Source organism: Janthinobacterium sp. 61, from assembly GCF_002846335.1.
Classification (GTDB): domain Bacteria; phylum Pseudomonadota; class Gammaproteobacteria; order Burkholderiales; family Burkholderiaceae_D; genus Janthinobacterium.
Map to the genome: position 1 here is coordinate 337,873 of NZ_PJMQ01000001.1, position 57,671 is coordinate 395,543.

General features: G+C 62.6%; 47 protein-coding genes (2 of these 47 only partly in view). 35 read left to right on the forward strand and 12 right to left on the reverse strand.

Translation table 11 applies throughout. The features are described 5' to 3' along the window. The 3 genes from xsc (CLU92_RS01600) to CLU92_RS01610 all read left to right on the forward strand — a co-directional run. Positions 1-213, forward strand: partial view of a sulfoacetaldehyde acetyltransferase gene (xsc, locus tag CLU92_RS01600; protein ID WP_101480448.1) — the 3' end only. The gene continues 1,614 nt to the left of window position 1, outside the view; the window shows 213 of its 1,827 coding nt (coding positions 1,615-1,827); the start codon falls outside the window, past its left edge; it ends in the stop codon at positions 211-213. Positions 214-342: 129 nt separating this feature from the next. Further along, positions 343-1,344: a phosphate acetyltransferase gene (gene pta / locus CLU92_RS01605; RefSeq protein ID WP_101480449.1), complete on the forward strand. Its 1,002-nt coding sequence runs from the start codon at positions 343-345 to the stop codon at positions 1,342-1,344. 1 nt (position 1,345) lies between these two features. After that, positions 1,346-2,107 carry a sulfite exporter TauE/SafE family protein gene (locus CLU92_RS01610; RefSeq protein WP_257560825.1) on the forward strand — a complete coding sequence of 254 codons (762 nt, stop codon included), beginning with the start codon at positions 1,346-1,348 and terminating at the stop codon, positions 2,105-2,107. A 9-nt stretch (positions 2,108-2,116) separates the two neighbouring features. On the opposite strand, the gene CLU92_RS01615 is transcribed toward CLU92_RS01610, so the two are convergent. Further along, positions 2,117-3,523, reverse strand: a complete 1,407-nt coding sequence (locus CLU92_RS01615; protein WP_180338400.1) for an RtcB family protein — start codon at positions 3,521-3,523, stop codon at positions 2,117-2,119. Positions 3,524-3,959: 436 nt separating this feature from the next. Between CLU92_RS01615 and CLU92_RS01620 the strand changes: the two genes are divergently transcribed. The 3 genes from CLU92_RS01620 to CLU92_RS01630 all read left to right on the forward strand — a co-directional run bounded on the left by CLU92_RS01620 (position 3,960) and on the right by CLU92_RS01630 (position 7,122). Then, on the forward strand, positions 3,960-4,847 hold the full coding sequence (locus tag CLU92_RS01620; protein ID WP_101480452.1) for an RNA ligase family protein: 888 nt from the start codon (positions 3,960-3,962) through the stop codon (positions 4,845-4,847). After that, entirely contained in the window at positions 4,844-5,986 is a 1,143-nt protein-coding gene (locus CLU92_RS01625; protein ID WP_373917216.1) for an AAA family ATPase, read from the forward strand. Before CLU92_RS01620 ends, CLU92_RS01625 begins: the two co-directional genes overlap by 4 nt. Before the next feature lie 221 nt (positions 5,987-6,207). Further along, complete coding sequence (locus tag CLU92_RS01630; protein ID WP_180338401.1) at positions 6,208-7,122, forward strand: NAD(P)H-binding protein; 915 nt, start codon at positions 6,208-6,210, stop codon at positions 7,120-7,122. 4 nt (positions 7,123-7,126) lie between these two features. Here the strand turns inward: CLU92_RS01630 and CLU92_RS01635 are convergent, their stop codons facing one another. From CLU92_RS01635 to CLU92_RS01645, 3 genes are read right to left on the reverse strand one after another with little or no spacing between them, the layout of a single operon-like run. Further along, positions 7,127-8,857 (reverse strand): cobalt chelatase, encoded by a 1,731-nt coding sequence (locus CLU92_RS01635; protein WP_101480454.1) that lies wholly within the window; start codon positions 8,855-8,857, stop codon positions 7,127-7,129. After that, positions 8,854-9,828: an AAA family ATPase gene (locus CLU92_RS01640; RefSeq protein ID WP_257560828.1), complete on the reverse strand. Its 975-nt coding sequence runs from the start codon at positions 9,826-9,828 to the stop codon at positions 8,854-8,856. Before CLU92_RS01640 ends, CLU92_RS01635 begins: the two co-directional genes overlap by 4 nt. Before the next feature lie 41 nt (positions 9,829-9,869). After that, positions 9,870-10,706 (reverse strand): IclR family transcriptional regulator, encoded by an 837-nt coding sequence (locus CLU92_RS01645; RefSeq protein WP_369811606.1) that lies wholly within the window; start codon positions 10,704-10,706, stop codon positions 9,870-9,872. Positions 10,707-10,906: 200 nt separating this feature from the next. Here CLU92_RS01645 and xsc (CLU92_RS01650) point away from each other — a divergent pair, with 200 nt between their 5' ends. From xsc (CLU92_RS01650) to CLU92_RS01705, 12 genes are all read left to right on the forward strand, one after another. Beyond that, a complete protein-coding gene (gene xsc, locus CLU92_RS01650; protein ID WP_101484443.1) occupies positions 10,907-12,712 on the forward strand; it encodes a sulfoacetaldehyde acetyltransferase in 1,806 nt (601 codons plus the stop codon). A 295-nt stretch (positions 12,713-13,007) separates the two neighbouring features. Continuing rightward, positions 13,008-13,433 carry a nuclear transport factor 2 family protein gene (locus tag CLU92_RS01655; protein WP_101480456.1) on the forward strand — a complete coding sequence of 142 codons (426 nt, stop codon included), beginning with the start codon at positions 13,008-13,010 and terminating at the stop codon, positions 13,431-13,433. Positions 13,434-13,458: 25 nt separating this feature from the next. Next, the gene (locus CLU92_RS01660; RefSeq protein ID WP_101480457.1) at positions 13,459-14,898 is read left to right on the forward strand and encodes an FAD-binding oxidoreductase; all 1,440 of its coding nucleotides are present in this window, start codon (positions 13,459-13,461) and stop codon (positions 14,896-14,898) included. Between the two features lie 123 nt (positions 14,899-15,021). Further along, complete coding sequence (tauA, locus tag CLU92_RS01665) at positions 15,022-16,074, forward strand: taurine ABC transporter substrate-binding protein (RefSeq protein WP_373917220.1); 1,053 nt, start codon at positions 15,022-15,024, stop codon at positions 16,072-16,074. Between the two features lie 80 nt (positions 16,075-16,154). Further along, positions 16,155-16,970 (forward strand): taurine ABC transporter ATP-binding protein, encoded by an 816-nt coding sequence (locus CLU92_RS01670; protein ID WP_070219220.1) that lies wholly within the window; start codon positions 16,155-16,157, stop codon positions 16,968-16,970. 79 nt (positions 16,971-17,049) lie between these two features. After that, positions 17,050-17,844, forward strand: coding sequence for an ABC transporter permease subunit (locus CLU92_RS01675; RefSeq protein WP_243858333.1), 795 nt, complete (start codon positions 17,050-17,052; stop codon positions 17,842-17,844). A 278-nt stretch (positions 17,845-18,122) separates the two neighbouring features. Then, on the forward strand, positions 18,123-19,556 hold the full coding sequence (locus CLU92_RS01680) for an amino acid permease (RefSeq protein WP_101480459.1): 1,434 nt from the start codon (positions 18,123-18,125) through the stop codon (positions 19,554-19,556). Then, the gene (locus CLU92_RS01685; protein ID WP_101480460.1) at positions 19,549-20,775 is read left to right on the forward strand and encodes a molybdopterin-dependent oxidoreductase; all 1,227 of its coding nucleotides are present in this window, start codon (positions 19,549-19,551) and stop codon (positions 20,773-20,775) included. Before CLU92_RS01680 ends, CLU92_RS01685 begins: the two co-directional genes overlap by 8 nt. A 10-nt stretch (positions 20,776-20,785) precedes the next feature. Further along, positions 20,786-21,406, forward strand: a complete 621-nt coding sequence (locus CLU92_RS01690; RefSeq protein WP_101480461.1) for a c-type cytochrome — start codon at positions 20,786-20,788, stop codon at positions 21,404-21,406. Between the two features lie 302 nt (positions 21,407-21,708). Continuing rightward, on the forward strand, positions 21,709-22,896 hold the full coding sequence (locus CLU92_RS01700) for a glycoside hydrolase family 19 protein (RefSeq protein WP_306821355.1): 1,188 nt from the start codon (positions 21,709-21,711) through the stop codon (positions 22,894-22,896). A gap of 63 nt (positions 22,897-22,959) precedes the next feature. After that, a complete protein-coding gene (locus CLU92_RS28065) occupies positions 22,960-23,136 on the forward strand; it encodes a ubiquinol-cytochrome-c reductase complex assembly factor 3 (RefSeq protein WP_257560834.1) in 177 nt (58 codons plus the stop codon). Positions 23,137-23,239: 103 nt separating this feature from the next. Next, positions 23,240-25,636 (forward strand): chitinase C-terminal domain-containing protein, encoded by a 2,397-nt coding sequence (locus tag CLU92_RS01705; protein ID WP_101480462.1) that lies wholly within the window; start codon positions 23,240-23,242, stop codon positions 25,634-25,636. 72 nt (positions 25,637-25,708) lie between these two features. Here the strand turns inward: CLU92_RS01705 and CLU92_RS01710 are convergent, their stop codons facing one another. After that, positions 25,709-26,977 carry a carbohydrate porin gene (locus tag CLU92_RS01710; RefSeq protein ID WP_101480463.1) on the reverse strand — a complete coding sequence of 423 codons (1,269 nt, stop codon included), beginning with the start codon at positions 26,975-26,977 and terminating at the stop codon, positions 25,709-25,711. 310 nt (positions 26,978-27,287) lie between these two features. Here CLU92_RS01710 and CLU92_RS01715 point away from each other — a divergent pair, with 310 nt between their 5' ends. The 8 genes from CLU92_RS01715 to CLU92_RS01750 all read left to right on the forward strand — a co-directional run bounded on the left by CLU92_RS01715 (position 27,288) and on the right by CLU92_RS01750 (position 37,023). Beyond that, positions 27,288-28,592, forward strand: a complete 1,305-nt coding sequence (locus tag CLU92_RS01715) for a sugar ABC transporter substrate-binding protein (protein WP_101480464.1) — start codon at positions 27,288-27,290, stop codon at positions 28,590-28,592. 139 nt (positions 28,593-28,731) lie between these two features. Further along, the gene (locus CLU92_RS01720) at positions 28,732-29,592 is read left to right on the forward strand and encodes a carbohydrate ABC transporter permease (RefSeq protein WP_101480465.1); all 861 of its coding nucleotides are present in this window, start codon (positions 28,732-28,734) and stop codon (positions 29,590-29,592) included. 10 nt (positions 29,593-29,602) lie between these two features. Further along, positions 29,603-30,421 (forward strand): carbohydrate ABC transporter permease, encoded by an 819-nt coding sequence (locus CLU92_RS01725; RefSeq protein ID WP_101480466.1) that lies wholly within the window; start codon positions 29,603-29,605, stop codon positions 30,419-30,421. Between the two features lie 31 nt (positions 30,422-30,452). Beyond that, positions 30,453-31,502 (forward strand): ABC transporter ATP-binding protein, encoded by a 1,050-nt coding sequence (locus tag CLU92_RS01730; RefSeq protein WP_101480467.1) that lies wholly within the window; start codon positions 30,453-30,455, stop codon positions 31,500-31,502. Then, entirely contained in the window at positions 31,502-32,977 is a 1,476-nt protein-coding gene (locus CLU92_RS01735) for a mannitol dehydrogenase family protein (protein ID WP_180338402.1), read from the forward strand. The genes CLU92_RS01730 and CLU92_RS01735 overlap by 1 nt, the downstream gene beginning before the upstream one ends. Before the next feature lie 14 nt (positions 32,978-32,991). After that, a complete protein-coding gene (locus tag CLU92_RS01740; protein ID WP_101480468.1) occupies positions 32,992-33,909 on the forward strand; it encodes an AraC family transcriptional regulator in 918 nt (305 codons plus the stop codon). A 54-nt stretch (positions 33,910-33,963) separates the two neighbouring features. Beyond that, positions 33,964-34,890 (forward strand): AraC family transcriptional regulator, encoded by a 927-nt coding sequence (locus CLU92_RS01745; RefSeq protein ID WP_101480469.1) that lies wholly within the window; start codon positions 33,964-33,966, stop codon positions 34,888-34,890. A 72-nt stretch (positions 34,891-34,962) separates the two neighbouring features. Further along, on the forward strand, positions 34,963-37,023 hold the full coding sequence (locus tag CLU92_RS01750) for an esterase-like activity of phytase family protein (protein ID WP_101480470.1): 2,061 nt from the start codon (positions 34,963-34,965) through the stop codon (positions 37,021-37,023). Between the two features lie 170 nt (positions 37,024-37,193). On the opposite strand, the gene CLU92_RS01755 is transcribed toward CLU92_RS01750, so the two are convergent. Continuing rightward, positions 37,194-39,278, reverse strand: a complete 2,085-nt coding sequence (locus CLU92_RS01755; protein ID WP_101480471.1) for a S9 family peptidase — start codon at positions 39,276-39,278, stop codon at positions 37,194-37,196. Between the two features lie 238 nt (positions 39,279-39,516). On the opposite strand from CLU92_RS01755, the gene CLU92_RS01760 reads away from it, so the two are divergent. The 3 genes from CLU92_RS01760 (at position 39,517) to CLU92_RS01770 (ending at position 43,511) form a co-directional block, all read left to right on the forward strand. Continuing rightward, positions 39,517-40,113: a hypothetical protein gene (locus tag CLU92_RS01760; RefSeq protein WP_101480472.1), complete on the forward strand. Its 597-nt coding sequence runs from the start codon at positions 39,517-39,519 to the stop codon at positions 40,111-40,113. 358 nt (positions 40,114-40,471) lie between these two features. After that, positions 40,472-41,713, forward strand: coding sequence for an HD-GYP domain-containing protein (locus tag CLU92_RS01765; protein ID WP_101480473.1), 1,242 nt, complete (start codon positions 40,472-40,474; stop codon positions 41,711-41,713). Between the two features lie 145 nt (positions 41,714-41,858). Beyond that, entirely contained in the window at positions 41,859-43,511 is a 1,653-nt protein-coding gene (locus tag CLU92_RS01770; protein ID WP_101480474.1) for a PAS domain-containing methyl-accepting chemotaxis protein, read from the forward strand. Here CLU92_RS01770 and CLU92_RS01775 read toward each other — a convergent pair. From CLU92_RS01775 to CLU92_RS01785, 3 genes are all read right to left on the reverse strand, one after another. Further along, positions 43,483-44,331 (reverse strand): DUF2071 domain-containing protein, encoded by an 849-nt coding sequence (locus tag CLU92_RS01775; RefSeq protein WP_101480475.1) that lies wholly within the window; start codon positions 44,329-44,331, stop codon positions 43,483-43,485. The two genes, CLU92_RS01770 and CLU92_RS01775, sit on opposite strands and share 29 nt — an antisense overlap. 63 nt (positions 44,332-44,394) lie before the next feature. Further along, positions 44,395-45,177 (reverse strand): 3-hydroxybutyrate dehydrogenase, encoded by a 783-nt coding sequence (locus CLU92_RS01780; RefSeq protein ID WP_101480476.1) that lies wholly within the window; start codon positions 45,175-45,177, stop codon positions 44,395-44,397. A gap of 91 nt (positions 45,178-45,268) precedes the next feature. After that, positions 45,269-46,345 (reverse strand): AraC family transcriptional regulator, encoded by a 1,077-nt coding sequence (locus CLU92_RS01785; RefSeq protein WP_101480477.1) that lies wholly within the window; start codon positions 46,343-46,345, stop codon positions 45,269-45,271. A 139-nt stretch (positions 46,346-46,484) separates the two neighbouring features. Between CLU92_RS01785 and CLU92_RS01790 the strand changes: the two genes are divergently transcribed. From CLU92_RS01790 to CLU92_RS01805, 4 genes are all read left to right on the forward strand, one after another. Continuing rightward, a complete protein-coding gene (locus CLU92_RS01790) occupies positions 46,485-48,095 on the forward strand; it encodes an FAD-binding oxidoreductase (RefSeq protein WP_101484446.1) in 1,611 nt (536 codons plus the stop codon). Then, positions 48,092-49,660: a glycerol-3-phosphate dehydrogenase/oxidase gene (locus CLU92_RS01795; protein WP_101480478.1), complete on the forward strand. Its 1,569-nt coding sequence runs from the start codon at positions 48,092-48,094 to the stop codon at positions 49,658-49,660. Before CLU92_RS01790 ends, CLU92_RS01795 begins: the two co-directional genes overlap by 4 nt. A gap of 63 nt (positions 49,661-49,723) precedes the next feature. Further along, positions 49,724-50,011 (forward strand): hypothetical protein, encoded by a 288-nt coding sequence (locus CLU92_RS01800; RefSeq protein ID WP_101480479.1) that lies wholly within the window; start codon positions 49,724-49,726, stop codon positions 50,009-50,011. Between the two features lie 2 nt (positions 50,012-50,013). Beyond that, positions 50,014-51,594, forward strand: coding sequence for an FGGY-family carbohydrate kinase (locus tag CLU92_RS01805; protein WP_101480480.1), 1,581 nt, complete (start codon positions 50,014-50,016; stop codon positions 51,592-51,594). Between the two features lie 48 nt (positions 51,595-51,642). Here the strand turns inward: CLU92_RS01805 and CLU92_RS01810 are convergent, their stop codons facing one another. The 3 genes from CLU92_RS01810 to CLU92_RS01820 all read right to left on the reverse strand — a co-directional run bounded on the left by CLU92_RS01810 (position 51,643) and on the right by CLU92_RS01820 (position 55,585). Further along, complete coding sequence (locus tag CLU92_RS01810; RefSeq protein WP_101480481.1) at positions 51,643-53,001, reverse strand: diguanylate cyclase domain-containing protein; 1,359 nt, start codon at positions 52,999-53,001, stop codon at positions 51,643-51,645. 302 nt (positions 53,002-53,303) lie between these two features. After that, positions 53,304-54,497, reverse strand: a complete 1,194-nt coding sequence (locus CLU92_RS01815) for a PLP-dependent aminotransferase family protein (RefSeq protein WP_101480482.1) — start codon at positions 54,495-54,497, stop codon at positions 53,304-53,306. 176 nt (positions 54,498-54,673) lie between these two features. Then, on the reverse strand, positions 54,674-55,585 hold the full coding sequence (locus tag CLU92_RS01820) for a DMT family transporter (RefSeq protein ID WP_101480483.1): 912 nt from the start codon (positions 55,583-55,585) through the stop codon (positions 54,674-54,676). Between the two features lie 132 nt (positions 55,586-55,717). Between CLU92_RS01820 and CLU92_RS01825 the strand changes: the two genes are divergently transcribed. Beyond that, positions 55,718-57,136 carry a PLP-dependent aminotransferase family protein gene (locus CLU92_RS01825; protein ID WP_257560847.1) on the forward strand — a complete coding sequence of 473 codons (1,419 nt, stop codon included), beginning with the start codon at positions 55,718-55,720 and terminating at the stop codon, positions 57,134-57,136. A gap of 98 nt (positions 57,137-57,234) precedes the next feature. Next, positions 57,235-57,671: the 5' end (the start) of a molecular chaperone HtpG gene (htpG, locus tag CLU92_RS01830; protein WP_101480485.1), read on the forward strand. 1,483 nt of this gene lie beyond the right edge of the window; the window shows 437 of its 1,920 coding nt (coding positions 1-437); its start codon is at positions 57,235-57,237; its stop codon lies beyond the right edge, outside the window.

Genomic DNA, 57,671 nt, shown 5'->3' on the forward strand with positions numbered 1-57,671 from the left:
GAAATCGCGCGGGCCATGGGCGCCGAAGGCATCACGGTCGACAAGCTGGAAGACGTGGGGCCAGCCTTGAAAAAGGCCATCGACATGCAGATGAATGAAGGCAAGACCACCATCATTGAAATCATGTGCACGCGCGAGCTGGGCGATCCGTTCCGCCGCGATGCGCTGAGCAAACCTGTGCGTCACCTGGACAAGTACAAAGACTACGTGTAATCAGTCAGCAGTCTACCCGATCCTTGTATGACCCCGGCTTGCCGGGTTTTATGTGCCGGAACCATGGTTCATTCTTCATGCTTCATGCTTCCATGGTTCCGGCACTTTTTTTACCGAATTGGAGTACCCATGAAAGCCCTGCACCGCATCATCGCCCAAGCCCGCGCCGTGCCGAAAAACATCGTGTTGTGCGAGGGCGACGATGCGCGCGTGCTGCAGGCGGCCGCGCGCGCAGCAAGCGAAGGCCTGGCGCATATCACCATTGTGGGCAAGCCGGCCGCCATCCTGGCCCTGGCGCATGAACATGCGCTGAACCTGGACGCCGTGCGCCTGGTGGACCCTGCCACTTCCGAGGAGTCGGAACACTATGCCCAGCAATTGTTTGTGCTGCGCCAGGCCAAGGGCATGACGGTGGAGCAGGCCAGGCTCGCCGTGCAAGACCCGCTGTGCTACGCCAACCTGATGGTGCGCCTGGGCGATGCCGACGGCTGCGTGGCGGGGGCCGTGCATACGACGGCCGACGTGGTGCGCAGCGCTATCCAGATTATCGGCGTTGACCCAGCCTTCAAGCTGGTGTCCAGTTTTTTCCTGATGATGCTGTGCGAACCTTTTCACAGCCTGAAGGGCGGTTTCATCTTTTCCGATTGCGCCCTCGTCGTCGATCCGAAAGCGGAGGAATTGGCCGACATCGCCATGGCCGCCGCCGACAGCGCGCAAGCCTTGCTGATGGAAGCGCCCCGAGTCGCCATGCTGTCGTTTTCCACCAGCGGCAGCGCCCATCACGCGGCCGTCGACAAGGTGCATGCGGCCACGGACCGGGTCAAGGCCCAGCGTCCGCTGCTGGCCATCGATGGCGACGTGCAGCTCGACGCGGCCATCGTGGCCGAGATTTCCCAGCGCAAGGTCAAGGATTCCGTCGTCAACGGACGCGCGAACGTGCTGGTATTCCCGAACCTCGATGCAGGCAATATCGGCTACAAGCTGGCCGAGCGCATGGGCGGCGCCGTCGCCATCGGCCCCTTGCTGCAAGGCTTGAACAAGCCGGCCAATGATTTGTCGCGCGGTTGCAGCGCCGACGATGTGTATAACGTCATTGCCGTGACGTCCGTGCAGGCCCAGGGTGGGCGCTGAGTTGTTCAGCCTGTCCGTGCTGGCGCTGCTGGGCGTGGTGGCGGTGGGTACATATTTCCAGACCGTCACGGGCTTTGGCCTGGGCATGATCGTCATGGGCGTGGCCAGCGGACTGGGCCTGGCGCCCGTGCCCGCGCTGGCAGCCCTCGTCAGTTTGTTGTCGTTGGCTAACTGCCTGGTGGCATTGCCGGGTGCCTTGCACCACCTGGACTGGCGCGCCATCCGCGCGGCCAGCATCGGCTTGCTGCCGGCCATGGCGGCCGGCGTGTTGTTGTTGGGATATCTGGACCAGGCATATGCGCCCTTGCTGAAGCTGCTGCTGGGCGCGGCCATCGTGTATGGCGGCGTCAGCATCCTGCTGCAGGCGCCGCCTGGACCGGGCGCGGCCGATAAACGCAGCTTTTTCATCAGCGGCGTGTGCGGCGGCCTGTTCTCGGGCCTGTTTTCGCTGGCCGGGCCACCGCTCGTGTACCAGTTTTACCGCCAGGAAATGAGCTTGACCACCATCCGCTACAGCCTGATCTTCCTGTTCGCCATCAGCGCGGGCGGACGCTCGCTGATGGCGGGCAGCCAGGGCCAGCTGGACGCGAAAGTCCTGCTGCTGTGCGCGCTGGCCTTGCCCGTCGGCGTGCTGGCCACGATGGCCGGCAAGCGCTACCCGCCACCGATCGCCCAACGTGGCATGCGCCGCATTGCGTTTGCCGTGCTGACCGCCATCGGTATCTCATTGATGGCGGCCGCCGTGCCGCAATTGCTGCATTAGACCTTGCCCCTAGGCCTTGAACGTCAATAAAGGTTTCAGTCGCGCCACCGATTGCAGCAAGCCCGCTTCCTCCTGCGCGGCGATGACGGGACCGATCTTCTTGTACGCCATCGGCGCTTCCTCGACGCGGCGTTCTTCGCGCAGGGTCACGCACTGGAAGGCCATTTCGTCGCTACCCACCGTGGGCCTGATCGCGCGCATGGCCTGGCGGCGGATGCTGCGCCCCGCGCCATGGGAACACGACCACAGCCAGTCTGGATTGCCCATCCCCGTTGCTACATAGGAATAGTCGCCCATGGAGCCGGGGATCAGCGCCAGGTCGCCTTCGCGCGCCGGCGTGGCGCCCTTGCGGTGGATGTTCATGCCGTGCTCGCGCAAGATGACGTTGTGCGGCACGTCCACCACCAGGCGCGAGCTATCGTGCGCATACACCTGCGACAGGCTGTCACGCACCAGCTCGGCCAGCACCATGCGGTTGAGCCAGGCGTAGCGCGACGCCACGCCCATGGCGTCCATGTAGTCGCCGGCCAGTTCGCCCGTCAAGCCGTACAGGCCCGATTGCGGGTGGCGCATGCCTGTCGGCCAGGCTTCTTTGGCGCGGTCCATCCAGCGGCTGCCGACGAAAAAGCCCACGTCGCGGCTGCCGCTGTGGATCATGACGACTACTTCGCCGGGCACCAGTCCGTGCCGGTACGCGGCGTGGCGGTCCATGACAGTATCGACCAGCTGGATTTCCACGAAATGGTTGCCCGATCCCGTGGTGCCCAGGCTGGGGTCGCGTATCACTTCGCGCGCGCCCACCATCGCTTCGGGCGCATGGCGCAAGCCGCCGCCCAGTTCGCGCAGGGCAATGCAATCGTCGAGTTCGCGCAGCAGCCGCGCCTTGTCGACCCGGGGCCACAAGCCGCACATGCCATCCTTGTGCAAGCTGTCGATGAACGCTTCCGGCCCCACGTCGAACAGGGCGGCAAACGCTTTCGAACGCAGCGGCACGTTGCGGCCGTCTTCCAGCAGCACATGCTTGAGCTTGCTCAACAGCTGCGGCTTGCGCGCTTCGAACTGCGCCAGGGTCAAGCCTGTTGTGATCAGGCGCATGCCGCAAGCGATGTCCGTGCCGGGGATGGCGGGGATCACCATGTCGGCACTGGTGGCGACGATGCTGCCCACGGGCGCGATGCTGCCAGGGTGAAAGTCGGGCGTGGCGCAGGCCTTGCACACATGGCCATCCTGGCCGGGCACGGCGACGGCGGCAAACTCCATCAGTTGACGCACGGCTTTTTCCTCGAGGGGAAAGTTGTGGGGCAGCAGCACGGACGCCTGGGCGTGCGGATTGCTGAGTGTATAAATGCCGTCGGCATAGGCGACAGCGATGCCCTGGCGGCGCAGGGCTTTTTGTAATCTGGATAGGGGAAACACGATTCTGCTCCGGAAATAACGAATGCACGGCCTTTTTGCAAGGGCCATGTTTGTTTTCCACGCAGCAGCGACAGGAAGTGCCGCCAGCTTAGCAAATTTCGTGGTGATTGCAAAGCGAGGGTCAGCACTGGAGTGCGCACGATACGCGGAGCCACTTGCAAAATAATCAAACAGCCTTTATATTCCACGTTCTTTCTCGAACCTCTTCCTTATTGGAGCCAAAAGTGCCTCGCTACTTCGCCATCACCTGCTAACGCTGACGAAATGCTCTCTGCAGCATCGTTCGGCGCGTTGACGCCCCCGATTGCTGCGGCACTGTTTTTGCTCCATCCGCACACGTATCCGTGACGCTAGTCTCGATCGTCCACGCCCGAACACGTCGTCAGCACCCCTGACCCTGTATGGACACGCCCCGGTGAACGCGGCGTGGGACGCTATGTTTTTACAATCTTTACCCTTATTCAAATACCCGCGCACGCCGCACCTGGAAGGCTCGCGCCTGCAGGACGGCGACGACGGTTCCGACCAGATGCCCCTGAAAAAGCTGGCCGGCCAGTACGTCGTCATCGAGGAAAAAATCGATGGCGCCAACTCTGCCGTGTCGTTCAGCGATGCGGGCGAGGTGCTGCTGCAGTCGCGCGGTCACTACCTGGCAGGCGGCGGCAGCGAACGCCAGTTCAACCTGTTGAAACCGTGGGCGCATGCGCATGAACACGCCTTGCTGCATTTGCTGGAAGATCAATTTGTGCTGTTTGGCGAATGGTCTTACAGCAAGCATTCCGTGTTTTACGACCGCCTGCCCCATTATTTCAACGAGTTCGACGTGTATTGCCGGCGTACGCAAAGGTTTTTGTCGACGGCGCGCCGCCACGCCATGCTGGCCGGCTCGCCCGTGCTATCGGTTCCCGTGCTGTATGCGGGCAAGATGCCTACGTCGCCCAGGCAGCTGTGGCAGCTGCTGCGCCATTCGCTGGCCAAGTCCCTGCTGTGGCGCGATGCTTTTGAACACGCGGTGGCGCGCGAGCGCCTGCCGCTGGACCTGTGCTGGAAACAGACGGACAAGTCGGACCACGCGGAAGGGCTGTACCTGAAAGTGGAAGACGACGAGCAAGTGCTGGCCCGCTACAAGCTGGTGCGGCATGACTTTACGCAAACCATCCTCGACAGCGGTTCGCACCACAGCACGCGGCCATTGATCCCCAACCAGCTGGCCGAGGGCGTGGACCTGTACGCGCCGCAGCCGCTGGTCACGTGGGAGAGCCTGGGCTTGCACACCTGCCAGTCGCTGGACGAACTGGCTGCCTTCTCAAGGAGTACAAAATGATGCACTGGAAAACCCTGCAACAACTGGTGCCGCCAGCGGGGCGCTCACCCGACTTTAGCGCCTGCCTGGCTGCCTTTCCGCAACTGGAACTGGCGAAGACGACGCCGCAAAATCCCGTCTACCACGCGGAAGGCGATGTGTGGACGCATACCATGATGGTGGTGGAATCCCTGCTGGCCATGCCCGACTACCAGGCTGCCACGCGCGCCGAACAGGAAATCGTGTTTCTCGCCGCCTTGCTGCATGACGTGGCCAAGTGCAGCACCACGGTGATCGACCCGGCGACGGGCGCCATCGGCCAGCCCGGCCATTCGCGCAAGGGCGCGCTCGATGCGCGCATCGCGCTGTGGGACTGCGACGTGCCATTTGCCGTGCGCGAGGAAATCTGCCGCCTGATCAATGTGCACCAGGTGCCCTTCTTTGCGCTGGAAACATCGCGGCGCGGCGTGACGCCGGAATTTACCGTGCGCGAACTGTCGTGGCAGGTCGATATCCGCTTGCTGGCCATGCTGGCCGAGGCGGATATTCGCGGACGCATCTGCCCCGATCCGCAGCGCATACTTGACGCCATCGAGCTGTTCAGAGAGCTGGCGCGCGAGGAGGGTTGCTATGGACAGCGGAGGGTTTTTGTTGACGACCACACGCGCGTGAAATACTTTCGCGGCGCCGAGGCGCATCCCGATTATCCCCTGTTCCAGGAGCCGGGTTCGCACGTGATCGTCATGTCGGGCTTGCCCGCGTCCGGCAAGAATACGTGGGTGGACAAACACCATCCGCGCCTGCCCGTCGTGTCCTTCGACGATGCGCGCACGGCCTTGGGCTTGAAGCACGGCAAGAACGAGGGGCAGGTGGGTGATTATGCGGAAGAACGGGCGCGCGAACTGTTGCGCAAGGGCGAACCGTTCGTGTGGAACGCCACGCATCTGTCGAAACTGATGCGCGAAAAGACGCTCAATCTGCTGTACAAATACCACGCGCAGGTGGAGCTCGTGTACCTGGAACAGCCACGCAAGGAATTACTGCGGCGCAACGGTCAGCGCGACACCTCGCTGAGCAACAAGAAGCTGCAATCGATGCTGTGGAACTGGGAAATCCCGCTGCCGATGGAAGCGCATGCCGTGCGCTATTGCGTCAGTTAGCCCAGCAGCGGTCAAGCGCAGTTGAAAGCGCTTGACCGGCCCCGCGCCACGCGCCATGATGGGCGCATGACCCTTGTTTTCCCTTCTTTCCTGTAAGCCTGCCGCAGATCCGCCCCGCAGGGGGCGGGCCGCTGCATGGCTGCCTTTGATTCCCTTACATCATCGTCGTGCGTTGCCGCCCCCGCATGGGGTACGCCTGCGCGCGCCACAAGGAAAAGAACATGAAAACAATGCATCTCGCCGTCGCCGGCGCCTCCGGCCAACTGGGCACCCTGGTCGTCAATGAACTCATCCGGCAGCGCGCCATCCATCCGGGCATGGCGCTCACGGCTATCACCCGCACACCCGGGCACCACGCGGCGTGGCAGGAGCAGGACATTGATGTGCGCTTCGGCGACTACGACCAGCCGCAGGGCCTGGCCGCCGCCTTCCAAGGCGTCGAGCGCCTGCTGTTGATCAGTACAAATGCCATCGATGGCACGGGGCGGCGCCTGGAGCAGCACCGCCATGCCATTGCGGCGGCGCGGCTGGCGGGCGTGGACCATATCGTCTACACCTCGTTCCTGCAGCCGGAGGAGGGGAAAAGGTCGTTGCTGAACGACGACCACCTTGCCACGGAAGCGCTGCTGCAAGAGAGCAGCATCGGCCACACGATTTTGCGCAATGCGTTTTACCAGGACTTGCTGCTGGTGGTATTGGGCACTGCCGCCATGGATGGCCAGTTGCGCACGGCCATGGGACAAGGCCATGTGTCCTGCGTGGCGCGCGAGGATTGCGCGCATGCGGCCGCCGCAGCCCTGGCGGCTGACTACCGTGGCAACCGCATCCTGGATATCACAGGTCCCGCCGCCCTCGATGCACGGGCGCTGGCCGCCATCGCCGCCCAGGTATTCGGCAAGTCCATCGAGGTCGTGGCCCTTGATGCGGATTCGCGCGCGCGCCATTTCATCGCTGCCGGCATGCCCGCGCCGATGGCAACGATGCTGGCCGGTATCGAGCGCTGGCTGGCCACCGATGCCATGCACCTGGTCAGCGATGACTTTACCCGCTCGACGGGCAGGCAGGCGTCGCCAGTGCAAGCGTTTTTGCAGGCGCATCGCCGGCAGTTGCTGGCGCCGACGCTGCCGCCGGCATAGGACGCTATTTTTTTCGTCCGGCGAGCAGCTGGGCGATCTCGCTGAACAGCTCATTGTTCAGCGAGGCGGGCAGGGTGGTGGCCAGGCTGCGGCTGTAGTAGGCGCCCAGGTCCAGGCCCAGTCCCAGGCCGCGGATTTCCACGGCACCCTGCGCTTCGCGGCCCGCCACCACTTGTTTTAAATGCTGCGCCAGGTAAAACTCGTCGTTGGCCAGATTCGTGGCCGTGTCCATCGGGCAACCGTCGGAGACGACGAGCAGGATGCGCCGCCGCTCCGGGCGGGCCAGCATGCGCTTGCACGCCCAGTCCACGGCTTCGCCATCGACGCCTTCGCGGTACAGATCTGCCTTTAACAGGGCCGCGATGTCGGGACGCGCGCGGCGCCAGTTCGTGTCGCCATCCTTGAAGACCATGTGCACGCGTTCGTTCAAGCGGCCCGGGTTGACGGGTGAGCGGGCGCGCATCCAGTCGCGTTTGACTCGTCCCCCGTTCCAGGCGCCCGTCGTAAAGCCCAGCAACTCTGTCTTGATGCCAGCCTGGTCCAGCGCGCGCAGCAGGATGTCCAGCAACACGGCCACGGATTCCGCATGCGTCTTCATGGAACCGGAGCAATCGACGAGGAAGGTGACCAGGCAATCGGCCTGGGGCAGGAATTGTTCTTTGCGAAACAGCCGGCGCTCGGACGGCGAGCTGATCAGCTGCGCCAGGCGGCGACCATCGATAGTCCCTTCTTCCTCGCCGAACGACCAGCCGTCGCGTTGGGGCACGGCCAGCAGTTGCGTAAAACGCCGTGCCAGGCGCGCCGTGTTGATGCCCAGGCTGGCGATGCGCGCATCCATGCGCTCGCGGTATTCGAGCAGCAGGGCGCGGCGTACCAGTTCGCCCGCTTTTTCTTCCCGGTCGTATGCCGTGGAGTAAGCCCTGTAGGCGCCATCGCCGTCGCCGAAGGCACGGCTGTCGCCCAGCGGGGCGCTATCGGGAAAATTGTCGTTGTCGCTGTCGAAATCGAGCAGCAGCTTGAAGGCCGCCTGCGCTTTCGCGTCCTCGGCCGCGTTTTGCTGGTCATCCTGCGCCGCTTGCGCCTCTTTCAGCATGGCGTCGACGGCATGGGCGATGGCCAGCGCGTGGCGGGCAAAGGCAGCCTGGGCCAATCGGTGGCGGCGCAATCCCGCCAGGTCGCCACTTAGTTGCGAAGAAACGGACCAGCGCGTGGCCTCGATGAAATCTTCCGTCTTTTCCAGCACGGGCCGGGCCGTCAGGCGCGACCAGCACATCTGGAACACTGTATACAAGAGCAAGCCGGAAGCGCCTTCGGCCAGGCCGGAATCGTAAAACGCATGCGACCAGGCCGTGAAGCGGTGGCGCAGGTTATTGATCACTCCGGCATGTTGATCTGGCGCAAGCGTTTCCACTCTTAACTGCTCCAGCAGTTCGAACACCAGACGCGCCACGGGTTCTGGCGGACACAGCGTTTTGTGCAGGGCAGCGTCCGTATGCAGCAAACGCAGGGCCACGCTGTCGGCCGCGCCGCGCAGCGAGGGCAAATCCTGCAGCGCCGCATCGGGCTGCAGATGGGCCGAATGGATGGGCAGGGGGCGGTGGCCGTCGTGCAGGCGCCGGCCCCGGTAGCGGATGGCGGCAACGCCGCTCAGCGCGCGGATGGCGCCAGCGCACAGCTCATCCGTTTCCTGCTGTTCGCGCGTGTAGGGGGCAGGCGCGGTCGCTTCGGCGCTCATGGCGCCGTCGCCAGCAATTCCTCGTTAAAACAGCGCTGGTAATACTCGGCCACCATGGGCCGTTCGGCCTCGTCGCATTTGTTGAGGAAGGACAGGCGGAAAGCCAGCGCCGGATCGCGGAAGATCTGGCAATTCTCGGCCCAGGTAATCACCGTGCGCGGCGACATCAAACAGGCCAGGTCGCCCGCCGCATAGCCGTGGCGCGTGAGGCCGGCCACGGCCACCATGCTGCTTGCCAGCTGGCGGCCCGCCTCGTCATTCATGGCGGGGACACGCGCCAGCACGATCTCCGTTTCTTCCGCCTGCGGCAGATAGTTCAAGGTGGCAACGATGTTCCAGCGGTCGATCTGCGCGTGATTGAGCACCTGCGTGCCGTGGTACATGCCGTTCAAGTTGCCGAGGCCCACGGTGTTCGAGGTGGCAAACAGGCGGAAATGGGGATGCGGTGTGATGACCCGGTTCTGGTCCAGCAGAGTGAATTTGCCGTCGCGCTCCAAAATGCGCTGGATGACGAACATCACGTCCGGGCGGCCCGCGTCGTACTCGTCGAAGATCAGGGCCACGGGGCGCTGCAATGACCAGGGCACGATGCCCTCCTGGAACTCCGTCACCTGCTGCTGCTCGCGCAGCACGATGGCGTCCTTGCCGACAAGATCGAGGCGGCTGATGTGGCCGTCGAGGTTGACGCGCACGCAGGGCCAGTTCAGGCGCGCCGCCACCTGCTCGATATGCGTGGACTTGCCCGTGCCATGCAAGCCTTGCACCATCACGCGGCGGTTGTGGCTGAAGCCGGCCAAAATCGCCAGGGTCACATCCTCGTTGAAGCGGTAGGCGGGATCGATGTCTGGCACATGCGGATCGCGCTCCGTAAAGACGGGCACGAGCAGGTCGCTGTCGATATTGAACAGGCTGCGCACGGACTGCAAGGTTTGCGCCGCTGCGGCGGGGGGATGTTGGCGTGAATCTGGCACCTTGTTCTCCTGGTCTAGCCGCAGCATGGGTGCCGCAGCGGTTATGAATTACCTGCCTGCAATGCGTCGTCGTCCCCGCCCGTCGTCGGCATGGTTTCCGATTCGATGGCGGCCAGGGCTTGCGCGGCGCGTTGCAATGCTGGTAAGAAATGTAAAGCCTTGTCGTGCGTCAAACGGATGATGGGTGCCTGGATCGCCACGGCCAGGTTCGAGCGGCCGTTCGGGTTCGGCACCAGCACGGCCACGCACAGCAGGCCGGGCAGGAATTCCTCGTCGTCCAGCGCGTAGCCGTTGCGGCGCACCAGTTCCAGTTCGCGTTCCAGCTTGACGGGGTCCGTTTCCGTCTTGTCCGTAAAGCGCGTCAATTCCATATGGCCCAGCAGGCGGCGCCGTTGCACGGGCGTCATTTGCGCCAGGAACAGCTTGCCGCTCGACGAGCAGTGGGCCGGCACCCTCGAACCGGGATGCAGGTAGAAGCGCAGCGGGGCCGCCGTTTCCACCCTGTCCAGGTACACCACTTCGCTGCCGCTGAAGGCCGTCAGGTTGCAGCTTTCGCCCACTTCCTCGACCAGCTGGCGCAAGACCATGCGGCGGGCGCCATGGAAAGTGTTGTTAATCAGCAGGTTCGATGCCAGCCGGCGCAGGCGCACGCCCGTGCTGTAGTGGCGGCCATCGCTTTCGCGCTGCAGCACGCCCACGCTTTCCAGCTGTTGCAGCATGCGGTGCAAGGTGGGTTTTGGCAGCCCCGTTTCTTCCACCAGCGCTTGCAGCGACAGCAACTGGTCCTTCTCGGCAATCACTTCCAGCAAGGCAAACAAACGCATTGTGGGCGTGTCGCCTTCCAGCTTTTCTGGCTCAAGTTTTGGGGATGAAATCATGTCCATGGTGGCCTCGGTGTGTTATTTCATTTTCGAACTCAAATTGTACCGTTTCCTTGAAAATCTGTTTGACTTTTGATTCCCGAACGCTTAAATTGAATTGTATATCAAATTTCGGAACAAAATATACCGATTTTTAATAAATGAGTTGATCATTTCAACAGCCTCACACCACAGACCAGGAGACACCCATGAATGACATGACTGAGCAAAAAGCCGCCGCAGCCGCGATACCTGTAGGCCCGCAAAAGATGACGCCTTCCGAAGCGTTCGTGGAAACCCTGGCCGCCAATGGCGTGACCGACATGTTCGGCATCATGGGATCGGCCTTCATGGACCCGATGGATATCTTTGCTCCCGCCGGCATCCGATTGATTCCCGTCGTGCACGAGCAGGGCGCCGGCCACATGGCCGACGGCTATGCCCGCGTCTCGGGCCGCCACGGCGTGGTCATCGGCCAGAACGGCCCCGGCATCAGCAATTGCGTCACCGCCATCGCCGCCGCCTACTGGGCGCACACCCCGGTCGTCATCATTACCCCTGAGACGGGCACCATGAGCATGGGCCTGGGCGGCTTCCAGGAAGCGAACCAGCTGCCGATGTTCGAGGAATTCACGAAATATCAAGGCCACGTGACCAATCCTGCCCGCATGGCCGAATTCACGGGCCGCTGCTTTGACCGCGCCATGTCGGAAATGGGCCCGACCCAGCTGAACATCCCGCGCGACTATTTCTATGGCGAAATCAAGGCCGAGATTCCAAAACCGAACCGCCTGGACCGTGGCGCCGGTGGCGAGCAAAGCCTCAACGATGCGGCCGAGCTGCTGGCGAAAGCCAAGTTCCCCGTGATCATCTCGGGCGGCGGCGTCGTCATGGGCGAAGCGATCGAAGAATGCAAGGCACTGGCCGAACGCCTCGGTGCCCCCGTCGTCAACAGCTATCTGCACAACGATTCCTTCCCCGCCAGCCACCCGCTGTGGTGCGGCCCGCTCGGTTACCAAGGGTCCAAGGCGGCCATGAAACTGATCGCCAAGGCCGACGTTGTCGTGGCCCTCGGTTCGCGCCTGGGCCCGTTCGGCACCTTGCCGCAGCACGGCATGGATTACTGGCCGAAGAACGCCAAGATCATCCAGATCGATGCGGACAACAAGATGCTGGGCCTGGTGAAAAAGATTTCGGTGGGCATCTGCGGCGACGCCAAGGCGGCCGCGAAAGCCATCCTGGCCCGCCTGGATGGAAAGAGCCTCGATTGCGACGCGACGCGCGACGAGCGCTATGCCACCGTGCAAGCGGAAAAGGCCGCGTGGGAAGAGGAATTGACGAACTGGACGCATGAAAAAGATGCGTACAGCCTGGACATGATCGAAGAGCAAAAGAAGGAGCCGGGCAATTACCTGCACCCGCGCCAGGTCTTGCGCGAGCTGGAAAAAGCCATGCCGGAAGACGTGATGGTGTCGACCGACATCGGCAACATCAACTCGGTGGCGAACAGTTATTTGCGCTTCGAAAAGCCGCGCAGCTTCTTTGCAGCGATGAGCTTTGGCAACTGCGGCTATGCGTTTCCGACCATCATCGGCGCGAAAGTGGCCGCACCGCACCGTCCGGCCGTGTCGTATGCGGGCGACGGCGCCTGGGGCATGAGCTTGATGGAAACGATGACCTGCGTGCGCCACAACATTCCCGTGACGGCCGTGGTGTTCCACAACCGCCAGTGGGGCGCGGAAAAGAAAAACCAGGTCGATTTCTACAATCGCCGCTTCGTGGCCGGTGAACTCGACAACCAGAGCTTCGCGGAAATCGCGCGGGCCATGGGCGCCGAAGGCATCACGGTCGACAAGCTGGAAGACGTGGGTCCGGCCTTGAAGAAAGCCATCGACATGCAGATGAATGAAGGCAAGACCACCATCATCGAAATCATGTGCACGCGCGAACTGGGCGACCCGTTCCGCCGCGATGCGCTGAGCAAACCTGTGCGTCACCTGGATAAATATAAAGACTACGTCTGATTTGCTGGTGTTGTTGGATTACGCCCTCTGGGCCTCGGCGGCCCCGCTAATCCAACCTACCCAACCTGCGCGACTGTGTAGGTCGGATTAGCCGGGCCTCTGCCCGGCGTAATCCGACACAGCGTTGTGACCAAATTCTCACAGATTGTCACTGAAGCATCATAATTTCATTAAAGAATACAAGGCGTCCCGTTTTTTGGATTATTTGATTTGACAAGGCCATACTTAAGGCTTAAATTCAATAAAAGACAAAAAACGGAACGTATCGTATCAAAAACGATTTACGGAGACAAAAATGAACACACGAGTACCTACCGACGCCGTCACCACCGCCGTGACTACTGATTTCCTGCAAGCGTTCGGCGATGCCTGGAACCGCCACGATGTCGACGCCCTGATGGCCGCCATGGCCGATGACTGCGAATTTCACGCCGTGGCCGGTCCTGACTTGCTGGGCAAGAGCTTCATCGGCCGCGACGCCGTGCGCGCCGGCTTCGAGCTGGCCTGGCAAACCTTCCCCGATGCCGCCTGGCTCAACCCCGTGCACTTCGTCAGCGGCCAGCACGGCGTGACGGAGTCGACCTTTGCCGGCACCAAGGCGGACGGCACGCGCATCGAAGCGCGCATGGTCGACATCTTCACCTTCCGTGACGGCAAGATCGCCGTGAAGAATGCCTTCCGCAAGGATCGCCCACCGGTCGTCACGGCTGCCAAAGCCTGAGCCAGCACGTTCACCAGGAATGATCATGAACAAACCTGTCGACACCCCGCCTGGCGTACTGGGCAACAGCACCGCCGCCCGCACGCCCTACGATCCCGCCTTTGATCCGCTGGTGGCCCAGCGTCCCGGCCACGGCAATGCCTACGCGCCCACCTACTGGATCGGCACGGCCGGCGAGCCGCCTGCCGACGATGGCCCCATCACGCATGACATCGACGTCGACGTGGCCATCATCGGCTCGGGTTTTACCGGTCTCTCCTGCGCCATCTTCCTGGCCCAGGAACACGGCATCAAGGCGACGGTGCTGGAAGCGAACCGCGTCAGCTGGGGCTGCAGCACGCGCAATGGCGGCCAGGCCCAATGCACGACGGGTCGCCTGAAGCGCTCGCAGTGGATAGACCGCTACGGCATGGATACGGCCCTGAAACTGCACACGGAAGTGTGTGACGCGATGGAAACGTTCAAGAAGATCACGGCCGACATCGATTGCGACCCGCAACCGGGCGGCCACCTGTACATCGCCCACAAGGCGAAAGCCATGCCCGCGCTGGAAAAAGAAGCCAAGGTCATGCGCGAGATCTTCAAATACGACGCGCGCATACTCGACGCCGACACCGTCAAGCGCGAATTCGTCGACGACAAGGAAGCGGCCGGCGCGCTGCACGAGCCGGAAGGCATCGGCATCCACGCGGGCAAGCTGGCTTTCGGCTACCTGCGCAAGGCGCGCGCGCTGGGCGCCAAGGTGCATCCGTCCAGCCCCGTGATGGGCTGGGAAACGCGCAACGGCGTGCATTATCTGCAAACGCCGGGTGGCGTGGTGCGTGCACGCTCCGTGGCCGTGGCCACGGGCGGCTACACCTCGCCCCATCTGCATCCGCAAGTGAAAAACCGCTTGCTGCCGATTTTGTCGAACTCGCTCGTCACGCGTCCGCTGACCCCGGCGGAAATCGAGGCGTGCAACTTCCGCACCCACCAGGTGATCACGGATACGCGCATCCTGCGCCACTACTACCGCTTGATGCCGGACAATCGCGTGCAGATCGGCAGCCGTAGCGCCATCACGGGCGCCGACGCGCCGGACGACAAGTACAAACAGTTTTTGATCAACGATCTGCACCGCAAGTTCCCCGCGCTGACGGGCATCGCCATCGATTATTCGTGGTGGGGCTGGGTCGACGTCAGTCACGACATGATGCCGCGCATCGTGCAACCGGACCCCAGGCAATCGATTTTCTATTCGCTCGGTTACGGCGGCAACGGCGTCATGTACTCGGCGCAGGCTGGGCGGCGCATGGCCGAGCGCATCGCGGGCAAGGCCAGCGACACGGGCTTGCCGATCTTCAATTCGAAACTGCCGTATCCCAACATGATGGAACTGGTCGAGTCGCAAGCCTTCGCCCCGTTCCGCCGCCTGGGCCAGCGCTTCCTGTACCGCTGGTATCACTTGAAGGATGAAGTGTTTTAAATAGTAATAGCAGTAGCCGTACTAAGCCGCCGCATGCGTTGACATAGATCGACCAGCGGCGCCTCCCGCGAGGGATGAGATTGCCCGCACGTTCACACATAACAATAAATCTTGGAGTGAGACATGAACACAAATACGAGCAAAAACACGGTTTTTTCAACGATGCGCCGCGCCGTCCTCGGCACCCTGGTGCTGGGCGTTACCCTTGCCTCCAGCGGTACGGCCTTTGCGCAAAGCAAGGAAGTGACGATTGCCTATCAGGAAATCAACGGTCCCTTCCTGGTGGCGATCGCCAGCGGTGAAGTGGAAAAAACCACCGGCTATAAAATCAACTGGCGCAAGTTCGATTCGGGTGCCAAGGTGGCCACCGGCATGGCTTCCGGCGACGTGCAGATCGGCGTCATCGGTTCCAGCCCCCTGACGGCGGCTGTCAGCCGCGGCGTCGATCTGCAACTGTTCTGGATCATCGACGACATCAATGAAGCCGAAGCAATGGTGGCCCGCAACGGCGCCGGCATCAGCAAGCCTACTGACTTGCGCGGCAAGAAGATTGCCGTGCCATTCGTTTCCACAACGCACTTCCACACCATGTTCGCGCTGGAAACCTGGGGCATCAAGCCCACGGAAGTGAAGTTGCTCAACATGCAGCCGAATCAGATCGCCGCTGCCTGGGAACGGGGCGACATCGATGCCGCCTTCGTGTGGGATCCGGCTTTGAGCAAACTCAAGCAAAACGGCAAGGTGCTGGTGACCTCCGGTGAACTGAGCAAGAAGGGCAAGGCCACGTTTGACGGCATGGCCGTCGAGCGCGCCTGGGGCGAAGCGAATGCCGATTTCATGGCCAAGTTCGTCAAGGTGATGGCCGCGGCCGACGCCGACTACCGCGCCAATCCGAAGGCGTGGACCATCGATTCGCCGCAAGTGAAAGCCAACGTCAAGCATTCGGGCGCTGCCGCCAAGGACGTGGCCGCTTCCGTGGCCCTCTACGCCTACCCATCGCTGCAGGAGCAGGCTTCGCCGGCCTGGCTCGGTGGCGGCGCGAAGGGCGGCGTGGCGCAAGCCTTGCTGGCCACGGCGCAATTCCTCAAGGGCGAAGGCAAGATCGACACCCTGGCAACAGATTACGCCAAATATGTGACCCCCAAGTATGCACAGGCCGCCGGCCTGCTGAAGTAAACGTTGTGCGATGGCGCGCCTGCGGGCGCGCTGACTGAACAGAATGCGTTGAACTGAAGTATTACCTATGCGGGGACATCATGGAAAATCTGTACGTCAAGGATGTCAGCGTGATTTATCCGGGCAAGACGGCCGGTGAACGCGTACATGCCTTAAATAACATCAATCTGACCATCAATAGCGGCGACTTCGTCGTTGCGCTGGGTGCATCAGGTTGCGGCAAGACAACCTTGCTGAGCCTGATGGCGGGCTTTATCGCCCCGTCCAAGGGCGAAATCATGCTGGGCGACAATAAAGTGGAAGGGCCGGGCGCCGACCGTGGCGTGGTGTTCCAGAAACATGCTTTGCTGCCATGGCTGAACGTGATGGAAAACGTGGAATTCGGCTTGAAGCTGCAAGGCGTGCCTAAAGCCGTGCGGCGCGAACAGGCGGCCAAGAACCTGGCGTTGGTGGGCTTGAAGGACTTTCACGACAATATGATTTATCAATTGTCGGGCGGCATGCAGCAAAGGGTAGGCATCGCCCGCGCCCTGACCAGCAATCCCGCCATGCTGCTGATGGATGAACCGATGGCGGCGCTCGATGCGCTGACGCGCGAAACCATCCAGGAATTGCTGCTCGATATCTGGGCCAAGTCCAGCACCATGTTCTTCTTCATTACCCACAGCGTCGACGAGGCGCTGTTCCTGGCGAACCGGCTGATCGTCATGTCGCCCCGTCCGGGCCGCATCACGCACACGTATGAACTCGATTTCAACAAGCGCTTCCTCGAATGCCGCGATGCGCGCGCCGTGAAATCGAGCCCGGACTTCATCAAGATGCGCGAAACGGTGCTCAACATCATTTATGGCGACGAGCGCGCAGTCAACAAAGAGCTGGAGGTGTCCCATGCATAGCCCATCCGTCGTGGGATTTCCTCCCACCACCGCCAAGCGCGCCGGCTTTTTTGCGCGCCTGTTCGCTCCCCGCTGCGCCATGCCTGGCGAAGCGTTCGGCGCGCCGGGGCAGGGCAATTCCAGCCGCATCGCCACCGTTACCGTCATCGCCGTGCTGCTGCTGTGGTTAGCCGTGACGGCCAGCGGCATGGTCAAGCCGCTGTTCCTGCCGTCGCCGCAAGCCGTGTACGAGAAATTCATCATGGCGGCCACGACCGGTTTCGGCGGCGCCACTTTGTGGGAACACACGGTGGCCAGCCTGGTCCGGGTGTTCGGCGCCTTCGGTCTGGCTTGCCTGTTTGCCATCCCCGTCGGCGTGATGATGGGCGTCAATCGCGTGGCACGCGGCATCTTCGATCCCTTGATCGAGTTCTACCGTCCGCTGCCGCCGCTTGCTTACTTGCCACTGGTCATCATCTGGTTCGGTATCGGCGAATTCTCGAAGGTCTACCTGATCTTCCTGGCCATCTTCGCCCCGATGGCGATTGCGGCCCGGGCCGGCGTCAGCTCCGTATCGCTGGAGCAAATCCACGCGGCCTACTCGATGGGTGCTACCCGCTTCCAGGTCATCGTGCATGTGATTCTGCGTGCCGCCATCCCGGAAATTCTCACCGGCATGCGCATCGGCATCGGCGTGGGCTGGACCACCCTGGTGGCGGGCGAGATGGTGGCGGCCACGCGCGGCCTAGGCTACATGGTGCTCAGCGCCTCCGAGTTCCTGGCCAGCGATGTGGTGATCATGGGCATTATCGTGATCGGCTTCTTTGCTTTCCTGTTTGATTTGATGATGCGTTACCTCGAACGTACCCTCGTGCCATGGAAGGGCAAGGTGTAAGACGTTCCCGGGAGTGGCGCGCACGCCACGAGTGTTGCCGCCGCTCCCTTTTTTCAACCGCCATACCCCGTAGGTATCCTCCTGCGCGCTTGTCCCTTGGGCGCCGCGCCGGGCCGCTGCATTTCCAGATTGACTTCTGGCATGCAGCCAACCAGACTGATTTGATGATGTATCGATGCTGCTTGACGGTGTTGCCCAAATAAAACAAAGCCGCGCGGCACTTCCCCGCCGCAGCAGGCCAGGGTGCACCGAGCTTCAGATATTACTAGGAGACAAAAATGATTAGCGACAACCACAACAACACGGGCTTGCAGCACTCGCTGAAGCAACGCCATATGAGCATGATCGCCATCGGCGGCGTGATCGGCGCCGGCCTCTTTGTCGGCAGCGGCGTCATCGCCAAGGCCGCCGGACCGGCAGCCATCCTTTCTTTCTTGCTCACGGGCGGCCTGGTCGTCCTGATCATGCGTATGCTGGGCGAGCTGGCCTCGTCCCTGCCCGTGGTCGGCTCCTTTTACGAATATGCGCGCCTGGCCTTCGATGACAAGCCGAAAGTGTCGAAATTCCTCGGCTTCATGAGCGGCTGGATGTACTGGTATTTCTGGGTCGTCGTCGTCGCCCTGGAAGCCATTGCCGGCGCCAAGCTGGTCAACTTCTGGCTGCCCGACGTGCCATCGTGGTCCATCAGCCTGGTGCTACTCGTGTCGATGACCATCCTGAACCTGTTTTCCGTGAAGGCCTTCGGTGAATTCGAGTTCTGGTTCGCCTCGATCAAGGTGGTTGCCATCGTCGTCTTCCTCTTTGTCGGTGCTCTGTTCATCACAGGCAGCTTGCCCAACAGCATCCCTAGCCTGGGTTTCCTGACCAGCAACGGCGGCTTCATGCCCCATGGCTGGGGGCCTGTATTGAGTGGCGCCGTCGCCGCCACGGCCTTTTACTCTGGCGCCGAGATCGTCACCATTGCCGCCGCCGAAACGTCGGACCCGGCCAAGGCCATCGCCCGCGCCACCAATTCCGTCATCACGCGCGTGCTGATGTTTTATGTGGGGTCCATGTTTGTCGTCGTCTGCATCGTGCCCTGGGATTCGCCGGCCATCGCCACGCCCTTCGTCAGCGCCCTGACCGTCATGAACATTCCGTACGCGGCCCACATCATGAACGCCATCATTTTGACGGCCGTGCTGTCGGCCTTGAATTCCAGCCTGTACGCTTCGTCGCGCATGATCTTTGCGCTGACGCGCCGCGGCGACGCGCCCACGGGCCTGGTCAAACTGAGCAAGAACGGCGTGCCCATTCGCGCCATACTGTTCAGCACCCTGTTTGCCTATTTCGCCATTGCCGTCTCGTATGTGTCAGCCGACCTGGTGTTTCCCTTCATCGTCAATTCCTACGGCATCCTGATCCTGTTTGTCTACCTGCTCATTGCGATATCTCAATTGCGTCTGCGCCGTCGCCTGGAGCGTGAATGCCCGGAACGCATCAAGGTGCGCATGTGGCTGTTCCCCTACCTGACGTATTTCACCATCATCGCCATGCTGGTGATCCTGGGGGCCATGAGCGTGTCCTCCGATACGGAGCAGCGCGTGTCGTTCTGGTTCGGCCTGTTGAGCGTGGTCATCATGAGTGTCATGTATTACATCAAGAAGCTGGTCAACGACGACCGCAACGGCGGTGAAGCGGCCGACACCAAAGTGGAGCTCAAACATGTCTGATGCGACCTTGTTGCCTGCAAGCAGGCGCCGCTTTCTGCGCACCACGACCGCTCTGGGCGCCGCTGCAGTGGCGGGGCCTGGGTCAGCCTTGGCTGCTTCCGTCACCTTGCCGTTTGAAAATGGCGAGCGCGAACTGGTGGCCTTCCCGCAAAAGCGCCCGCTGATCCTGCTGACCAGCCGTCCGCCCCAGCTGGAAACGCCGTTCAGCGTCTTCAATGAAGGCGCGATTACTCCCAACGACGCGTTTTTCGTGCGCTATCACTGGAGCGGCTTGCCTACCAGCATCGATGGCGGCAGCTACCGCCTGCGCATTGCCGGCCTGGTCAAGACACCTTTGGAGCTGTCGCTGGCGGAACTGAAACAGCTGGCCGAACCCGTCGACGTGGTGGCCGTGACGCAATGCTCGGGCAATAGCCGCGGCTTTTTTGCCCCGCGCGCCAACGGCGGGCAGCTGGGCAATGGCGCCATGGGGAATGCCCGCTGGACGGGCATTCCCCTGAAAACCGTGCTGGAAAAGGCCGGCATCGGGGCCGGCGCCGTGCAGGTGGCCTTCAATGGACTGGAAACGCCGCCCGTGGGCGACGGCCCCGATTTTCAGAAAGCCTTGTCCGTCGAGCACATCATGGCCGGTGACGTACTGCTGGCCTGGGCCATGAATGGCGAAGACATTCCCTTCCTTAACGGCTATCCGCTGCGCCTGATCGTGCCCGGCTATTACGGCACTTACTGGGTCAAGCACCTGAGCGACATCACCGTGCTCGACAAACCCTTCGACGGCTTCTGGATGAGCACGGGCTACCGCATCCCCGACAATGGCTCCGGTTTCATCGAGCCGGGTGCGCCCGTAGGCAAGACGACGCCCATCAGCCGCCTCAACGTGCGCTCCTTCATTACCAGCGTGCAAGATGGCGCGCAAGTCAAGGCCGGGCGCGACCTGGCCTTGCGCGGCATCGCTTTTGATGGCGGGCAGGGCATCAGCGAAGTGGCGATTTCAGCCGATGGCGGCCAGAGCTGGCAGGAAGCAAAGCTGGGCAAGGACCTGGGGCGCTTTTCGTTCCGCGAATGGACGCTGGTCCTGAAGGCGCCGCGCAAGGGAAAACACGTGCTGATGGTGCGCGCCGTCAACCGCGTTGGCCAGAGCCAACCGATGAAAGCCCTGTGGAATCCCATGGGTTATATGCGCAATGTGGTGGAAACCACGCGCATCCAGGCAGTGTGAGGAGAGTGCCATGCTGATAAGAACACTTGCCACCGCCGTGGCCCTGATGCTAACGGGCAGCGCGGGCGCGCTGGAAATCCATTTGCCGCCGGAAACGGCAACTTACAAACCCAGCGAATTACCCGGCTACCAGTTGGTGCAGCGTAATTGCATGACGTGCCATGCGGCCCAGTATGCATCGAGCCAGCCGCCTGCCTCGCCGCGCGCCTACTGGGAAGCGACTGTCAAGAAGATGAAAAAGCCGTTTGGCGCCCAGTTTGACGACGCGGACATGCCGGCCATGGTCGATTACCTGGTGAAAACCTATGGAGCGGAGCGGGGCGCCGCCGTCCCTGCAGCGGAAGTGGGCAGGCCAGCCGCAGCGGCTGTCCAGGCCGCCAGCGGCAAGGATGTCAAAACCTTGCTGGCTGCGAATGGCTGCATGGCATGCCACGCCCTGGACCAGAAAGTGGTCGGCCCCGGCTTTGCCGAGGTGGCAGCCAGATACAAGGGCAAGGACCGTGCCGCTGTCGTGGCGGCGAACATCCGCAGTGGCGGCGCAGGCAAATGGGGCCCTGTGCCCATGCCGCCATTCAGCCAGCTTAGCGTAGCCGATGCGGAGACCCTGGCGAAATACGTGCTGAACAGATAAGTTCGTCCTTGTTGCGCGGCAACCCTTAATACCACTTGCCGCCACGCCTCCTGCGCGGTATTGCCCGCTGCCATCATGCAGCGGGCTTTTTATTACTTCCGCCATTCGCCGACGCATCGCTTGCCAGCGCAGTGATTGCTACCACTGGTATTGTAAAAAACACCGTTATATAAAACCACTTGACTACCAATTTTCGGCGTCGCATTCTCTGTGCAGAAAGCCGATGCTTCGCTGCGCTTTCTTTACGTACAACATAAAAAGCTACTTCGATAGTTTTCGTATAACGTTCAGGAGACAATGTGATGACACGGCAATCAAGCCGGCTGGCTACGCCATTCATGGCTGGCCTGCTGGGCAGCGCGCTGCTTGCTTGCGGCGGCAATTCCATCACCGAACCCCCGGCGACCCTGCTGGCCGCCGCCACCACCGCCAGCGACAGTTGCGCGGCCTGGAGCGCCAGCGCTGTCTACACGACGGGGCAGTGCGCCGTGTACGACGGCAAGGTGTATCGGGCCAAATGGTGGGTGCAGGGCACGGCACCGAGCAACGACCAATGGGGACCGTGGAGCCTCGACATCACCACCCCGACACCGACGCCTACCCCGACACCCACCCCGACACCGACACCCACCCCAGGCGTGCCCACCAAAGCCCAGGCCGAGGCGAACGAGGCGGCGCTGACGAACAACGATTTCTTCCGCAAGGTAAAAGCGTCGATCCGCACCCTGGGCAATACGGCCGTCGAAGCCGTGCAGCCTGGCCTGGCCAGCAATCCGCTCAACGTCAAGCGCGTCGAACGCCTGCTGCCGGCGGCTAAGTGGGAATACTATTTTGCTGCGCGCGACGCCAGCTATACCTACCAGCGCTTCCTGCAAGCCGTCGCCAAGTTCCCCGCCGTGTGCGACGACTACAGCGACGGGCGCAATGCGGATGCCATTTGCCGCCACAGCCTGGCCACCATGTTTGCCCACTTCGGGCAAGAAACGGGTGACCATAATGCCAGCAGCCCCTTGCCGCAATGGCGCCAGGGATTGAAGTATCTGCGCGAGCTGGGCTGCGATGAAACGGGCGCGGGCTGCGGCTACAACATCGAATGCGCGGACCCCGTCTTCAACAAGGTGTGGACCTGTGGCAAGAATGCCGACGGCAGCTTCAAGAAATACTTTGGTCGCGGCGCCAAGCAGCTGTCCTACAACTACAACTATGGGCCGTTTTCGCAAGCGATGCATGACGGCGATCAATCCGTCCTGCTGAAAAATCCGGACCTGGTGGCATCGACCTGGCTGAACCTGGCATCGGCCACGTTCTTCTTTGTCTATCCGCAACCACCAAAACCATCGATGCTGCATGTGCTCGACGGCACGTGGGTGCCGAACGCGGCCGATACGACGGCCGGCGCGGGCAATAATTTCGCCACCACCATCATGATCATCAATGCGGAATGCGGGCAGGGCACGGAAAAACAGGCAGCGCAAAACCGCATCGATTAATACAAGCAGTTTGCCGCCGACATGGGCTGGGATTATTCCGGCGAACAATTGTCTTGCGCCAACATGCAACGCTTCACCCCGGCCAGTTCCGCTTCCTACAACATTTACTGGGAAAAAAACTGGAGCGCCGGTGGCGACAACCAATGCCAGCTGGTCAGCTATCAAACCCCGTACAGCGCCTTGCTGGCCGGGAACTACGTGAAATGTGTGGAAGCCAACTGGAATGTGAAGTTGCAGTAGCAGCAAAGGCAGGACCAGCCGGCCAGGGATAACAGTTGACAAGAGCCTCTCGAGGGGCCTGCAACAGCTCTCGATGTAAAACCATAACGGAGACCAATACAACATGAAATCGAATGCATTATTGATGGCCCTGCTCAGCGGCGTGCTCGTCGCTTGCGGCGGGGGCCAGGAAGGCGCGACATCCACGCCAAACACCCTGCTTGCCACCGTGGAAGCGTGCGCCGTATGGGATGCCGCCACCGTCTATACGGGCGGCCAGTGCGTGCTTTACCAGGGCGTCACTTACAAGGCCAAGTGGTGGACGCAGGGCAATGTCCCCAGCGCCACCGACCAGTGGGGACCGTGGGCCGTGACGGATACGCCAACCCCGACGCCGACACCAACACCGACACCGACACCGACACCGACACCGACACCGACACCGACACCGACACCGACACCAACACCAACACCAACACCAACACCAACACCAACACCAACACCAACACCAACACCAACACCAACACCAACACCAACACCAACACCCACGGCTTGCCGTCCGGACGGCTTGATCTCGGCCGTGCCGAATGTGCCGTATTGCAAGGTGTACGACGCGAATGGCCGCGAAGTGCTGGGCAATGGCTTGAACCGGCGCATCGTCGGCTATTTCGCCAGCTGGCGCACGGGCGTCGATGGCAGCCCGGCGTATCTGGTGAATAACTTGCCTTGGGACAAGATCACTCACCTGAACTATGCGTTTGCCTCCGTCGACCCGGCGACGTCAAAGATCGCCATCGGCAGCGGCGCGGTCAATCCCGATACGGGCTTGACATGGCCCAACGTGCCGGCGGCAGCCATGGACCCATCCTTGCCGTACAAGGGCCACTTCAACTTGCTGGCGCAATACAAGAAGAAATATCCGGGCGTCAAATTGATGATTTCCGTGGGCGGCTGGGCCGGCAGCGGCGGCTTTTACACGGCCACGACGAACGCGGACGGCAGCATCAACACGGCAGGCATCAATACCCTGGCCGATTCCATGGTGGCCTTCGTGCGCCAGTACAACTTCTTCGATGGCGTCGATGTCGATTACGAACACCCGACCACCAACAATGAGGCGGGCAATCCGAACGACTTCGCCGCATCGAAACCGCGCCTGGCGGGGTTGATGACGAGCTACAACGTGCTGCTGAAAGTGCTGCGCCAGAAGCTTGACGAAGCGGCCGTGCAGGACAACAAGTATTACCTGCTCACCATCGCCGGTTCCGCTTCGGGCTGGGTGTTACGGGGCGAGGAAAACATGTCGGGATTGAAATATCTCGATTACGCCAGCCTGATGACCTACGACTTGCACGGCGCGTGGAACCAGTACGTGGGACCGAACGCGGCGCTGTTTGACGATGGCAACGATGGCGAATTGCGCGCCGGCAATGCCTACCAGTATCAGAACATCGGCTACCTGAATACGGACTGGGCTTACCGCTACTACCGTGGCGCCATGCAGGCGGGACGCATCAATATCGGCGTGCCGTTCTACACGCGGGGCTGGAAGGATGTGACGGGCGGCACCAACGGCTTGTGGGGCACGACGGCGCTGACCAATTCCACCGTCACGTGCGCCGGGGTGAAAACATGCGGCACGGGCGCCACCGGCATCGATAACGTGTGGTACGACCTCGATTCGCAGGGCAAGCCGACACCGGGCGGCGGCAACCCCATCTGGCATGCGCTGAACTTGCAAAACGGCATCGTTCCAAGCTACCTCGACGCCTATAAAGTCACGGACAAGGCGCTGGTGGGCACCTATGTGCCGTACTACAGCAGTACCATGGTGGCGCCGTGGCTGTGGAATGCGAGCAAAAAAGTGTTCCTTTCCACGGAAACAACACAGTCTATCGCGGCCAAGGCCCAGTACATCGTCAACAACAATATCGGCGGCGTGATGATCTGGGAAATGGCGGGCGATTATGCCTGGGATGCCACGCGCAATGGCGGCAAGGGTGAGTATTTCATGGGCACCACCCTGACGGACGTGCTGTACCAGGCATTCCGCACGGCTGGCGTGTATGGCAACAAGCGCGCCGAAATCGCCATGCCGGGCACGGCGGCCAACGTCAGCATCACTTTGGGCGGCTGGAAGCTGGGCGATAACAACTTTCCCATCAACCCGGTGATGACGGTGAAGAACAACACGACGTCGACCTTGCCTGGTGGTACCGTGGTGGAGTTCGACTACCCCGTCTCGGCGCCATCGGACATGAGCGACCAATCGGGCTTCGGCTTGACAGTGATCAATGCCGGTTACACGGGGCCGAACAATATCGGCGGCTTCACGAAGAACTACAACCGGGCCCGCTTTGCGATTCCTGCCTGGCAATCGCTGGCGCCGGGCGGCTCCGTGGCGCTGACCCTGAACTATCGCCTGCCGATTTCGGGACCGGCCAACTATACGGTCACCGTGGGCGGCACCAAGTATGCGCTGACGCAGGAGTACCCGGAATTGCCGGTGGCCTTGCCGTAAGTTGGTGATGCAGTAAAGTAAAAGGGCGGAACCGAGGTTCCGCCCTTTTTTAATTGCGACCGTTAAGCTGGCTTAAAACCACGTTTCTACCTGGAAACCGTAGGAAGTGCCGCTGGTATTGTTGTTATAGATCGGGCCGCCGTTGTTCGACGCGTTGACCGACGCGGTGGCCGCATCGTTCCATTTGCCGTAGGTGACGAAAGCGCGCAGTTCAGGACGCGACCACAGGCCAGGGCCGGCGGAGATCGTCGGTGCGATGGTCAGCTTGGTCAAACGCTTGGCTGGCAGGCCGCCCGCTTGCGTTACGCGGTCCGTGCCCAGTTCGCCCACCAGCTTGAAGTTGTCGGTGAACGCGTACACGGGACGCACGCCAACCGAGGTCCAGGTTGAGGAACCGGTGGCATTCGACTCGTCTTTTTGCCACAGGGCGACGAATTCCATGCCGAAGTTGGCCATCGGCTGGATCGCCATGTCATTGAAGATGCGCGTGCGTTTCACGTCCGAACCGAAATTGGTGTCGCCCGAAGCGCCGAACTGCGCGCCCTTGCCGGTGCCAGGACCGACGCCGTATTGCACGCCGAAGGTATTGCCGCCGCCAAATACTTTACCTTGACGGTGGAATGCCGACAACTGCCAGCCATTGTGTTTCTGGCCAAAAGCGTCGTTGTCCTTGCCTTCACCGATGATGTAGGTCGCAGCCAGGTCCAGCGTGCCGTTTTCATTGACGGGAATTTCACCGAAAATGAAGTTCTGGCGCACGGCAGACTTGGTGCTCACGACGCCGGTCGGCGACACGGTATTGATATCGTTGTCCTTGAAGAAGGCATACGAGAATTTACCCGGGCCTGCAGGAATGCGGTCCAGGCCGGCGCCCGTGCCGTTCATGTTGATGTATTGCAAGTCCAGCATGTGGATGTCAGGACGGTAGTAGAAGCGCTTACCGATCCAGGCCGTGCCGCCGTTCAGGAAATCGAGTCCCTGCGCTTCGACATAGGCCTTGACGATGCCCAGCTTGTTGTCGCCGAAATCGGAATTTGGCGCGTAGGCGTTGACCCAGATGGTGGCCAGGTAGTTCACGCCGCCGGACTTGGCGACGGACTTGGTGTAGCCAAATTCCGTGTAGGCGTCGCACTCATTGCCCAGACGGTATTTCATGGTATTGCCACCAAGGCCGAAGCAGCCTTGCGAACCGCCGTCGCCCGATGTATTGCTGCCGGCGCCAGCGCGCAGGTAGCCATGGAAGCCTTCGGAATCACTTGGGTACATGGGGTCGGCCAGGGAGGAAGCGCTGGCGATGGCCAGGAGCAAGGCAGGTAAGGTTTTCAATGCAGTGCGATTCATGCAGTCTCCAGAATAATGTAGGTGGTAGCGCTGGCGCCCCCGAGGACGGCCACCGCATACGGTCTAATGCCGAAAACCAAGTCTAGCAGCGCTTTTTTAACCACCCTGATACAAAACGAACAAGTGACGATACTTTCTTTCAGAGTGTTGTTTTTGCTGCATATCGATACTCTCGCGCATAGTGGGCTTGCAAAAGAGTATCGAATTGCGGTTTTGGAGTATCAGAAAGTATCAAAGGCCGGTGCTACATTGTGGTCGTGGTGCTAAGTATCTGAGCATTGCCAACGACAAAAAACACTGGAGACACGCAATGAAACGTTCCGCCATCGCCGCGCTATGCGCCGCCTGCCTCAGCTCGTCCGCCTTTGCCGCCACCGACCTGGTCATCGCCACCGTCAACAACGGCCACATGATCGAAATGCAAAAGCTCGGCAAGTTCTTCGAGCAAGCCAATCCCGACATCAAGCTCAAATGGGTGACCCTGGAAGAGGGCGTCTTGCGCCAGCGCATGACCACCGATATCGCCACCAAGGGCGGCCAGTTCGACGTGATGACCATCGGCTTGTATGAAACGCCCATCTGGGGCAAGAAAAACTGGCTGATCCCCATCAAGCCTGACGCCAGATACGATATCGACGACTTGCTGCCGGCCATCCGTGAAGGACTCTCCGGCGACGGCAAGCTGTACGCGTCGCCATTCTATGGCGAAAGCTCGATGATCATGTACCGTAGCGACCTAGTCAAAAAAGCGGGCATGACTATCGAAGACCGCCCCACCTGGAACCAGTTGCGCGACGTTGCTGCCAAGCTGCACGATCCGGCCAACGGCGTGTACGGCATCTGCCTGCGCGGCAAGCCGGGCTGGGGCGACAACATGGCCCTGATCACCACCATGGCCAATTCCTACGGCGGCCAGCTGTTCGATATGCAATGGAAGCCGCAATTTACCAGCAAGCCGTGGAAGGATGCGGTCACCATGTATGTCGACCTGATGAAGAAGTACGGCCCGCCGGGCGCAGCCGCCAACAGTTTCAATGAAAACCTGGCGCTGTTTAACCAGGGCAAGTGCGGCATCTGGATCGACGCGACGATCGCCGCCTCCTTCATTACCGACCCCAAACAAAGCAAGGTGGCCGACAAGGTGGCGTTCGCCCAGTCGCCCGTGGGCGTGACGGAGCGGGGCGCCAACTGGCTGTGGATCTGGTCGCTGGCCATCCCGTCGAGCTCCAAGCACCCGAATGAAGCGCAACGCTTCATCAACTGGGCAACTTCGCCCGACTACGTGAAACTGGTGGCCAAGGAAACGAGCTGGGCCAACGTGCCGACGGGTACGCGCAAATCGACGTATGCCAGCCCCGAGTTCCAGAAAGTGGCGAAATTTGCCGCCGCCGAAGGCAAGGCTCTGGCCACCACGCGCGCCGTGCAAAGCACCATGCTGCCATCGCCATACGTGGGCGTGCAATTTGCGTCCATCCCCGAATTCCAGGTGATCGGCGTGGCTGCCGGCCAGCAGATGGCGGCAGCGCTGCTGGGCAAGGTAACGGTGGACCAGGCGCTGGAATTGTCGCAGCAGACGGCGGAGCGCGAGATGCGTAAAGGTGGCTACTACAAATAAGGCAGTGTCTTTGTCGAGTAGCTTGCTTACCCCAATGGCGTAAAGCAGGGGTCAGTCCTTCGGATCGGAATGCGTCCCATTGGGCCGCATTCCCCCGCCGGGTCTGACCCCAGACTTCCCCTTGTCCCAAGAGAACATTATGAAACGCATTATCCCCCGGACTTTGCTGACGCCGGCCGTGGTCGCCGTCTCCGTCATTTCCGTCATTCCGCTGCTGATTACCCTGTTTTACTCGTTCGTGCGCTATTCCATGCTCGATCCGAGCGGCCATCCTTTCCATGGCCTGGCCAATTTCCACTTTTTCTTTACCGATGCCTCGTTCCTGCCGGCATTGCAGAACACCTTTACCCTGCTGTTTTCCGTCATGCTGATCACGGTGGTGCTGGGTACGGCGCTGGGGCTGCTGATCAATGAAGCCTTCCCGGGGCGCGCCATCGTGCGCGTGCTGTTGATCTCGCCGTTTCTTGTCATGCCGGCCGTGAATGCCCTGATGTGGAAAAACATGCTGCTCAACCCGATCTACGGCCTGTTTGCGCAAATCAGCATCTTCTTTGGCGCCACGCCCGTCGACTGGCTGTCGGCCCACCCCCTGTTTTCCATCATCATGATGGTGTCTTGGCAATGGCTGCCGTTTGCCTGCCTGATCTTCATGACTGCCCTGCAATCGATGGACCGCGAGCAGCTGGAAGCGGCGCGCATGGATGGCGCCACCTACCTGCAGCAGTTGCGCTACCTCTACATTCCCCACCTGGGCCGCGCCGTTTCGGTGGTGCTGATGATCGAGATGATCTTCCTGTTGTCGATATTTGCGGAAATATTCACCACCACGGGCGGCGGTCCCGGCTTCGATACGACCACCATCACCTTCATGATTTATCAGCAGGCATTGCTGTCGTATGACGTGGGAGCGGCCTCGGCCGGTGCCCTGTTCGCCGTGCTCATCGCCAACATCGCCGCCTTCTTCCTGATGCGCGTCATCGGCAAGAATTTGTCGAAATAAGGAGACCTTGATGCCTAGCAAATTCAATCTGGTTGGCCGCACGGCCGCCGCCTGGCTGTGCGCGCTGCTGCTGTTCTTTCCCATTTTCTGGCTGGGCCTGATGGCTTTCAAGACGGAAGGGCAAGCCATTTCCACGCCGCCCCTGCTGTTTTTCACGCCGACCCTCGACAGCTTCCGCGAAGTGCTGGCGCGCGACAATTACTTCGGCTACGCGTGGAACTCGCTATTTACCAGCGTGGTGTCGACCGCCATCGGCCTGTTGATCGCCATTCCCGCCGCGTATTCGATGGCCTTCTTCCCTACGGGCGGCACCATCGGTTTGCTGAAATTCATGCTCAGCTCGCGCTACATGCCCGGCGTGGGCGCCCTGATGCCGATCTATATCTGCTACCAGTACTTCGGCCTGCTCGACACGCGCATTGGCCTGACCATCATGTTCATGCTGATGAATTTGCCCATCATGATCTGGCTGCTGTACACGAGCATGAAGGAGTTGCCGCGCGAAATCCTGGAAGCGTCGCGCATGGATGGCGCCACCGTGTGGGATGAATTCCGCCACGTCGTGCTGCCCCTGTCCGTGGGCGGCATCGCTTCCACGGCCCTCGTGTGCATGGTCTGGTCGTGGAATGAATCGTTCTGGTCGCTGAACCTGGGCGCGTCCAACGCGGGCACCCTGGCTTGGCTCATCGCCTCGTATTCCAGCCCGGAAGGCTTGTTCTGGGCCAAATTGTCGGCCGCTTCCCTGATGGCGATCGCCCCCATCATGGCGCTGGGCTGGTTCTGCCAAAAACAATTGGTCCAGGGTATGACCTTTGGCGCAGTCAAGTAGCATCGAAAAACAAATCAGAAATGAGACAATCATGGCTTACCTTCAACTGAGCAATATCGAAAAATTCTTTGGCGAGCACCGCGCCATCAAGGGCATCGACCTGGACATCCAACAGGGCGAGTTCGTCGTCTTCGTGGGACCGTCAGGTTGCGGAAAATCAACCCTGCTGCGCCTGATCGCGGGGCTGGAGCCGATCGACGGCGGCAAGCTGTCGCTCGACGGGCGCGACATCACGAACGTGCCGTCGTCCAAGCGCGACCTGGCGATGGTGTTCCAGTCGTATGCGCTGTACCCGCACATGACGGTGTTCCAGAACATGTCGTTCGCCTTGAAACTGGCCGGCGTCGATCCGGCCATCATCCGCGAGAAAGTCGACAAGGCGGCCGCCATCCTTGACCTGGGGAAGTACCTGGAACGCACGCCGAAGGAGCTGTCGGGCGGCCAGCGCCAGAGGGTGGCCATCGGCCGCGCCATCGTGCGCGACCCGAAAGTGTTTTTGTTCGATGAACCGCTGTCGAACCTCGATGCGGCCCTGCGCGTGCAGACGCGCATCGAGATCGCCAAGCTGCACCGCGAGCTGGGCGCCACCACCATCTATGTCACGCACGACCAGGTCGAGGCGATGACCCTGGCCGACAGGGTGGTGGTGCTGCGCGACGGCCAGATCGAGCAGCATGGCGCGCCACTGGAACTGTATGACCATCCCGCCAACCGTTTTGTCGCGCAATTCATCGGCACGCCCAGCATGAACGTGGTACCCGCCGACGCGGCACCGCAGCTGCTGGCGCAGGCGGGCAGCGCGGCGCAGGCCGATGGTTTTGTCGGCATCCGCCCCGAACACGTGCACCTGGGCGCGGCGCAGCCGGGCAGCGTGCCCGTCACCGTCGACCTGGTAGAGTCCCTGGGCGTGGAAACGCTCACTTATGTGCGCTTGCCGAACAATGTGCAGCTGGTCTCGCGCGGAGCAGAACGCAGCAGCCTGCAGCCGGGCCAGCAGACGCATTTGACGTTCGAACCGGGCTTCGTGCATTATTTTGACCGCGCCGGCAAGACTTACGCGGCGGCGAAAGGAGCGCTGTAATGGACGCGATCGCATTGAAGCAGGCGAACCTGGAGCGACTGCCCGCCAACGTTGCCGTGCCCGCGTATGTGCGCGGCGCGCTCGTGGACAGCATCGTGCATATCGGCGTGGGCGGCTTTTTCCGCGCCCACCAGGCCGTGTACCTTGACGATTTGCTGGCCTTGCCCGGAAATGAGCAATGGGGCTATTGCGGCGTGGGCTTGCTGCCGCATGACGCGGCCATGCGCGACGCCATGCGGATGCAGGACGGCTTGTACACGGTGGTCGAGCGCAGTGCAGCCGGCGATACCGCGCGCATCATCGGCTGCATAGGCGAATACCTGTATGCGCCCGACGAGCCGCAGGCCGTGCTGGAAAAACTGGCCGATCCTGGCACGCGCATCGTCGCGCTGACCATCACCGAGGGCGGCTACTATGTGAACCAGGGCACGGGCGAATTCGACGCGCAACACCCCGACATCGTGCATGAACTGGCGCACCCGCAGGCGCCGCGCTGCTCGTTCGGCTACCTGGCCGCCGCCCTGGCCTTGCGCCACCGGCGCGGCCTGGCGCCCTTTACCATCATGTCCTGCGACAACCTGCAAAACAATGGCGATGTGACGCGCAAGATGCTGCTGGCCTTTGTCGCCCTGCGCGACGGGGAACTGGCGCGCTGGCTGGCCACGCATGGCAGCTTCCCCAACAGCATGGTCGACCGCATCACGCCGGCCACCACGGATGAACACCGGGCGCTGGTGCGTGACAGCTTCGGCATCGTCGATGCCTGGCCCGTTGTGTGCGAGCCGTTCCGCCAGTGGGTTATCGAAGACGAATTCCCGCAGGGCCGGCCGGCCTGGGAAAAGGTGGGCGCGCAGATGACGCACGACGTGCTGCCATATGAAAAAATGAAGCTACGCTTGCTCAATGCCAGCCACCAGGCCCTGTGCTACATCGGCATGCAGCTCGGCTACACGTTTGCGCATGAAGCGATGCTTGACCCTGGCATCCGCGCGCTCGTGCGGCGCATGATGGATGACGAGGTCACGCCCCTGCTCGGCGCAGTGGAAGGCATCAACCTGGCCAGCTACAAGGATACCTTGATCGAGCGCTTTTCGAATCCGGCGGTGCGCGACCAGTTGGCGCGCATCGGTACGGAAGGCTCCGCGCGCATCCCGAAATTCGTGCTGCCCTCCGTGCGCGAAGCGCTGGCGCAAGATGGCGCCATCAAGCTGCTGGCTTTCACGGTGGCGTGCTGGTTCCGCTACCTGGAAGGCCACGACGAGCAGGGGCGCGAGATGCCCCTGAACGACCCGTATGCGGTGCGCCTGCGCGCGCTGGCGCTGCAGGGCGGGGCGGATACCTCGCCGTTGCTGTCCTTGCGCGAGCTGTTTGGCGACCTTTCCGACACGCCCGCGTTTACGCAGGCGGTGGGGCAGGCGCTGGCCAGCCTGTACGGGCTGGGCGCGCGCGCGGCGCTGGAACGGGTACTGGCCTGACGGGGAGGCGCGCCATGCCACGCAAAGCCGATGCCGCATTGCCGCAGATGGAGCTGGAACAGCAGCGCGACGCCACGCCCGGCTTCGAGCCGAAAGGCAGTTTCGGCTTCATCCGCTACCTGGAGCACGGCTTTCCGAATGCGCTGGTGCGCTGGCATTACCACGACGAGTACGAGCTGCACCTGATCGTCAAGACGAGCGGCAAGGTCTTCGTGGGCGACTACATCGGCCAGTTTGCACCCGGCCACCTGGTGCTGACGGGGCCGCGCGTGCCGCACAACTGGGTCTCGCTCGACACGCCTCCCGAAGGCGTGGCCCTGCGCGACATGGTGATCCAGTTTTCGCATGCGCCGCTCGCTTCGATGGCGGCCGCCATCCCGGAACTGAAAGGAATTTTTCCGCTGCTGCAGCGCGCCCTGCACGGCGTGGAGTTTTTCGGGGCCAGCGAGCAGTCGCTGCGGCGCTTCCGGCGCATCCGCGACAGCAGCGGTTTGCCGCGCTTCATCGAGTTTCTGACCTTGCTGGGCGAACTGGCGCAGACGAGCGACTACCAGCTGCTGTCGACGGTGCCCATGCAGTCGAGCGACGACGACGTGGCTTTGGCGCGCATCAGTTCAGCCATCAACTTCATCGTGCACAATTACAGCAGCCAGTTTTCGCTGAAACAGCTGGCTGAGCAGGTGGACATGCCAGAGCGGACGTTTTCGCGCTTCTTTCGCAGCGCCACGGGCAACAGCTTCACGGACTTCGTCAACCGCCTGCGCATCAACAAGGCGTGCCAGCTGCTGATGGAGACGGAGCGCTATGTCAGCAACATCTGCTACGAAGCGGGATTCAATAATGTGGCCAACTTCAACCGGCGCTTCCTGGAATTGAAGGGCATGACGCCGAAGGAGTTTCGCCAGCAGGCGCTGGGCCGCTTTGGGGAATGACGGTAATTGGAGTACATTGGATGGCACAGGCGGGACAGCCTGGGAGGGACAAGCATGGAACACCTGTGGCAAAAGGACAGCGATCGCAAGGCGCCCGAACTGGAGCGCGAAAGCTACGACGGCATCATCAATTACCTGGAACATGGCTATCCCAGTTCGCGCGTGCGCTGGCACTGCCATGAAGAGTATGAACTGCACCTGATCGTCGCCACCAGCGGACGATTGTTCGTGGGCGACTATATCGGCGAGTTCTCGCCCGGCCACCTGGTGCTGACGGGGCCGCGCCTGCCGCACAACTGGATTTCCAACGTGGTGCCGGAAGGGGGCGTGGCCTTGCGCGACATGATCGTGCAATTCGCCCACGCGCCGCTGGCCGGCGCCGCGCGTGTCATCCCCGAATTGCGCGAACTGCTGCCGCTGCTGGAGCGCTCCAGCTATGGCGTGGAGTTTTTTGACATGGGCCACGAGGCCGAGCAGCACCTGGCGCGCATCCGCGTCACGCATGGCGCCGAGCGCTTCGCCGAATTCGTGCAATTAATGAGCAAGCTGGCGCGCACCGCCAATTACCGTTTGCTGTCGAGCGCCTCCCTGCGTTCGTACGACGATGACGCCACCCTGGCCAAGGTCAATGCCGTCCTCAACTACATCACGGACAATTACCGCGAGCCGATTTCGGCGGAAATGCTGGCCGAGCAGGTCGGCATGTCCCTGAGCAAATTCTCGCGCTTCTTCCGCAAGGCGACAGGCAACAGCTTCACGGATTTCATCAGCCGCCTGCGCATCAACAAGGCCTGCCAGCTGCTGATGGATACCGATCATTATGTGTCGAACGTCTGCTACGACGTGGGTTTTCAGAACGTGGCCAACTTCAACCGCCGCTTCCTGCAGGTGAAGGGCGTCACGCCCAAGGAATTCCGGCGCCAGGCCGACGGCCGCTTTGGCGGCATCGGCGGGCCTGTTGCGGATACGCCACTGGCCTAGCCGCTGTCATTACCTTGTCATTATGCCCAGCTAATCTCCTCGGTTTCACTCTCAACCTGAACCGAGGAATGCATGAACGTCGCAGCGACCCTGATACCGACCCCGAAACTGACCCTGCTGGCCATCGCCGCCGGCTTGTGCCTGTCCGCTTGCGGCGGCAGCGATAATACGCCGGCGGAACCGGCCAAGCCCGTGGCGCAGACGGGCGTCTTCCTCGACGGCGCGGTGGAGGGCCTCGATTACGTGGCCGGTAGTGCGGCCAAGGCCAGCACCAATGCCAAGGGCGAATTCATTTGCAACCCTGGCGAGACGGTGGCTTTCAGTGTGGGCGGCCTGGCCCTGGGTTCGGCGCCATGCGGCGCCGTCGTCACGCCGCTGGCGCTGGCCGGCAGCACGAATGTGGCGGACGACAAGGTCGTCAACCGCCTGCTGGCGCTGCAACTGCTCGATGACGACAGCGATCCGTCGAACGGCATCAAGCTCACGGCCGAAGTGAAGACGGCGCTGGCCGGCAAGACACTGGACTTTGCCAGCGCCCCCGCCGTATTCAATACGGCCCTGGCCGCACACTTGAGCAGCGCGGGCGGAAAATTCGCCAGCCGCACGGTCGACGGGGAGCGCCGCGCCCTCGTGCGCGAGCATTTCGAAGACACCCTCGCTTCCAAGGTGGGTGCGCCCTTCAATGAAGCGCTGACGCAGGCTAATTCGGTCGGCGAAGTGAAAGTCACGGTGACGCGCTACCAGATCCAGGCGGCGGACAAATACTATGTACCGTACGAAGGCGCGAATGCCAAGATCAAGGGCGAGTTCCCGAACGGCTTTTTGCCGTCGTACGGCTCCGGCCTGGCCTACAAGGGCAAGAATGCGGCGGGCGACCTGGAGTTCTATGGCTTGACGGACCGCGGCCCGAACGGCGACGGTCCGCTGGTGCCCGATCCATCGGGCAAGGGCACCATCGGCAGCAAGATCTTCCCGTCGCCCAGCTTTACTCCCTCTTTTGGCGTGCTCACGGTGGGCAAGAACGGCGCCATCTTGACTTCGTCGACGCCGATCAAGGTGTCCGCCACGGTGAACACCTCGGGCTTGCCCGTGCCGGTGGGCGCGGTGGGCAATTCGGCCGAGATTCCCGTCATGGATGTGATGAAGTTCGACCCGGCCGGCAAGGCCGTCTTCAACGCGGGCGGCCTCGATTCGGAAGCCATCGTCGTCGATGCGAAGCGCAACGCGCTGTGGGTGTCCGACGAATACGGCCCCTTCATCATCAGGATCGATGCGGCCACGGGTATCATCCAGGCCAAGTACGAGCCGGGCAAGGGCTTGCCGGCGCTGTTCGCCAAGCGCCGCGCGAACCGGGGCATGGAAGGCATGACCCTCGACACGAGCAACGACAAGCTGTACGCCTTCCTGCAAAGCCCCCTGTCCGATGGCACGGCACCGTACTCGGTGACGAAGAAAAATGAACAGGTGGAGCGTTTCGCCCGCTTTACGCGCTGGATCGAATTCGATCCGACGACGGGCACCAGCGGCAAGATGTATGCGTATCCCCTGAATGCGGCCGATTACCAGGATGGCCGCACGGGCAATGCCAAGCTGGGCGACATGGTGGCGCTGGGCGGCGGCAAGTTCCTCGTCATCGAGCAGGGTGCCGCGCCATCGGGCAAGGTCTTCAATAAACTGATGCTGGTCGAATTGAAGGGCGCCACCGATATCGCGGCCGCCGCCTTCAACGCGACGACCTCCGACCTGGAAAAGAGCAGCATGGGCGGCGCGGCCGTCAATGGCGCCGACTGGGCCGCTGTCACGCCGCTCAAGAAAACCCTGCTGTTGGACTTGAACGCCATCGGCTGGGCGGCGGAAAAGGCGGAAGGACTGACCCTGATCGACGACTCCACCATCGCGCTGGCCAACGACAATGACTTCGGCCTGAAAACCAAGATCTTTGACGCGAATGGCGTGGAAGTGGCGGACGCCGACGTGACCAAGTGCACGGTCGACGCGAACGGCGCCATCGTCACCAGCGCTGCCGTCGGCTGCACTGCGGGCAATACCATCCGCGTGGCGCGCGGCGACGACCGTGAACGTCCAAGCCGTTTGTGGATCGTGAAGTTCGCCAAGGCGCTCAATACGTATTGATATGATGTGCAGTGTCGGATTACGCGGCGCGCGCGCCGCTAATCCGACCTACAAAACAAAAAGCCGCGCGGTGCTGGATGCACCGCGCGGCTTTTTATTGTGGAAATCGAGGGTAGTTCGGATTAGGCGGGGCCGCCGAGGCCAAAGGCCGTAATCCGACATTCACCCGCTTACTTCTTGGTGTAGGTATTCAACCAATCCAAAACCGTGTGATGCCACAGCAGCGAGTTGGCCGGTTTCAGCACCCAGTGGTTTTCGTCAGGGAAGACCAGCAGCTTGCTCGGGATACCCTGGCGCTGCAGCGCCGTGAAGGTGCCCAGGCCTTGCGCGGTGGGGATGCGGAAGTCCAGGTCGCCCTGGACCACCAGCATCGGCGTCTTCCAGTTTTTCACGAAGTTCACGGGATTGAACTGTTCGTGCTTGGCTGGCGCATCGTAGTACGGGCCGCCGTTTTCCCATTCGGTGAACCAGAGTTCTTCCGTCGCGTAAGCCATGCCGCGATTGTCGAACACGCCATCGTGGTTGACCAGGCATTTGAAGCCGTCCGGCCAGTTCCCGGCGATCCAGTTCATCATGTAGCCGCCGTACGACGCGCCCAGCGCGCAGCTGCGCTCGCGGTCCAGCCATGGAAACTTCTTGGTGGCCGCTTCCAGGCCCTTTTGCAGGTCGACCAGCGGCTTGCCGCCCCAGTCGCCGCTGATGGAGTCCGTGAACTTCTGGCCATAGCCGGTGGAGCCGTGGAAGTCGATGAAGACGGTGGCGTAGCCGGCGCCTGCATACACTTGCGGATTCCAGCGGTAGCTCCAGCTATTGCCGAAGCTGCCTTGCGGGCCGCCGTGCACGAGGAATGCGACAGGATACTTTTCACCCGCCTTGGCGTTCCATGGCTTCATCACGTGGCCGTAGACGGTTTCGCCATTCGCGCCCGCGAACGAGAATTGTTCATATTCGCCGAAACGCACATCGGCCAGCGCTTGCGCATTCTGTTTCGTCAGCTGGACCATCGGCGCGTTTTCCGACTTCGCGTCGAGCTTGCGCGTGTACAGCTGCGCGCCCGAGGCCAGGTTGGCTTGCGCCAGCACGATGGTGTTGCCGCGCACGTCGAAGTCGCCCACGGCGCCCTTGCCAGTCAGCGCATTGACCTTGCCGCTGGCCGCGTCGATGTGGAACAGACGGTGCTGGCCTACGTCATCGGCGGCGACGAGGAAGGCCTTGCCATCCGGCGTCCAGCGGAAGTCGGCCACGGAACGGTCCCAGTCGTCGGCCACGGTGCGCTTCTTGCCTGTGGCGACATCCATCAAGACCAGGTGGAAGCGGTCCGCCTCGAAGCCCGGCTTGGTCATGGCCACATAGGCCAGGGTGCGGCCATCGGGCGAGTAGGTGGCCTTGGCATCCCAGGCGGGATTGTCGGCGGTGAGGTTGCGCGGCGCCTGGCCACCAGTTGCTGGAATAGTGTAGACGTCGAAGTTGGTCGACCACGATTCCGTGCGACCGGCCACGCGCACGGAGAAGGCTACCGTCTTGCCGTCCGGGCTGAAGTGGTATTCGCCATTGTCGCCGAAGGGCTTCGATGGCGCGTCGCCATCGAGGGTGCCGCTCAGGCTAACGGGCGTGGCGCTGACCTTGCCGGTGGCGTCGATGGGCGCCGAGTACAGCGCGTTGCGTCGGCCGTCGGCCCAGGTATCCCAGTGGCGCACGAACATCTGGTCGTAGACCATGCCGCTCGCCTTGTTCTTGGCTTTTTCATCCAGGCGCTTCTTGGTGCAGGCGATATCCGCGCAATCGAGGAAGACGCCCATGCTGAAGGCCAGGCGATCGCCCTGCGGCGACAGCCGGTAGGTGTCGACGTCCAGCGCCAGGTCGGTGACCTTTGCTGCTTCGCCGCCGTTCAGGGGCAGCTGCCACACTTGCGAGGAGCCGGAGCGGCCGGACAGGAAGTAGATGGCGTCGCCGTTCGGCGACCATTGCGGGTCGCTGGCGCTGGCATCGCCGCGCGTGAGCTGGCGTGGCGCCGCGTTCGGCGCGCGCAGGTCGATCATCCACAGCTGCGTGTTGCCGCGGTTTTTGTCCAGGTTGGTAGTACGCACCGTGTAGACGACGCGCGTGGCGTCCGGCGACAGCACGGGGCTGCCTACGCGTTCCATGGCAACCATGTCTTCGACGGTGAAACCGCGCGGAGCGGCCAGCGCAGGGATGGCGGCGGTGGTGGCCATGGCGGCACTGAATGCTCCCAAGAGCAGCAGACGTAAACTCATTCAAACTCCCGATTCTTATGACGACGTTATTGATATGGTATTGACGTGGCCGGCTGTACCGCCGGCAGCCCGACATCATAGCAATAAAGACGTGCTTGCTGCGGGAGTTGACCGTCGGTTAGCCGGTCGGCGGTGCCAGTTGGTCGAGTGGTCGGGCGCGCAGATGTTTTCTTACAGAAACAGCTGTTTTTATGCAAAGTGCTAGACTGCCGGCCTTTGACGACTACTCTCGATACCCATGCGCCTGACTACTCTCACCCTGACCGCCGCCGCCCTGTTCGCCGCCTTGCCGGTCCATGCCGCCACCATGCCCACGCTGGAGCAAATCCAGGCTGCCGTGCAGGCGGGCGTGGCCAAGACCCAAGCCAAGATGCAATCGGCTATGCCGGTACCGATCGCCGTCAAGGTCAAGAGCCTGCAGGGTTGCCAGGATTCGCTGGAAGTGCCAAACGAAGTGGTGTGCCTGGTCGCCATGAGCGCCGGCATGCGCGACGGTTTTAATGTATTGCCGCTGCGTAAAGAGGGCGGCACCTGGGTCGGCGTCGAGCGCAAGAACGCCAAGTTCGCGGGACCCTCGCCGGCCGAGGCGCAAGCGATGATACGCGCCTGGGCCAAGGAAGAAGTGGCGCGCAATCCGGAAGCGGCCAAGGATGTGCAGATGCAGGAAGCGCAGAGCACCATGCAGGTCAAGGTCGTCAACGAGTGCGATGTCCAGCGCAAGACTGGCTACCTGGTATGCGATACGGAATTGAGCGTGCCGAGTCGTCCGGAAGGCATCAAGACGGAACTGACCTTCATGCTGGAAAGCGGCAACTGGCGTTACGTGCCGCGTTAAGCTGCCGGCCGTCACACCGCTCACGTATCAAAGTGCGGCGCGCCAGCGGCCGCATTCCCGCACCTCATTCCCACACTCCTGCCCGGGCATTGCTGCGCGTCCATCAGACATGCGCCCGGCGGCAGGCAGACATTCCTTCCCCTATAGCGCCAGCATCCCTTTCAATCAATATGGATTAATTGATAAATTTATCAATTAATTACTTGTTTGCAATGAAAGTGATAGAATTGGTGATTATTGCTGAATTTGTTGTGATTTCGCCATATAAACTAATTTATTTGTTTTAATCATTATTTTTGGCGTATGATATTGATAATGCAAAAGTAAATGCCGCAATGTGCATGTCTGGAGAGTCGCCTTGCTGAAAAAAATAACGAGTAATGAACTGGTACTGGGAATGTATGTCGAGCGCCTCGGCCGCTCCTGGCTCGATACCCCTTTCTGGACGCGTTCCTTCCTGCTCGAGTCGCCGGCTGACCTGGAGCGTATCCGCGCGGCACGCCTCTGCGAGGTGTGGATCGACACGGCGCGCGGGCTGGCGCTGGCGGAACCGGCATCGGCATGCGCATCGTTCGCTGCTGTGGAACCGCCAGTCGCAAATGCAGCGCCCGCGCCCGCGCCCGCAGCCCATGCTGGCCCGGCCCGCTCGCGCGAAGAGGAAATGGCGCACGCCCGGCGCCTGCTGGAGCGCTCGCGCCAGGCCGTGCAGACGATGTTCGACGAGGCGCGCATGGGCAAGGCCCTGTCGGCGGCGCAGGCCTACGAGCTGGTCGATGATATCGCCGCCTCGGTGCTGCGCGGTGGCGACGTGCTGCTGGGGTTGGCACGCCTGAAGACCGCCGACAATTACACGTATATGCATTCGGTGGCCGTGTGCGCGCTGATGACGGCGCTGGCCAGGGAACTGGGTCTGGCGCCCGAGCAGGTGCGCTCGGCCGGCCTGGCGGGTTTGCTGCACGATATCGGCAAGATGGCCGTACCGTCCGCCATCCTCAACAAGCCGGGCAGCCTGAGCGAAGTGGAATTTTCCTCCGTGCGCGCCCATGCGGCGGCCGGCCATCGCATGCTGATCGAGGTGGGCGATATCGATCCGGTGGCGCTGGACGTGTGTCTGCACCACCATGAAAAACTTGATGGCAGCGGTTATCCCAAGGGTTTGTGTGGCGAGGAAATCAGCCTGTATGCGCGCATGGGTGCCATCTGCGACGTGTACGACGCGATCACCTCGAACCGGCCGTACAAGAAGGGCTGGTGCCCGGCCGAGTCGCTGCGCCGCATGGCGGCCTGGCGCGGCGGGCATCTGGACGCGAGACTGTTTGCCGCTTTCGTCAAATGCCTGGGCATTTATCCGCTGGGCACCCTGGTGCGCCTGCAATCGGAGCGCCTGGCCGTGGTGGTGGGGCAGGCGGCGGGCAAGACGCTGACTTCGCCCACGGTACGCGTGTTTTTTTCCATCCGCGCCGGCACCTGTATCGCACCCTGCGTCATTGACTTGGCGGCGCCAGGTTGCCAAGAGCGCGTTGTTTCCACGGAAAGCGCGGAGCGGTGGGGCTTGCTGGACGTCGACCGTTACTGGGCCGGCGAACCAGCCGTGGCATAGCGCAAGCCACGGCTGGAATAAAGTATATTTTGTTAATAACAAAATATTAAAATAAGGGTGCCAGTGCCGCGTCCGTTTTCCTGTCTGGCGACTGTGCCTTGTCCGCTTACCCGTCACCGTACGGGCTACCTCTGAGGATGTGACCATGCGACTCAATCTTCCCGTCAGCGATACCGAGATCAATCTGAGCGATACCGAGACCATCGTCTCGACTACCGACTTGCAAGGCAATATCACGTATGCGAACCCGTACTTCATCGCCGTCAGCGGTTACAGTGGGGAAGAGTTGATAGGCGCGCCGCAAAACATTCTGCGCCATCCGGACATGCCGGTCGAAGCGTTTGCCGATTTCTGGGCCACCATCCGCTCAGGGCGTTCGTGGAGCGGCATGGTCAAGAACCGCTGCAAGAATGGCGATTACTACTGGGTGCTGGCGAACGTGACGCCGGTGGTCGAGGATGGCGTGGCTGTCGGCTACATGTCCGTGCGCACCAAACCGACGCGCCAGCAGGTGGCGCAGGCATCCGCCCTGTACGCGCGCATCAAGGCGGGGCAGGCCGATGGCATCGTCATCAGCCAGGGCGCGGCGGTGCGCACGGGCTGGCTGGCCAAGGTGCTCAGCTTGCGCGACCTGGCGCTGGGCAAGCGCATTGGCTGGAACCTGGGTTTGCTGAGTTTGGTACTGCTGCTGCAGCTGGCGTGGACTGTGGGCGTGCTGCCGGCAAGCGCGGGCGGCTGGCTGACGGGCCTGTCCGCGGTGGCCTTGTGCGCGGCCCTGTATTTCTGGCATAGCTTGTACCGCGCCGTGCTGCAGCCCTTGCAGCAGGCGCGCCAGGCCTGCGACGTGATGGCAGGCGGCGACCTGACAGGCGAGTTCGACACCACGCGGCGCGACGAGATGGGGCAGCTGCTGCGCTCCTTGCGCCAGTTGCGCGTGAACTTGCACTCCATCGTCGGCGATGTGCGTGGCAATTTCCTGCGCATCAGCATGGCCAGCCAGGAAATTGCCGCCGGCAATATGGACTTGTCGGGTCGCACCGAAGCGCAGGCATCGGCCCTGGAGCAGACGGCATCGAGCATGGAGCAGCTGGCGGCCACGGTGCAGCAAAACAGCGGCAACGCCGTGCAAGCCAGCGACATGGCGGGCAAGGTGCATGGCCTGGCGGGGCGCGGCGGCGAGATCGTCGGCCAGGTGGTGAGCATGATGGCGGAAATTAACGCATCTTCGAAGAAAATCGGCGACATTACGGGCATTATCGAAGGCATTGCCTTCCAGACCAATATCCTCGCCCTGAACGCGGCCGTGGAAGCGGCGCGCGCGGGCGACCAGGGACGTGGTTTTGCCGTCGTGGCGGGGGAGGTGCGCAGCCTGGCCCAGCGCAGTGCGTCGGCGGCCACGGAAATCAAGCAATTGATCACGGCATCGCTGGCCCAGGTGCAGGCGGGCGCGAAGCTGGCGCAACAGGCGGGCGCCAGCAGCGCCGAGATGCTGGGCGCCGTGCAGGGCGTGCATGGCATCATGGAGGAGATCGCCTCGGCCTCGCGAGAACAGAGCCATGGTATCGGCCAGGTCAACATGGCCGTCACGCAGATGGACGAGGTGACGCAGCAGAACGCGGCGCTGGTGGAGGAATCGGCGGCCGCCTCTGCGTCGCTGCAAGACCAGGCCTTGCAGCTGGAGCAAGCCATGGCCTTGTTCAAGCTGGAACGGCGGAGCCGGGGGCAGGCGGGCCCTGCCAAGCCCCTGCGCGCACCGGAGCGCCGCCGCGCTACAGCAGGCGCTCTGACAGCGCCTTGAAGTCCACTTGCGGTACGAGAAAGGCAAATGGCTTGGATAGGGGCGGCAGCTGCCCCAGCATGCCGCAGTCGGCGCGCAAGGCCGTCAGCGCTTGCACTTGATCCACATCAACGGGCAGGTCGATTTCGCCGAAAACCAGCTTGCCGTTGCGCGGCACGTGCGCGATGGCCGCATCCTGGCAAGCCAGGAAGGCGACGGCATCGTGCCAGTTACCGAACAGCGCTTGCCAGTCGGCATCAAGATCATGCTTCGCGGTGATGTCTGCCTGCACATCCAGCGCAGGGGCGCTGCCGGTCCCGCCTGCAATGCTGCAGTGCGCCTGCGTGGCGCTGACTTCCAGTGTCATGTTGTCGGCCAGGTGCGTCGGTAATATATCGCTGAACAGCCGCGTGCCCAGCGCATGTGGCAAGCCATCCATGATGTTTTTCAAAAAAAACACGCAGGGCACGGCGGGCGCTCCCCGTGGCGTGTGGTCCAGATATAAACGCCAGTTGCTTTGCAGGGGCGATGGCAGCAGCCGGCGCAAGGGGCCTGGCAGGGCAGGGCCGAAATGTCCGTGGCGGTAGGTCAGCACGGTAAACGGCGTCTTGCCGTCGCGCTGCCACAAGGTCACGCCGGCGGGCAACAGCCGCTGCGCTGCCCGGGCGTCCACCAGCCAGCTCACGTAGACGACGTCGCGCACGTCGCTGTGCAGGGTAAGGAAAGGCAGGCGGGACATGACAGCCTGGCGCACGTTGGCAAAGTGCGTGCAGTTGGCGAGCGCGGCAAACAGGCGTCCTGGCCAGCCCGCGCGCGGGTGACGGTAAGTATTGTCTTGCAATGGGGAAGTCCTTCGGTTGCGGTGATGCAGGCGGACGGCGCCGCCTGCCGTAAACGCCAGGTGTTACTGCATGTGCCAGCCGTGGCTCACTACGATGGACTGGCCGCTCAGCGCCGTCGACGGGAAGGCTGCCAGGAAGACGGCCGTTTGCGCCACGTCCTGCGTGGTGGTGAATTCGCCGTCAATCGTGTCTTTCAGCATCACTTTCTTGATCACATCTTCTTCGCTGATGTTCAGCTGGGCCGCCTGTTCGGGGATTTGCTTGTCGACCAGCGGCGTGCGCACGAAGCCGGGGCAGATGACGTTGGCGCGGATGTGATCTTTTGCGCCTTCCTTGGCCACGACCTTGGCGAGGCCAAGCAAGCCGTGCTTGGCGGCAACGTAGGCGCTCTTGAAGGGCGACCCTTCGTGCGAATGCACGGAACCCATGTAGATGATGGCGCCGCCGCGGCCCGCCTTGATCATTTCGCGCATGCAGGCGCGCGTGGTAAGGAAAGCGCCGTCCAGGTGGATGGCCAGCATCTTTTTCCACTGATCGAACGGGTAGTCGACGACGGGGCTGATGATCTGGATGCCTGCGTTGCTGATCAGGACATCGATGCCGCCAAAGTGGGCCACGGCATCCGCCACGCCCTTGTCGACCTGTGCTTCGCTGGAGACATCCATGGCGACGGCAAACGCCTGGCCGCCCGACTGCCTGATTTCTTCGGCCGTCTTGCTGGCCGCTTCCAGGGCAAGGTCGGCGATGACCACCTTGGCGCCTTGTTTCGCGTATTCAATGGCCATTTCCTTGCCGATACCACTGGCGGCGCCGGTAATCAGTGCGACTTTGTCTTTGAGTTGCATATTAATCCTTTGCATTGCGGGTTGGAGTGATCGTGGAATTCAGACTATGCCAGTATAGCCAGAAAACGCGCCAGGCATGGCCCGCGCACGCCTACAAACCGGCTTGCCTTGCCTGCATTTCTTGCAGGCGCCAGGCGCCGGGATTGGTGCCCGACCAGGTGCGAAACGCGTGATTGAAGGCGCTTTGTTCCTGGTAGCCCAGCAGGAAGGCGATGTCGACCAGCGACAAATCCGGTGCGCGCAAATAATCGCGCGCCAGGCCGTAGCGGGTCTGGTCCAGCAGGGCCTGGAAGCTGGTGCCCGCGTCGGCCAGCTTGCGCTGCAGGGTGCGCGGCGTGACGGCCAGCGTGGCGGCAACGCTGGCCAGCCGCGCCGAACCCTGGCGCAAGCCGGCCACGATGGCCGCGTGTACCTGCGCCTCGATGGCGCCGCCGCTCTCTGCTGCGGCATGGCGCTGCGCCAGCAGTTGTTCCGCATGCTGGCACAGTACGGGGTACAGGCTGACGTCGGCGTTCGGCACGGGCCAGTCCAGCAATTGCGCGTCAAAGGTGGCCGTGTTGGCGCTGGCGCCAAAGGCGGGCAGGCTGCCCAGCACGCGCACGTATTCGTCGCGGTGCGCGGCGTGGCGCAGCAAGTCGCCGCCGCCATCATGGGTAAACGCCAGTTGCGCCGGCGGCAACGGCATGCCCGCCAGCCAGTCGCCGCACACGCGTATGCCGGCAAAGACGCTGTCGACCAGGTGCCGGCTGGCGCCCGGATAGTGGCTGGTCCAGCGGTAATGCGCGAGAGCTCCATCGCGCTGCAGGGTCGAGCGGCCCAGGTCGTGCGCCAGACGTTCATAGCGTGCCGTCTGTTCCAGCGCCTGGCCCACGTTGCTGCAACTGAGTAAAATCAGGCCATACGCGCTGTAAGTGCCCATGCGCACCCGCTGGCCCACGTGCAGGCCGAAATGCGCGTCGCCCGCCAGCTGCGCGCCCGCATCGAGCAGGCGCACGTAGTCGTGCGCGGCCAGACTGGCCGCTGTCGCTTCCAGGCTGTGCGGCGCCACGCCGGCCGCGCTTGCCAAGATGGTGGCAGTGATGCCGTGCGCGCCGGCCGCTTCGAGCAGCGGCTGCAGATAGGCGCCGGCGACCCGGCCTTCCGCGTCGCGGCTGTCAATGCCTGGCATGATGGAACAATGCAATTGTCATGAAAAACCAATACCCTTCGTCTTAGGCGGCATATGCTATTGATCTAGCAAGAAAATCAGGCAAGGACAGTATACCAAGCCGCCGTGGCGCGCAACTGGCCAAACACAGGGGATGTCGATGCAACGCTGGAATGGGTGGGGGGACGAGAGCGTCACGTATGCGCTGAGCGCGGAGGCACTGGCTTTTTTGGGCGAGCGCCTTGGGCCGGGCAGCGGCATGCTGGACGCCACAATGGACGACGTTTGCGCGCAAGTGCCCGCGTCGCGCCTGGCGCCGCATCCGCTGATCGATACCACGCCCGCCACGCGTGTGCGTCATGCGCTGGGCCAAAGCCTGCCCGACTGGTTTAAATTGCGCCACGGTCGCATCGGCGCCGTGCCCGATGGCGTGGCCTTTCCCGACAGCGCGCTGCAAGTGCGCCAGCTGCTCGAGTATGCGCGCCAGGCGTGCGTGGCCGTGATACCCCACGGTGGCGGCACCAGCGTGGCAGGGCACCTGACGGTGGCGGCGGGGCCGCGCCCCGTGCTGGCGCTGAGCCTCCGGCGTTTGTCTGCGCTGGGTCACCTGGACCGCGAAGCGCAGCTGGCCACGTTTGGCGCGGGCGTGTATGGCCCCGACCTGGAAGCGCAGCTGCGCGCGCACGGCTATACCCTGGGCCACTATCCGCAGTCGTTCGAATACTCCACCCTGGGCGGCTGGATCGCCACGCGCTCGTCGGGCCAGCAATCGCTGCGCTATGGCCGCATCGAGCAGCTGTTCGCGGGCGGCGAGGTGGAAACGCCGTCCGGCACCATGAACATCCCCACGTTTCCCGCCTCGGCGGCCGGCATCGACCTGCGCGAAATGGTGCTTGGTTCCGAGGGGCGGCTGGGCATCCTGACGCAGGCCACCGTGCGCGTCTCGCCGCTGCCGCCCTACGAAGCATTCCATGCCGTGTTTTTCGCCGACTGGGGCAAGGCTCAGGCGGCCGTGCGGGCGCTGGCCCAGTCGCGCCTGCCCCTGTGCATGCTGCGCCTGTCGAACGCGCTCGAGACGAAAACCATGCTGACCCTGGCCGGGCATGAAAGACTGGTGGGACTGCTGGAGCGCTACCTGTCCCTGCGCGGCTGCGCGGAAGAAAAATGCATGCTGATGGTGGGCGTCAGCGGAGATGCGAAACCGGCGCGCGCGGCCCTGCGCGGCGCCCTGGCGCTGGCGCGGCGGCACAACGGCGTGCACGTGGGACGCCACATGGGCGACAAGTGGAAGCAGGGGAGATTTCGCAACGTCTACCTGCGCAATGGCGCCTGGGAACACGGCTATGTCATCGATACGGTGGAAACGGCCGTTGACTGGCCCCGTGTCACGGCGATGATGGCGGCACTGGAGCAGGCAGGCGCCAATGCGCTGGCGGCGCATGGCGAGCAGGTGCACGCATACACGCATCTGTCGCACGTGTACGCGCAGGGCGCCAGCGTCTACACCACGTATGTGTACCGGCTGGCGCATACGTATGAAGAAAACATGGCGCGCTGGCGTACCTTGAAAGACGCCGCCTGCGCCGCCATCGTGGCCAATGGCGGCACTATCAGCCACCAGCATGGCGTGGGCACGGACCACGCTCCGTGGCTGGCCGCCGAAAAGGGAGAATTGGGCATCGCTGCCATGCGCGCGCTGTTCCGTCAGGTCGACCCGCAGGGCATGATGAACCCCGGCAAACTGCTGCCTGAGGCGGGGAGCGGCTTGTGAACAGGGCGGATCTGCCTGGCCTCCTGGCGCGCGACTGGGATGTGCTGATCGTCGGCGGCGGCATCACGGGCGCCGGCATCCTGCTGGAAGCATCGCGGCGCGGCCTGAAGGCGCTGCTGGTGGAGCAGCGCGATTTCGCCTGGGGTACGTCGAGCCGCTCCTCGAAGCTGGTGCACGGCGGCTTGCGTTATTTGAAGCAGGGACAGTTCGCGCTGACGCGCGAATCGGTGCATGAGCGGCAAGCCTTGCTGACGGATGCGGCGGGCCTGGTCGAGCCGCAGGGCTTTGCCTTTGGCGACTACGCCGGCAGAAAACCGGGGCGGCGCCAATTCATGCTGGGCCTGGCCATTTATGACGTGATGGCGGGCCGGCGCGCGCGCCGCTATGTTAATGCCGTCGATTTTTCCATGCTGGCGCCGCACGTCCAGCGCGAAGGGCTGCAAGGCGGCATGCTGTACCAGGATGCCAAGACAGACGACGCGCGCCTGGTGCTGCGCGTGCTGCAGGAAGCGCGGCGCCATGGCGGCGTGGCCTTCAATTACCTGGGCGTGGAATCACTGCTGCGCGAGGGCGACAAGGTCGTCGGCGCCAGTTTGCACGATGCGCTCGACGGCGCGGTAGGCAGCGTGCGCGCGCGCCTGGTGATCAGCGCCACGGGTGCCTGGGCCGACGGCTTGCGCGGCCAGGTGGGAGAAAAGCCGAAGCTGCGGCCCCTGCGCGGCAGCCATCTGCTGCTGCCTGCCTGGCGCCTGCCGCTGGCGCAAGCCGTCAGCCTGATGCACCCGCAGGATGGCCGTCCCGTGTTTGCGTATCCATGGGAGGGCGTGACCCTGGTGGGCACCACCGATGTCGACCACGGCGCCAGCCTGGACCTGGAGCCTGCCATCACGCGCGGCGAACTCGATTATCTGATGACGGCGCTGCGCTGGCAGTTCCCGCAGCTGGCGCTGGGCGAAGACGATGTGCTGGCCACGTTTGCCGGTGTGCGGCCCGTCATCGACAGCGGCCAGCTTGACCCGTCGAAGGAAGCGCGCGAACATGCGCTATGGCTGGAAAACGGCTTGCTGACGGTGGCCGGCGGCAAGCTGACGACGTTTCGCGTGATCGCCCTTGACGCGCTGCGCCGCGCCGCGCCGCTGCTGCCGGGTTGGCAGGCGGATTTGAAGCCCTTGCCTATTTTTGACGCCACGCCGCCCCTGTCGGGCAAGGCCTTGCTGCTCGATGGCGAACAGCGCGCGCGCCTGCTGGGCCGTCATGGCGCGGCCGCGCAAGCCCTGTGCGATGCGGCGCACGACGGCGAACTGGAGCAGATTCCCGGCACGCAGACCCTGTGGGCGCAGCTGCGCTGGGGCGCGCGCAACGAGGACGTGCAGCACCTGGACGACCTGTTGTTGCGGCGCACGCGCCTCGGTTTGCAGCTGGCCGGCGGCGCGCTTGCTATCATGCCGCGCCTGCGTGCCATCTGCCAGCGTGAACTGGGCTGGGACGATGCGTGCTGGGAGGCGGAACAGGCGCGCTACCTGGCACTGTGGCGCAGTCATTACAGCGTGCCGCAAGGCAACTGAAGCAAAGATAAAAATATAAAAGAGGAGAGCATCATCGAGACCATCCTGTTTGGCCAGCCCCTGGTGCTGGGCGAGGCCCGCATCACCTATGACAGCCTGTCGCTGCTGGACCTGCGCCAGCCCGTGGATGTCCTCGTCGACGATCTGGGGGAAGACCTGCTGCAAATCACGTGCGCGAATGGCGACATCGTCGACGTAGGCTGGTATCCGGCCTGGAGCGAACAGGGACGCTTGCGCGTGGTGGCCGTGCGCGGGCAGGACTGGGAAGCGCCCGTGTTCAGCGCGCAGCCGGAAAAAGATCCGCAGGCGCTGCTGCAGGCGCTGCGCTCCGCGCTGGCCAGCGTGGCATAACCATGGACTCCGTAGCGGGCAATGGCCCATATATACTCTCCATCGACAATGGCACACAAAGCGTGCGCGCGCTGCTGTTCGACAGGGATGGCAAGCTGGCGTCCAAGGCGCAAGTGTTCCTCGATCCGTATTTCTCCGAGCATCCCGGCTGGGCCGAGCATGATGCCGACGGTTACTGGCAAGCCGTGTGCGAAGCGTGCCAGCAGCTGTGGCGCAGCACCGTCATTGAAAAATCGTCGGTCGTAGGCGTGGCCGTGACCACGCAGCGCGGCACGGTGGTCAACGTGGATGAACATGGCGTACCCCTGCGTCCCGCCATCACCTGGCTGGACCAGCGCAGCACGCGCCAGATTCCCCGGCTGGCGCCTTGGTGGCGCGCCGCTTTCCGCGTCACGCGCCTCGAGGGCACGATCGCGTACTTCCGCCGCGAGGCCGAGATCAACTGGATCGCGGCACACCAGCCCGATATCTGGCGCCGCACGCACAAATTCCTGCTGCTGTCGGGTTTTCTGAATCACCGCCTCTGCGGAAAGTATATCGATTCGACGGGTTCGCAGGTGGCCTACATCCCGTTCGACTACAAGCGCCACGCCTGGGCCGGCCGCTTCGACTGGAAGTGGCAGGCACTGGCGATTCAACGTTCCATGCTGCCGGAGCTGGTGACGCCGGGCACGCGCATGGGCGCCATCACCAGGGCTGCCGCTGCGGCGACGGGAATCCCTGAAGGTACGCCCTTGCTGGCGGCCGCCGCCGACAAGGCGTGTGAAGTGCTGGGCGCCGGCTGCGTCGAACCGCATGTGGCGTGCCTCAGTTACGGCACCACGGCCACCATCAACACGACCAACCGCAACTACGTGGAAGTGACGCGCTTTATTCCGCCGTATCCAGCCGCCATGCCGGGCGCCTACAGTACGGAAGTGCAGATTTTTCGCGGCTATTGGATGGTCAACTGGTTCAAGGAGCAGTTCGGCGACCGCGAACGGGCGGCGGCCGCCGAAGATGGCACGGGCTTGTCCGCCGAGGCGCTGTTCGACCGTCTGGTCGAGGCCGTGCCGCCCGGGTCCATGGGATTGATGCTGCAGCCGTACTGGAGCCCTGGCATCAAGGTGCCTGGCCCGGAAGCGAAAGGCGCCATGATCGGCTTTGGCGACGTGCACACGCGCGCGCACATCTACCGCGCCATTCTCGAAGGCCTCGCGTATGCGCTGCGCGAAGGCAAGGAGCGCATCGAGCGGCGCAGCGGTATTGCCATTACGGAGCTGCGCATCGCGGGCGGTGGCTCGCAAAGCGACGCGGCCATGCAGCTGACGGCCGACATCTTCGGCTTGCCCGCCGCGCGCGCCCACGTGTATGAAAGTTCGGGCCTGGGCGCGGCCATCGCTGCCGCCGTGGGGCTGGGCTGGCATGCGGATTTTCCCGCCGCCGTGCAAGCCATGACGCGCAAGGGCAAGGTATTCCAGCCGAACTCCGGACACAGCAAGGTCTATGAGCAACTGTATCGGCGCGTGTACCAGAAGATGTACGCGCGGCTGCAGCCCCTGTACCGCGAGATCGCCGACATTACCGGCTATCCTGAAAAGTGAAGGTGAAGGTGAAGGTGAAGGTGAAGGTGAAGGTGAAGGTGAAGGTGTCTAGGGCTGGACGAGCGCCTTGACCATTTCCCGGGCCATGCTGCCCGAATGCGTGGCGCGCACCTGGTTGCGCCCCCCTTCCTTGGCCACGTACAGGGCGCGGTCGGCGGCGACGAACAGCGCTTCGCGGTCGTCCAGCTGGTGCGGGAAGATGGTCGCCACGCCGATGCTGACGGTGATCCACGGCGAGGTGGCGGAGCGGGGGTGCGGCAGTTGCAGTGCTTCGATGTGCATGCGGATGGCTTCTGCCAGATGCAGGGCGCCGTCGGCGTCCGTGTCGGCGAACAGCATGACGAATTCCTCGCCGCCGTAGCGGGCTGCCAGGTCGCCCGGGCGGGCGGCATGCGAGGCGATGGCTTGCGCCACCTGCTGCAGGCAGCTGTCGCCGGCCGGATGGCCCAGGCTGTCGTTGTATAGCTTGAAGTGGTCGACGTCGAGCACCACCAGCGACAGGGCGGCGGCGCCGCGCACGGCGCGCTGCCACTCTTTTTCCAGGAAACTGTCGAAATGCCGGCGGTTGGCGATCTTTGTCAGTGGGTCGAGGTAGGCGGCGCGCTGCAAGGCGTTCTCGGACTGCTTGTGGTGCGTGATGTCATGCAGCAGGCCGATATACAGGGGCTGGCGCAGATACATGGGCGTGAGCGTCAGGTCCATGCTCAGCGTCGCGCCGTTGCGGTGGCGGACCGCCACTTCGCGCGTGCCGTGGTTGTGCGCCGTCTCCGGATTGGCTGCGTACATGGTGAAGTAATCGAGGTATTCCTGCGTCACCAAGGGGCTGAGCAGTTCAGCGATCGAGCGTCCGGCCAGTTCGTTTTCGCGGTAGCCCAGGTACTGGTCGCAGGCGGGGTTGGTGTACTGGATGCGCCCGTCCGCCTCGATGATCAGCAAGCCCTCGGCCATGTTGTTGACGATGGTGCGCAGGCGCTCGGCCTGTTCCTGCTGGGTTTCATTGCTGCTGCGGATGTGCAGCTGGGCGCGCACGCGCGCACACACTTCGGCCATGCGCAGCGGTTTGCTGATGTAGTCGACGGCGCCGCAGTCGAAACCGGCCACCACATCTTCCGTTTCTGTCCTGGCGCTCATGAAGATGACGGGAATGCCCTGCGTCAGCGGATGCTGCTTGAGGCGGCGGCACGTTTCGATGCCATCCATGTCCGGCATCAGCACGTCGAGCAGGATCAGGTCGGGATGGGCGCGCTGGGCGATCTCCAGCGCCCGTTCGCCGGACGTGGCGACATAGGTTTGATAACCCTGTTCGCTCATCAGCTTGCGCAGCAGCTCAAGGTTGGCCGGCGCATCATCGACAATCAAAATGGCGGCGTCGTGCCGCTGGGAATGCCCCACACTGCCTGGACTCATTGCTTCCGGCCTTCTCGGATGTACTCTGCGATGCCAGCGTTTGCTGCACCTTCGGTGATGCTGACTAGGTTCAAATCGGATACAGCGGTTAAATCATACCGCCTTGCCAATTTCTTGGGTGGAAAAATCGATGCTGAAAGAGGCGGTAAAATATTATTCTTATATTGTTTTTATGATATTTTTAAGAATATATACACGCAGTAGTTATCGTGATGGCGGTTTTTAGGCGGAAAAGACGCGTGCCCCTTGGTGCTGGGGCAGCAGTGACACGCCCCGCGTCAGGCGGGGCGTGAGGAGTGGAATTACATTTTTGCGGCGATCAGTTTGCCCAGAATGGCGATACCCTCGCGGATGCGTTCCGGCGGCACCGTAACGAAGGACAGGCGCAGGGTGTGCGTTTCCGGCGTGTTTGCATAGAACGGCGCGCCTGGCACGAAGGCGACCTTGTTGGCGATGGCTTCATCGAGCAGTTTCATGGCGTCGATGTGTTTCGGCAGGGTGACCCAGATGAACATGCCGCCTTCAGGCTTCGTCCAGGTGACGCCGGCCGGGAAGTGCTCGTCCAGCGCCGACAGCATGGCCTGGCACTGGTTGCCGTACAAGCTGCGGATGCTGGGGATATGCCGGTCCAGGAAGCCATCCTTGATGACTTCATGCACGACCATCTGCGTCAGCTGGGACGTGTGCAGGTCGGCCGCCTGCTTGGCCAGTTCCAAACGGCGCACCAGCGGCATCGGCGCCACGACGTAGCCGAGGCGGATGCCGGGCGTGAGCACCTTGGAGAACGAGCCCATGTAGATGACGCCGTCCGGATTCATGTTGATCATCTTCGGATACGGCTCGCCGCTGTAGCTCAGGGCGCCGTATGGATCATCCTCGATCAGCGGCAGGCCGTGGCGGGCGCAGGTTTCCACCAGTTCCACGCGGCGCGCCACGGACAGGCTGCGGCCCGTCGGGTTCTGGAAGTTCGGCAGCGCGTACAGCAGGCGCGCGCCATCGGCGACGGGGTCGATCGACGACGGCACCAGGCCTTCGTCATCGGTGTCGACGGAAACGAATTCGGGGCGATAGACGGAAAACGCCTGCAGCGCGCCCAGGTAGCTGGGAGTTTCCACCAGTACGCGGCTGCCTTCATCGATCAGCACCTTGCCCAGCAAGTCCAGCGCCTGCTGCGAGCCGGACGTCATCAGCACTTGTTCCGGAAGGATGGTGCTGCCATTGCTGGACAAGGAGTCGGCGATCCACTGGCGCAGCGGCAGGTAGCCGTCGGTGGGGCCGTATTGCAGGGCCACCTTGCCATTATTGGACAGGACCTTGTCGAAGGCGGTCTTCATTTCTTCCACGGGGAAGGTGGCGGGCGAGGGCAGGCCGCCGGCAAACGAGATGATCTCGGGACGCTGCGTGATCTTCAGGATTTCGCGGATGAACGAGCTTTGCAGCTGTTCCGCGCGTTCGGCAAAGCGCCATTGGATCGGATTCGGATTTTCAATTTTCATACGAGTCTCACAGAAGATGCCGAGCTGCGCCGGCTGGATTTGTTGGCCCGCTTGTGGCGGTGCGTGCGCAAGCGGCGCCGGATAGGCGTCGCCATGGTGCTGCAGTATTGTACGGCTTGCACGCCGCTCTGCCCATCTGCACGCGCAAGGGCGTTGCAAACGGGCGTCAGGCCAGCCTATTTCAGCTTGCGTCCGATGGCCACCACGGCGATCACGGCACCGGCAAACAGCAGGCTTTCGCCCGTCAATGGCTCGTTCAGCAGCACGGCCGCGCCCACCAGCGTGAGGAAGGGCTGTAGCAGCTGCGTCTGTCCCACGCGGGCCACGCCGCCCAGCGCCATGCCCCGGTACCAGAAAAAGAAGCCGATAAACATGGAAAATACGGAGATATAGGCAAAGCCCAGCCAGGCCGCGCCGCTGGCCTGCGCCATCAGCGCGCGCTGCGGCCAGGCGTTCCACAGCACCACGGGCAAGACAAACGGCACGGCCAGCAGCAGCGCCCAGGAAATTACATGCTGGCCCGGCATGGCTTGCGCCAGGCGCCCCCCTTCGGCATAGCCGAGTGCAGCCAGCAGCACGGCGGCAAAGATCAGGCAGTCGGCCAGGTGGAAGCTGCCGCCGCCCTGGCGCAGTGCGAACGCCACCACCAGCGCCGTGCCGAGCAGGGCCATCAGCCAGAAGCCCGGGGAAGGGCGTTCCTTGCCGCGCAGCACGGCAAACACGGCGGTGGCCAGCGGCAAAATGCCCACCAGCACGGCACCGTGCGAGGCGGGCAGGCTGCGCATGGCGATCGATGTCAGCCAGGGGAAGCCCAGCACGCAGCCCAGCGACACGAGCGCCAGCGGCATCCATTGTTCGCGGCGGGGCAAGGGTGCGCGCTGCTGCCATAGCCACAGGCCGGCCAGGCAGGCAGCCACCAGGGCGCGCCCCAGGGCGACAAAGGTGGGGTCGAGTTCGGCCACCGCCATGCGCGTAAAAGGCAGGGTCAGGCTGAAGAGGATGACGGCGATGAGGCCCAGCAACAGGCCTTTGCGGTCGGTGTCGAGGCGCAGGGGGTGGCTAGGGGAGGTGGTGGCGTGCGATGGCATGGCTGTCCTGATACGGTGGCATGGGTCTATGGGCAGGGTGGATAAATCCGCCCCGTACTGTTATCCTAGAGCTCAATTGCAATACAGTACAAGTACACTTCCACGCATAATTTCACATACTGTAATGGTCAAATGAGTCATACACTTCCTTTGCTGTCGCGCGCCTCGGGCGAAACGCTGATCGACCAGATCGTGCGTTCACTGGCGGCACGCATCGACGACAAGCTGCTGCGCGGCGGCGCGCGCATGCCCTCGATCCGCCAGTGCGCCGCCAAGCTGAACGTGTCGTGCGCCACGGTGGTGGCCAGCTACGACAAGCTGGTGGCGCGCGGCTACCTCGAATCGCGGCGCGGCGCCGGCTTTTTCGTGCGCGAGCGCTCGCCATTGAACGCGCCGGCGCCACCGGCTGGCGCGCAGGATGCGGCAGCGCAGACTATGGACGTGGTCTGGCTGATCCGAAACATGTTCCGCCAGACGCCGGTCATCCCCGCGCCCGGCTCCGGCATGCTGCCCGCCGAGTGGCTGGACGGCGACCTGGTGGCGCGCGCCTTGCGCGACGTCAGCCGCCAGCCCGGCAACTTGCTGCTGGGGTATGGCGCGCCGCAGGGTTTCCTGCCGCTGCGCCAGCAGTTGCAACTGAAACTGGCGGGGCTGGAAATCGCCTGTCCGCCCGAGCAGATCGTCACCACGGTGGGCGTGATGCAGGCGCTGGACCTGGTGGCGCGCGAATTTGTCCGCCCTGGCGAAACCATTTTCGTCGACGATCCTGCGTATTGGCTGATGTTCGGCGCCTTTGCCGCCATGGGCATGAACGTCATCGGCATTCCTCGCCTGAGTGACGGCCCCGATATCGCCGTGCTGGCCGAACTGGCGGCCTTGCACCGCCCCAAGCTGTATGTGATCAATTCGGTGCTGCACAACCCCAGCTCGACGTCGCTGTCGGCAGCCAAGGCTTTCCAGGTGCTGCGCCTGGCCGAACAGCACGATTTCCTGCTCGTCGAGGATGATATCTATTGCGACATGCACCCGGGCGGCGCGGTACAGCCGGCCACGCGCCTGGCTGCACTGGACCAGCTGCGCCGCGTGATCTATCTGGGCGGCTTTTCCAAGAGCCTGGCGGCGAACCTGCGGGTGGGCTTCATCGCCACGTCGCCGGAGCGGGCGCAGCGCCTGGCCGACCGCAAGATGCTGGCTACCCTGACCACCGGCGACATCGGCGAGCGCGTGGTGTATAAAATCCTCTCGCAGGGCCTGTACCGCAAGCATGCGGAGCGTCTGCGCGCGCGGCTCGACAATGTGCGCGAGAGAACTTACCGCAAGGTCGAGCAGGCGGGCTTGCGCTTCGAGCCGGCGCCGGCTGGCATGTTCGTGTGGGCGGACGCGGGCTGCGACACGAATGTGCTGGCTGAAAAGGCGCTGGCCGAGGGGCTGGTACTGGCGCCGGGCAGCCTGTTTTCGCCGCGCCAGCTGCCGTCCACCCGCATGCGCCTGAACCTGGCCACGGTGCAGGACGAGCGCATATGGGCATTTTTCGCCCGCGCACTGGGATAAACAGGACATTGCAGGACATTCGGCCGGGGCTCTTGAAATCGCTTGTACCATCCCCAACTCCGTAGAATCCGTCCCATCCACAAGACTATGAGGTAAAAATGGCTGTCTCCGAAAAGCAAACCCTGGGTTTTCAGACCGAAGTGAAGCAAATGCTGCACCTGATGATCCATTCCCTGTACTCGAACAAGGAAATCTTCCTGCGCGAATTGATTTCGAACGCTTCCGACGCGGCCGACAAATTGCGCTTCGAAGCGATCGATAACGATGCCCTGTATGGCAACGATCACGAATTGAAGATCAAGGTCAGCTTCGACAAGGATGCGCGCACCATCACCATTTCCGACAATGGCATCGGCATGACCCGTGACGAGGCGATCTCGCACCTGGGCACCATCGCCAAGTCGGGCACCAAGGAATTCTTCGGCAAGTTGTCGGGCGACCAGCAGCAGGACGCGGCCCTGATCGGCCAGTTCGGCGTGGGCTTCTATTCGGGCTTCATCGTGGCCGACAAGATCACCGTCGAAACGCGCCGCGC

Coding starts and splice junctions, on each gene's coding strand:
- pta (WP_101480449.1), top strand. CDS start 343: ATGAAAGCCCTGCACCGCATCATCGCCCAAGCCCGCGCCGTGCCGAAA.
- CLU92_RS01620 (WP_101480452.1), top strand. CDS start 3,960: ATGTTTTTACAATCTTTACCCTTATTCAAATACCCGCGCACGCCGCAC.
- CLU92_RS01625 (WP_373917216.1), top strand. CDS start 4,844: ATGATGCACTGGAAAACCCTGCAACAACTGGTGCCGCCAGCGGGGCGC.
- CLU92_RS01630 (WP_180338401.1), top strand. CDS start 6,208: ATGAAAACAATGCATCTCGCCGTCGCCGGCGCCTCCGGCCAACTGGGC.
- CLU92_RS01635 (WP_101480454.1), bottom strand. CDS start 8,857: ATGAGCGCCGAAGCGACCGCGCCTGCCCCCTACACGCGCGAACAGCAG.
- CLU92_RS01645 (WP_369811606.1), bottom strand. CDS start 10,706: ATGATTTCATCCCCAAAACTTGAGCCAGAAAAGCTGGAAGGCGACACG.
- xsc (WP_101484443.1), top strand. CDS start 10,907: ATGACTGAGCAAAAAGCCGCCGCAGCCGCGATACCTGTAGGCCCGCAA.
- CLU92_RS01655 (WP_101480456.1), top strand. CDS start 13,008: ATGAACACACGAGTACCTACCGACGCCGTCACCACCGCCGTGACTACT.
- CLU92_RS01660 (WP_101480457.1), top strand. CDS start 13,459: ATGAACAAACCTGTCGACACCCCGCCTGGCGTACTGGGCAACAGCACC.
- tauA (WP_373917220.1), top strand. CDS start 15,022: ATGAACACAAATACGAGCAAAAACACGGTTTTTTCAACGATGCGCCGC.
- CLU92_RS01670 (WP_070219220.1), top strand. CDS start 16,155: ATGGAAAATCTGTACGTCAAGGATGTCAGCGTGATTTATCCGGGCAAG.
- CLU92_RS01675 (WP_243858333.1), top strand. CDS start 17,050: ATGCCTGGCGAAGCGTTCGGCGCGCCGGGGCAGGGCAATTCCAGCCGC.
- CLU92_RS01680 (WP_101480459.1), top strand. CDS start 18,123: ATGATTAGCGACAACCACAACAACACGGGCTTGCAGCACTCGCTGAAG.
- CLU92_RS01685 (WP_101480460.1), top strand. CDS start 19,549: ATGTCTGATGCGACCTTGTTGCCTGCAAGCAGGCGCCGCTTTCTGCGC.
- CLU92_RS01690 (WP_101480461.1), top strand. CDS start 20,786: ATGCTGATAAGAACACTTGCCACCGCCGTGGCCCTGATGCTAACGGGC.
- CLU92_RS01700 (WP_306821355.1), top strand. CDS start 21,709: ATGACACGGCAATCAAGCCGGCTGGCTACGCCATTCATGGCTGGCCTG.
- CLU92_RS28065 (WP_257560834.1), top strand. CDS start 22,960: ATGCAACGCTTCACCCCGGCCAGTTCCGCTTCCTACAACATTTACTGG.
- CLU92_RS01705 (WP_101480462.1), top strand. CDS start 23,240: ATGAAATCGAATGCATTATTGATGGCCCTGCTCAGCGGCGTGCTCGTC.
- CLU92_RS01710 (WP_101480463.1), bottom strand. CDS start 26,977: ATGAATCGCACTGCATTGAAAACCTTACCTGCCTTGCTCCTGGCCATC.
- CLU92_RS01715 (WP_101480464.1), top strand. CDS start 27,288: ATGAAACGTTCCGCCATCGCCGCGCTATGCGCCGCCTGCCTCAGCTCG.
- CLU92_RS01720 (WP_101480465.1), top strand. CDS start 28,732: ATGAAACGCATTATCCCCCGGACTTTGCTGACGCCGGCCGTGGTCGCC.
- CLU92_RS01725 (WP_101480466.1), top strand. CDS start 29,603: ATGCCTAGCAAATTCAATCTGGTTGGCCGCACGGCCGCCGCCTGGCTG.
- CLU92_RS01730 (WP_101480467.1), top strand. CDS start 30,453: ATGGCTTACCTTCAACTGAGCAATATCGAAAAATTCTTTGGCGAGCAC.
- CLU92_RS01735 (WP_180338402.1), top strand. CDS start 31,502: ATGGACGCGATCGCATTGAAGCAGGCGAACCTGGAGCGACTGCCCGCC.
- CLU92_RS01740 (WP_101480468.1), top strand. CDS start 32,992: ATGCCACGCAAAGCCGATGCCGCATTGCCGCAGATGGAGCTGGAACAG.
- CLU92_RS01745 (WP_101480469.1), top strand. CDS start 33,964: ATGGAACACCTGTGGCAAAAGGACAGCGATCGCAAGGCGCCCGAACTG.
- CLU92_RS01750 (WP_101480470.1), top strand. CDS start 34,963: ATGAACGTCGCAGCGACCCTGATACCGACCCCGAAACTGACCCTGCTG.
- CLU92_RS01755 (WP_101480471.1), bottom strand. CDS start 39,278: ATGAGTTTACGTCTGCTGCTCTTGGGAGCATTCAGTGCCGCCATGGCC.
- CLU92_RS01760 (WP_101480472.1), top strand. CDS start 39,517: ATGCGCCTGACTACTCTCACCCTGACCGCCGCCGCCCTGTTCGCCGCC.
- CLU92_RS01770 (WP_101480474.1), top strand. CDS start 41,859: ATGCGACTCAATCTTCCCGTCAGCGATACCGAGATCAATCTGAGCGAT.
- CLU92_RS01780 (WP_101480476.1), bottom strand. CDS start 45,177: ATGCAACTCAAAGACAAAGTCGCACTGATTACCGGCGCCGCCAGTGGT.
- CLU92_RS01785 (WP_101480477.1), bottom strand. CDS start 46,345: ATGCCAGGCATTGACAGCCGCGACGCGGAAGGCCGGGTCGCCGGCGCC.
- CLU92_RS01790 (WP_101484446.1), top strand. CDS start 46,485: ATGCAACGCTGGAATGGGTGGGGGGACGAGAGCGTCACGTATGCGCTG.
- CLU92_RS01805 (WP_101480480.1), top strand. CDS start 50,014: ATGGACTCCGTAGCGGGCAATGGCCCATATATACTCTCCATCGACAAT.
- CLU92_RS01810 (WP_101480481.1), bottom strand. CDS start 53,001: ATGAGTCCAGGCAGTGTGGGGCATTCCCAGCGGCACGACGCCGCCATT.
- CLU92_RS01815 (WP_101480482.1), bottom strand. CDS start 54,497: ATGAAAATTGAAAATCCGAATCCGATCCAATGGCGCTTTGCCGAACGC.
- CLU92_RS01820 (WP_101480483.1), bottom strand. CDS start 55,585: ATGCCATCGCACGCCACCACCTCCCCTAGCCACCCCCTGCGCCTCGAC.
- CLU92_RS01825 (WP_257560847.1), top strand. CDS start 55,718: ATGAGTCATACACTTCCTTTGCTGTCGCGCGCCTCGGGCGAAACGCTG.